Raw genomic sequence first — 53,214 nt, 5'->3', positions numbered from 1 at the left:
TCCATGCTCTGCGCGCGCGTGGTGCGCGGCGCGGCCTCGAGGGCGAAGGCGGTCAGTCGGGCGTCGGTCAGGCCCTGCAGGCCGTCGCGGTCGAAGGGGTTGAGCATGCCGACCAGCGCGGTCGAGGCCGGCATCAGCGCGCGCTCGGCCGCCGACGGCGCCCTCACCTTCAGCACCAGCGGGCTGCCGAAGGCGCCGGCCGCGTCGGTGATCTCGGCACCGGCGGCGGCGTAGGCCTCGTCGGTGACGCTGGCGCTCAGGCCGGCGCCCGCCTGCACCTGCAGCGTGTGACCCTGCGCCTTGAGCTTCTTGACCGTCTCGGGGGTCGCGGCAACGCGGGTTTCTCCCGCAGCCGTCTCGCGCGGCACGCCTATGCGCATGGTGCTGCCTCCTCAGGGCTTGTTGTGTTTGGGGGCGGAGCTTACACAATCCGGAGACCGTCCCCCTTACGATCGTGCATGAAACAAAGATGGAAACCCGCCGTGACCGTGGCTGCGGTCATCGAAAACCAGGGCCGCTTCCTGCTGGTGGAGGAGCAGACGCCCGAGGGCATCTGCCTCAACCAGCCGGCCGGCCATCTCGATCCGGGGGAGTCGCTGCTCGAGGCGGTGGTGCGCGAGGTGCTCGAGGAAACGGCCTGCGTGTTCACCCCGACGGCGCTGCTCGGCGTCTACATGTCGCGCTTCATCCGCAGCGCCCGCAACGAGGACGTGACCTACCTGCGCTTCTCCTACTGCGGCAGCGTCGGTGACCCCGTGCCCGGCCGCGCGCTCGACAAGGGCATCCTGCGCACGCTGTGGATGACGCCCGAGGAGATCCGCGCCAACGCCCACCGCCACCGCAGCCCGGCGCTGCAGCGCAATGTCGACGACCACCTGGCCGGCATTCGCCATCCGCTCGGTACGGTCTTCGTCGACCCCGGTCTCTACGACCCGGTGGAAAAATCCTGAGGATGAGCGGAAAGAAGCAAAGGGTGGTGGTCGGGCTGAGCGGCGGTGTCGATTCCGCGGTCAGTGCCTGGCTGCTCAAGCAGCAGGGCCACGAGGTGGTGGGCCTGTTCATGAAGAACTGGGAAGACGACGATGACGACGAGTACTGCTCGTCGCGCCAGGACTTCCTCGACGCCGCCAGCGTGGCCGACGTGATCGGCATCGAGATCGAGCACGTCAACTTCGCGGCCGAGTACAAGGACCGCGTGTTCGCCGAGTTCCTGCGCGAGTACGAGGCCGGCCGCACGCCCAACCCCGACGTGCTGTGCAACGCCGAGATCAAGTTCAAGGCCTTCCTGGACCACGCGATGCGCCTGGGCGCCGCCAAGATCGCCACCGGACACTATGCCCGGGTGCGCGAGATCGGCGGCTGCCACCAACTGCTCAAGGGGCTGGACGCGAGCAAGGACCAGAGCTACTTCCTGCACCGGTTGAGCCAGGCCCAGCTGTCGCGCACGTTGTTCCCGGTGGGCGAGCTGCCGAAGACCGAGGTGCGCCGTCTGGCCGCCGAGATCCGGCTGCCGGTGGCGGCGAAGAAGGACTCGACCGGCATCTGCTTCATCGGCGAGCGGCCGTTCCGCGAGTTCCTGAATCGCTACCTGGCCCATGCGCCGGGTCCGATCCTGGACGACCGCGGACGCACGCTGGGCGAGCACGTGGGCCTGTCGTTCTACACGCTGGGCCAGCGCAAGGGCATCGGCCTCGGCGGGGTGAAGGAGCGCGGCGCGCCGCGCGGCGGCGGCGCGCACGAGCCGTGGTTCGTCGCTCGCAAGGACCTCGAGCGCAACACGCTCTACGTGGTGCAGGGGCACGACCATCCGTGGCTGCAGTCGTGCCGCCTGGAGGCCGACGACGCGAGCTGGATCGCCGGCGCGCCGCCGGCCTCGGGCCCGCTGGCGGCGAAGACCCGCTACCGCCAGACCGACGCGCCCTGCGTGCTGGCGCCGGGCGCGAACGGCGCCTTCCTCCTCGACTTCGGCGCGCCGCAATGGGCGGTGACGCCGGGGCAGTCGGCGGTGTTGTACGACGGCGAGGTCTGCCTCGGCGGTGGCGTGATCGCCGGCTCGGGCTGAGACCGTCTCACTGCGGGCGCGCCAGATCCAGCGTCCAGTACAGGCCGTAGCTGCTGGCGCTGTTGCGCGCGCAGGCGAGGCCGAGCTGCGTGAAGCCCGGGCTCACCAGGTTGGCGCAGTGGCCGTCGCTGGCCATCCAGCCGTCGACCACCGACTGCAGCGAGCCGTAGCCGGCACCGATGTTCTCGCCGACGCTGGACCACGCGTAGCCCGCCGCGCTGACGCGGGCGCCGAGCGTGCTGCCGTCCGTCCCGGTGTGTGAGAAATGATCGTGGTCGGCCATGTCGCGGCTGTGGCGGTAGGCGGCCTGCGCGAGCTGCGTGTCCCAGGCCAGAGCCGGCGCCGCGGCAAAGCTGCCGCGGGCCCCGCAGGTGGCGCCCACGGCGCGGTGCGCATTGACGAGGCGCAGTGCCTCGGCCTGGAAGTCGGTGAAGCCACAGCTGATCTCCGTGCTGGTGGCGAGCGGGGTGGACGGGCTGCTGGCGCCGCCGGGCGACGCGGCAGCGTCCTCGCTGCTGTTGCCGCCGCCGCCACCGCAGGCCGCCAGGCCCAGCAGCAGCCACACGGCGAGAGGGCGACAACGGTGCGGTGGCGACGAACCGAGGCTGGGTGTGGCGTTCATCGCATCGAGCATGCCCGGGGCGCCGCGGGGGAGGGATGACAAAGTGCAACGCCGGGGCCCCGGCTTGTGACGGCCCGCACGCTGGCGGCGGCCCGGCGAGCCCTAAGGGTGGGACGGTCCCGGCTCCAGCGCCGACAGCAGCGCGGCGGCGAGGATGCAGGCGCCGCCGACGAGCATCTGCGGGCTCAGCACCTGGTCACCGAGCAGCACCGCCGAGACGGAGGCGAACACGATCTCGGTCAGCATGACGACCGAGGTCACATTCGCCCGCAGCCGGGAGGCGCCGTACTGCAGCGCCAGGTTGGCGGCGAGGAAGGCCAGCGACAGCATCGCCAGCGGCAGCAGCCACGATGGCTCGGGTGTCGGCGGCCAGGCCACGCCGCCGGCCGCAGTCAGGGCCAGCGCCAGCCCGCCGGCGACCAGCACGCCGCCGAGGAACATCGACAGCGCGCGGCCCTCCGGCGGCCGCCGTGACTCGCGCCGCAGCATCACGTTGTTGAGCGCGAAGCTGAAGCCGCCAGCGATGCCCAGGAAGTCCGCCAGACCCGACGGCAGCGGCCAGCCGGCGCCGGTGGGCTTCAGCACGATGGCGGCACCGGCCAGCGCCAGCAGCACGCGAAACAAGGCCCAGCGCGTGAGCCTCTCGTGCAGCAGCAGGCGCGCAAGCAGCACGGTCCACAGCGGCATCAGGTAGAACAGCAGCACCACGCGAACCACGTCGCCGATCGTCACGGCCCAGTTGAAGGCGGCATTGGTGGTGCCCGAGGCCAGCACCAGCACCCACAGCACGGGCGTGCGCAGCAACTGGCCGGGGGCCTGCGGCCAGCGCAGCGCGATCACCGCGACCGCCAGGCCATAGATCAGCGCGGTGGCCCACAGAGGATGCAGGCCGAACGACTGGAGCTGCCGGAACGGCCACCACGACACGCCCCATACGAAAGCGTTGAGCATCAGCGCGAACACCGCCAGCAGCGGCACGGCCGACGGTTCGCCGGCCTGCTGCGGAGCGCCGGTCATTGCGGGTCGCTGCGGGCCAGTGCGATCAGGTGATCGACCTCGTCCTTGTGGCGCACGCAATTGTTCCGGTGCCAGCGCTGGATCAGCCACATCGATCCGGCGACCACCACGCCGAAGATCGTGATCGCGCCGAAGGCCGACAGGCCGAAGCGCGTCATGCCGGTGTAGAAGGCGCCGAGGCCGAGGATGCAGGCCTGCTCGTTGAAGTTCTGCACCGCGATCGAGCGGCCCGCGCCCATCAGGTTGTGGCCGCGGTGCTGCAGCAGCGCGTTCATCGGCACGACGAGGAAGCCGCCCAGGCCGCCCAGCAGCACCAGGAAGGGCGCTGCGACCCACACGTTGGAGATGAAGTTCATGCCGATCACCAGCACGCCCATCGCGATGCCCAGCGGGATCACGAGCGTGGCCTGGTCGAGCCGCATGCGCACCGATGCCAGCACCGCACCGACCGCGGTGCCGATCGCGACCACGCCGACCAGCGACGAAGCCTGCGTGGTGCCATAGCCCAGCGCCGCGGCGGCCCAGGCCAGCACGATGTAGCGCAGGTTGCCCGAAACGCCCCAGAACAGGGTGGTGGTGGCCAGCGAGATCTGGCCCAGCTTGTCGTTCCACAGCCGCGCGTTGCAGGCCGAGAAATCGCGCACCAGCGCGACGATGCTGTGCGCGGCCGGCTGCAGCGGAGCTTCGGTGCGCGGGATGTAGAGGTTGAACACGGCGGCCACCACGTAGAGCGAGGTGAGCGCGGCGATGGCGGCCTCGGGCGCGGTGTCGATGCCGGTGTCGAACAGCGGCAGATCGATCGCCAGCAGCGCCGGCGCGACCGCGCGGCCTACCAGCTGGCCACCGAGCAGCACGCCGAGGATGATGGAGCCGATCGTCAGGCCTTCGATCCAGCCGTTGGCCTTGACCAGCTGCGAGGGCGGCAGCAGCTCGGTCAGGATGCCGTACTTGGCCGGCGAATAGGCCGCGGCCCCGAGCCCGACCACCGCGAACGCCACGAGCGGGTGCGAGCCGAACAGCATCATCAGGCAGCCGACGACCTTGATGGTGTTCGAGATGAACATCACCTTGCCCTTGGGCACAGCGTCGGCGAATGCGCCGACGAAGGGCGCCAGCACCACATAGAACAGGGCGAACATCGGCACCAGCGCGGCGCGCTGCCACTCGGGCTGACCGGAGGTCCTCAACAACTCGACGGCGGCGACGAACAAGGCGTTGTCGGCCAGCGAGCTGAAGAACTGCGCCGACATGATGGTGTAGAAACCTTTTTTCATCCGCTCGTCGGCTGCGGCACCCGGGATCGACCGGTGCCAAGACTGTCCCCCTGCGGCGCGGGTTATAGCATGCGGTCCCGGCAGTCTCCGGGTGCCGCACCGGGGTATCAGGGCGGCTGATGGACCCTGAATTTGCCTGCGGGCGGCGATGCCGACGCGCCGGCGCATGCACACTTGCGACATGCCGCGCCCCATCGAAGCCCTGATCCACGCCGAGGCCCTGACGCACAACCTGGCCCGCGCCCGCGCAGCCGTCCCCGACGCGCGGGTCTGGGCGGTGGTCAAGGCCAATGCCTATGGCCACGGCATCGCACGCGCCTTCGAGGCGCTGCGCGCCGCCGACGGCTTCGCGCTGCTCGATCTGGCCGAGGCGCAGCAACTGCGCGACCTGGGATGGCGCGGCCCGATCCTGCTGCTCGAGGGCGTGTTCGAGCCGCGCGACCTGGAGCTGTGCTCGCGCCTGAACCTCTGGCATACGGTGCACTGCGAGGCGCAGATCGACTGGCTGGCGATGCACAAGACCCAACAGCCGCACCGCGTGTTCCTGAAGATGAACAGCGGCATGAACCGGCTGGGCTTGCGGCCCACGGCGTTCCGCGCGGCCTGGACGCGGCTCAATGCGCTGCCGCAGGTCGACGAGATCTCGCTGATGAGTCACTTCTCGGACGCCGACGGCGACCGCGGCATCGCGGCGGCGATGCAGGTCTTCGGCGATGCCACGCGCGACCTGCCGGGCGAGCGCAGCCTCTGCAACAGCGCGGCCACGCTGCGCCATGGCGACGACGCCGCGGTGCGCGCCGACTGGGTGCGCGCCGGCATCATGCTGTACGGCTCCGCGCCCGATTTCCCTGCCCACGACATCGCGCACTGGAACCTGCGGCCGACGATGACGCTGCGCGCGCGGCTGATCGGCACGCAGGAGCTGCAGGCCGGCGACACGGTGGGCTACGGCAGCCGCTTCACGGCCGAGGCGCCGATGCGCATCGGCGTGGTGGCCTGCGGCTATGCCGACGGTTACCCGCGCCATGCGCCGAGCGGCACGCCGGTGCTGGTCGACGGTGTGCGCACGCGGCTGGTCGGGCGGGTGTCGATGGACATGGTGACGGTCGACCTGGGCGCGCTGCCGCATGCAGTGCGCGGCAGCGAGGTCACGCTGTGGGGTCGGGCTTCGGCAGGGGCCACGCTGCCGATCGACGAGGTCGCCCACGCAGCCGGCACGGTGGGCTACGAGCTGATGTGCGCGCTGGCCGCGCGCGTACCGGTGCGGCTGGACGGCGGCAGCTGATCCCGACCGCGCTGCGCTTCCGGCCGCACGCGCCGCCGTCCTACAGCGGCCGGTCGGCGCCGCAGGCAACATCGGGCTCTCGTTCACCACCGGGCCGACCGATGCCACGCTACCTCGTCGCCTATGTCGCCGCGCTGGCGGTGCTCGCCGTGCTGGATGCGATCTGGCTCGGTGCGGTCGCCAAGGATTTCTACCGCGGGCAGATCGGCCACCTGATGGCCGAGCAGGTGCGCTTCGGCGTGGCGGCATCGTTCTACCTGCTGTACATCGTCGGCGTCGTCGTGTTCGCGGTGGCGCCGGCGCTCGCGGCGGAATCCGTGACGCGGGCCCTGATGCTGGGCGCGTTGTTCGGTTTCTTCGCGTACATGACCTACGACCTCACGAACCTGGCCACGCTGCGCGGCTGGTCGTGGCAGGTCACGTTGGCCGACATCGCCTGGGGCAGCTTCGTGTCCGCCGCCGCTGCCGGCGCCGGCTGCGCCGCGGCGCTGCGTTTCGGGCGCTGACCGGCGGCGGGGGCCGTCATCCGATCCCGCATCGGTTGTGCCAACATCGGCTGTCCCTTCAACTTCTTCTCTCGGGAGATCCTCGCCATGGGCATCATTTCCACCCTGATCGTCGGTCTGATCGTCGGCGCGCTGGCGCGCTTCGTGATGCCGGGCGAGCAGAAGATGGGCTGGATCCTGACCTGCGTGCTCGGCATCGCAGGGTCCTTCCTCGCCGGTTTCGTCGGTCAGTCGCTGGGCTGGTACACGGTGGGCGAGCCGGCCGGCTGGATTGCCTCGGTGCTCGGCGCGGTGGTGCTGCTGTTCATCGTCGGCAAGTTGAACTCTTCCAAGGCCTGAGCGCATGGGCGTCGCGGTGCCGGCCGACCAGGCCCTTGAGCGGCACTGCCGCCGCCTCGTGCGGCGCCAGGCGCTGAAGGCGGCCGGCGTGTCGGCATTGCCGGTGCCGGGTGCCGACCTGTTCGTCAACGGCCAGATGCTCGCCTCCACGCTCGGTCAGATCAGCGAGGCGCATGGGCTCGGTCCGGACCAGGTGGCGCGCCTGCCGGCGCCGCTGCGCAACCGGGTCGACGATCTGGCGCTGGAGGTCGGCAGCTACCTGATCGGCCGCGCGCTGACGCAGGGCGTGCTGCTCGGCGCACTGCGCGCGCTGGGCGTGCGCCTCAGCGTGCAGCAGGCGGCCAAGTTCGCGCCGGTGGTCGGTCAGGTGGCGTCGGCCGCCTTGTCGGGCTGGATGTTCAAGCGCCTCTGCGACCGCCACCTCGCGCATTGCCAGCAGGTGCGCGCCGCCTTGCCCGAACTGCCGGCGCCTCCGCTGCTGCCGGACCTGCCGCATTCGACGGCGACGCACTGATGAGCGACCGGCCGCTGCACCAGCTCATGATGAGCGTGCTGATGACGCCCGACATGGCCAATTTCTCCGGCAATGTCCACGGCGGCACCATCCTGAAGCTGCTCGACCAGGTGGCCTACGCCTGCGCGAGCCGCTATGCGGGACGCTACGTGGTCACCGTGTCGGTCGACCAGGTGGTGTTTCGCGAGGCCATCCACGTCGGCGAACTGGTCACCTTCCTCGCGTCGGTCAACCTGACCGGCAGTTCGTCGATGGAGATCGGCATCAAGGTGGTCGCCGAGAACATCCGCACGCAGGTCGTGCGCCATGCCAATAGCTGCTTCTTCACGATGGTGGCGGTGGACGACGCCGGCAAGCCCACGACGGTGCCGCCGCTGCAGCCCGCCACGCCCGACGAGATGCGGCGCCACAGCGAGGCCCTGCAACGCAAGGCGCTGCGCCGCGAGCTCGACGCGCGGCTGCGCGACATCAAGGGCAGCCCGGCGTGAACCGCGAGGCGCTGGCCGCGCTGCTGGCGTGCGAGGCCGAGTGCACCGCGGTGCGAGCGCAGGGCGCCGGTGGCCAGAACGTCAACAAGGTGTCGAGTGCGATCCACCTGCGCTTCGACGTGCCGGCCTCGTCGCTGCCCGAGGCGCACAAGGCGCGCCTGCTGGCGCTCAGCGACCAGCGCCTCAGCGGCGACGGCGTGATCGTCATCAAGGCCCAGGAGCAGCGCACCCAGGCGCGCAACCGCGAGGACGCGCTGCAGCGCCTGCTGGAGCTGGTGGCGAGCGTGGCGACGCCGCCGCGCCGGCGCATCGCGACGAAGCCGACCTTCGGCTCCAGGCAGCGGCGGCTGGAGAGCAAGGCGCGCGACGGGCAGATCAAGGCGCTGCGCCGCCGGGCGATCGACTAGGGCCTGTTAACGCTACCGGAGGGCTCGCGTGACCCAGGAAACGGGCGCCATCAAGGCACCCAGCGCAGCCGGGGTCGGCCCCCCGGCGAGCATGGGCAACGCCGAGGGCGCCCGTTTCCTGGGATCACCCTTCGGGCCCGAGCTGCGCAGGCCGCAGGGCGGCGTTGCTCAGTCGTTGCGTGCAACAGCACGCGGCCTCCCTCGCGCCTACCCCTGCGGCCTGCGCAGCTCGGGCGCGAGCCCTCCGGTAGCGTTAACAGGCCCTAGCGCGGGTTCGGGTGGCCCGGCGAGCCGCGCCACAATGCGGCGAATGGCCAAGGACAAGACGAACTACACCTGCAGCGAATGCGGCGGCACGAGCCCCAAGTGGCTCGGCAAATGCCCAGCCTGCGGGGCCTGGAACACGCTGGAGGAAACCGTCGCCGAGTCGCCCGCGGCCACCCGGCACCGCTTCCAGTCGCTGGCGCGCAGTCTGCCGGTGGCCACGCTCAGCGAGATCGACGCGGCCGACGTCGCGCGCACGCCCACCGGCATCGACGAACTGGACCGCGTGCTCGGCGGCGGCATCGTCGCCGGCGGCGTGGTGCTGATCGGCGGCGACCCGGGCATCGGCAAGTCGACGCTGCTGCTGCAGGCGGTCGACGCGCTGTCGGCGCAGATGAAGGTGCTGTATGTCAGCGGCGAGGAAAGCGGCGCGCAGCTCGCGCTGCGTTCGCGCCGGCTCGGCCTGGACGGCAGCCGCGTGCGCGTGCTGGCCGAGATCAATCTCGAGAAGATCCAGGCCACGATCGACGCCGAGCAGCCTGCCTTCTGCGTGATCGACTCGATCCAGACCGTCTACTCGGAGCAGCTCACCTCCGCGCCGGGCTCGGTGGCCCAGGTGCGCGAGTGCGCCGCGCAGCTGACGCGCACCGCCAAGTCCGGCGGCACCACCATCGTGCTGGTCGGTCACGTGACGAAGGAGGGTGCGCTCGCCGGACCGCGTGTGCTGGAGCACATCGTCGACACCGTGCTGTACTTCGAGGGCGACACGCACAGCAGCTTCCGGCTGGTGCGTGCCATCAAGAACCGCTTCGGCGCGGTCAACGAGATCGGCGTGTTCGCGATGACCGAGCGTGGCCTCAAGGGCGTGGCGAACCCGAGCGCGATCTTCCTGTCGACCCACGGCGAGCCGGTGCCGGGCTCGTGCGTGATGGTCACGCTCGAAGGCACGCGGCCGCTGCTGGTGGAGATCCAGGCGCTGGTCGACAGCGGCGGGCCCAGCCCGCGGCGCCTGTCGGTCGGCCTGGAGCGCGACCGACTCGCGATGCTGCTGGCAGTGCTGCACCGCCATGCCGGCATCGCCTGCATGGACCAGGACGTGTTCGTCAACGCGGTCGGTGGCGTGCGCATCAGCGAGCCGGCGGCCGACCTGGCGGTCATGCTGGCGATCCAGAGCTCCCTGCGCGGCCGTCCCCTGCCGCGCGGTTTCATCGCCTTCGGCGAGGTCGGCCTGGCCGGCGAGGTGCGGCCCGCGCCGCGCGGCCAGGAGCGCCTGAAGGAGGCCGCCAAGCTGGGCTTCAGCGTCGCGGTGGTGCCCAAGGCCAACGCGCCGAAGAAGCCGATCGAGGGCCTCCGCATCCACGCGGTCGAGCGCGTCGAGCAGGCCGTCGAGGTGCTGAGGGAGCTGTCGTGAGCGATGCGGCCTTCGCGGCGCTGCCCGCGCCGCCGTACTACGCGGTGGTGTTCAGCAGCCGCCGCGCGACAACGGCGCCGGGCACCGACGACGGCTACGACGCGATGGCCGGCTATATGGTGGAGGTCGCTGCGACGCAGTCCGGTTTCCTGGGCGTGGAAAGCGCGCGCGACGCGGAGGGCTTCGGCATCACCGTGTCCTACTGGCGCAGCCTCGAGGACATCGCCGCGTGGAAGGCGCATGCCGAACACCGTGTGGCGCGCGAACGGGGCCGCCAGGGTTGGTACGCGCACTACGAGTTGCGGATCGCGCGCGTCGAGCGCGCTTATGGAGGACCGTCCGTGCAGGAGATCTCGGCATGATGAACCGACCCGTCGTCGGCTGGGGCCTGGCCGTCGCGGCCGTGGTGGCGGGCTACTGGGGCTATGGGTTGCCGGGGCTGGCCCTTGCGTCGACGGCGATCGTGTTCTGGCTGCTGCTGCAGTTCAGCCGCGCGATGCGCGTGATGCGCAAGGCCGGCAGCGCGCCGCTCGGCCAGGTCGGCAGCGCCGTGATGCTGAACGCGAAGCTGCGACCCGGCATGACGATGCTGGAGATCCTGCCGTTGACCGGCAGTCTCGGCGCGGTGGTCGGCGACACGGCCGACGAGACCTATCGCTGGCGTGACGCGGGCGGGGCCAGCGTGAGCGTGCACCTGAAGAGCGGGCGTCTGCAGACCTGGCAGCTCGAGCGCGAGGACGCGGCGGCGACCGAGCGCTAGCGGCTCCACCCCGCCGAGGAAAAAGAAAAGGCGCCTGCAGGCGCCTCGGTTGGGCGGTCGATCGCGTCAGGCGCCGAAGCGCCGACGCGAGATCAGGCCGATGACGCCCAGTGCGGCCAGGATGAGTGCGACGGTGTGGGACTCGGCCACGATGCCTGGATCGGCTTCGAGCATCGACGGGCCGGCGATGCCCGGCGCTGCGATCGCCGGCGGCGACGGCTGCTTCGCCGATGTGCGCTGGACCGGGGAGGTGCGGTTCGATTCGCGCACGGCCGGCGCTGCTTCCGCGGCAGGCCGCTGTGTCGCGCCGGCACCGGCCGCATCGACGCCCATCCACCGCGGCGGGAGCTCCGCGCTGCAGGCAGTCGAAGCGTCGGCGCCGCGGCAGGCGGCGGGAACGGACTGGGTCTGCGCGTGGCTGCCGTAGGCGACGGCAGCCAGGGTCAGGGTGGCGAGCAGGGGCTTAAGGAGCGCGTTCATGGAAGGCCGGATCTCGGCTAGAAAACGGTGAAGACAATGATTTGCTGCACAGCACAAAATTAACGTGATGCGCTCGAGGCATCAACCCCGGGAAGGGGGTCTCCCCCCGGTTCAGGGGGCGGCCGGCCCGCGCCTTCGACCGGACGGGGCGCGGCGCGCGCGCCCGTAGAATTTGAGGTTCTGCTTGCGCACTGAACCGAGGAACTCCGATGTCTATGTCCGACCGCGACGGCAAGATCTGGATGGACGGCCAACTGGTCGACTGGCGCGACGCCAAGATCCACGTGCTGACCCATACGCTGCACTACGGCTGCGGGGCGTTCGAGGGAGTACGCGCTTACAACACCGTCAAGGGCACGGCGATCTTCCGGCTGCGCGAGCACACCGAGCGGCTCTTCAACAGCGCCAAGATCCTGCGCATGAAGATTCCGTTCTCGCTGGAGCAGGTGATGGAGGCGCAGCTCGAGGTGGTGCGTGTCAACAAGCTGGAGAGCTGCTACCTGCGGCCGCTGACCTGGATCGGCGACAAGAAGCTCGGCGTCAGCCCCAAGGGCAACACCATCCACCTGATGATCGCGGCCTGGCCGTGGGGCGCCTACCTCGGCGAGGAAGGGCTCAAGCGCGGCATCCGCGTCAAGACCTCCAGCTACACCCGCCACCACGTCAACATCACGATGACGCAGGCCAAGGCCGTGAGCAACTACAGCAACTCCATCCTCGCCAACATGGAGGCCACCGACGACGGCTACGACGAGGCGCTGCTGCTCGATGCCTCGGGCTTCGTCAGCGAAGGCGCGGGAGAGAACATCTTCGTCATCAAGAACGGCGTGATCTACACGCCCGACCTGTCGGCCGGCGCGCTCAACGGCATCACGCGCAACACCGTGTTCTCCATCGCGGCCGACCTGGGGCTGAAGATCGTCGAGAAGCGCATCACCCGCGACGAGGTCTACATCGCCGACGAGGCCTTCTTCACCGGCACCGCCGCCGAGGTCACGCCGATCCGCGAACTCGACCGCATCGAGATCGGCATCGGCTCGCGCGGCCCGATCACCGAGAAGATCCAGTCGGCCTTCTTCGACATCGTCAACGGTCGCAACGCCAAGTACGGCGAGTGGCTGGCTGCGGTCTGAACCTCTCCACCCCGCCGGACCCCCTTCCATGAGCAGCCAACCGCAAGCCGTCGTCGAAGTCACCGCACAGGACCTGCACGGTCCGGGGGTGGTGTTCTGCCCGAACCCGAAGATGCCGCTGTGGAGTGCGCACCCGCGCGTCTTCATCGACGTGGCCCACGCCGAGGGCAAATGCCCGTATTGCGGCACCGTCTACCGGCTGAAGGCCGGTGAGAAGCTCCACGCCCACTGAACCGCGCGGCGGTGCGATGACCCGCGCCCTGGTCATCGCACCGCAGTGGATCGGCTACGCCGTGATGGCCGAGCCGCTGCTGGCCGCACTGGCGGCCCGCGGAGAACGGCTGACGGTGGCCGCGTTGCCGTCGGTCGCGCCGCTGTTCCAGGCGATGCCGCAGGTGGCCGAGGTGATCACGCTGCCGTTCGCGCACGGGCGGCTCGACTGGTCGGCGCGGCGCGCGCAGGCACGGCAGATCAAGGGGCGCTTCGACGTGGCCTACGTGCTGCCGAACTCGCTGAAATCGGCGTTGCTGCCGTGGCTGGCGCGCATCCCGCGTCGTGTCGGCTACCAGGGCGAGGGGCGGCTCGGGCTGCTCAACGAGCGCCTGCCCAACCCGGTCGGCGAGCCGCCGCTGGTCGCCTTCTACGGCGCGCTTGCCGGCGGCCTGCCGCCGCGCGCGCGTCCCCGCCTGCAACTGGCGCCCGGGCGCGTCGACGCCGTGCTCGCGCGCAGCGGGCTCGGGTTTCAGGGCTACTGGGTGCTCGCGCCCGGCACGGAGCAGGGCGCCGCCCGACGCTGGCCGGCCGCGGCGTATGCCGCGCTGGCCGAGGAGCTTCACGCGCGCCATCGGCAGCCTGTAAGGCTGGTGGGCTCCGGCCCGGAAGTGCCGGTCTGCGAGGAGATCGCCGAGCTGGCGCGCGGCGGGGACTGCCGCGTGCAGGCCGGTCCGGGGACGCTCGAGGACGCCATGGCATTGATCGCGGGCGCGCGCGGCGTGGTCAGCAACGACTCGGGGCTGATGCACGTGGCGGCGGCCTTCGGCGTGCCACAGGCCGCCGTGTTCGGCTCCACCAGCCCGCAGCACATGCCGCCGTTGAACCGGCATGCGCGCGTGCTGTGGTTGCAGACGATGCGTGGGGTCGAGCATCTCGATTGCCAGCCCTGCTTCGCGCGCGATTGCCGCTTCGGGCACCTGAAGTGCCTGACCGGCATCGCGCCGGAGCGCGTGCATGTGGCGCTGCAGGAGGCGCTGGCGAGCAGCGCCTCCCGGCCGGGCTGATCGATCCGGACGCGTCGCCGGGCGCTCAGCGGCCGTAGAACACGTAGTCGGCCGCGTAGGTGACGACCTGCTTCTCGCCCTTGTTCGCCGCCGCGCACGCCATGGCCGGAGCCACGCCGCCGACCGTCTTCAGGCGCTGGATGTAGGTCACGCCCTGCATCGCGCCGCTGCCCGTCGCCGGGTCGGCCTTCACCAGTTGCAGCGGGATGCTGCCGGGCTGGTTGGGGGCCACCGCGAGCTGCTTGCCGGTGACCTTGGAGCCGTCGTTCGACTCCCAGGTGGCCGGCGGGCCGTAGTATTTGCCGATCGCCTTGCCGCCGTCGTCCTGCAGGCTGGCCACCGGGCCGACGAACACCCATTCGTGCTGTCCGGCGGCGTCTTTCTTCTCTCGGCATTCGTAGGTGATGGCGCCGCCGCTGGTGGTGGTCCACAGCTTCTGCGTTTCGCCGGTCGGCACGCGCACCGACTCGGGCAGGCTGGCGTTGTCGATGGTCTTCGGGGACGTCATCGGTTGCATGGCGCAGGCGCCCAGGGCGAGGGCGGCGCAGGCGGTGATCAGGTTCAGGCGCATGGTGGTCTCCGTAGGTGGGTGGGTGTTCGGGGGTTGCCCCTCACCCCTGCACTACGGAGACGGCGGGCCGGCAGATGCAGCGCCGCCGACAGAATTTTCAGGTCAGATCTGCAGCTTCCCGACCGACAGGATCGGTCCGGTCGGTGCGCCGGTCGGCGAGCCGCCGCTCGGCTCCAGGCTGACCGCGAACGCTGCCGTGTCGCGCAGCAGCAGCCCGCGCTGCACCGTGGTGGCCTGTTCGCCCGACACCAGCCCCAGCGAGCGCGGCGCCCCCTGCGGCGGCACGGCCCACAGCTCGAAGGCCCGGCCGCTGCCCGGGGCCACCGGGTGGATCGGCTGCAGCACCAGCGCGCGGCCGTCGCGCGTCAGGCCCGCGGCGAAGCCGGCCTGCAGCACGCCTGCGGCCTCCGGATTCGGTGCGATCACCACGATGATCGGCGGCTGAACCGGCTGCGGCTGCGACAGCACCAGACCCAACGCGAGTGCGGCCACCGTGGCGAAGGCCGATACGCCCTGCCACAGCCCCAGCCGCTGCCACCAGCGTGCCGGCGCCGCAGCGTCGGCGAACAGCCGGCGCTCGAGCCGTGACCAGACGCCGGTTGAGGGCGGCACCGGCGTCACCGCCGCCGACAGCGGCAGCAGCCGCGCCTGCCAGCCGGCCACGGCGGCGGCGAGCGCCGGGTGCGCGGGCAGGAGCGCCTCGAAGCGGCGCCGTGCCGCGCCGCGCAAGGTGCCGAGCACGTATTCGGCCGCCAGGCGGTCCGCAAGGAGGGGGCGGCTGTAGTCCATCGCGCCCTCAGCCGGTGGTGGCCCGCTCGAGGCAGGTCTTCAGCGATTGCAGCGCACGCCGCAGCCAGCTCTTCACGGTACCCAGGGGCTGACGGAGCTGGTCGGCCACCTCGGCGTGCGACAGGCCCTGGTAGAAGGCCAGCGCCAGGCTTTGCTGCTGCTCGCCGCTGAGCGCACCGATGCAGCCGCGCAGCGCGCGGGCCTCGGCGGCCTGCCCGAGCAGTTCGAGCGGGCCGGCATCGGGGGATGCCAGATCCTGAAGCATGTCGTGTTCATCGTCCTCGCTGTCCGAACCCATCGAGGTGCTGACCGTGTGCGGTTCGCTCTGGCGGCGGCGCAGGCTGTCGATGGCCCGGTTGCGGGCGATGCTGGTCAGCCAGGTGAGTGGCTGGCTGCGGCCGGCGTCGAAACCCTGCGCCGCGCGCCAGACGTTCACGTACACCTCTTGCAGCACGTCCTCGGCCTGGGCTCGGTCCTTCTGGATACGCAGCACGACGCCCAGCAGATGCGCGCTGGTCTGCTGGTAAAGCGTGGCAAATGCCGCGCGATCGCCCAGCGCGACGCGCGCCAGTGCGGTCGCGATGCTGCGGCTGCGTTCGGACCAGTCCTCGGGGGCGGTGACCATGCGTGCGCGGATTCTAGAGAGGCCGGGTGCCGGCCATGTCGGCGTTTTCAGCCGTATGAGTCGGCCGTCAGGGCCCGATCCTTACAATCGACTCACCATGGAAGCCACTGCACGAGAGTTCGTCCTCACCCTGTCTTGCCGGGATGCCAAGGGCATCGTCTACGCCGTGTCGGGCCTGCTGTACCAGGCCGGCTGCAACATCCTCGACTCCCAGCAGTACGGCGACGTGCAGGGCGCAGACAGCACCGGGCTGTTCTTCATGCGCGTGCATTTCAGCGCGCCCGGGCATCTGGCCGACGAGGCCTCGCTCGACAAGCTGTTCGCGCACGTGCGCGGCGAGTTCGGCATGACGGCTCGTTTCCATGCGCTGGCCACCAAGCCGCGGCTGCTGCTGCTGGTCAGCAAGCACGGCCACTGCCTGAACGACCTGCTGTTCCGCTGGAAGAGCGGCTCGCTGCCGGTGGAGATCCCGGCGGTGGTGTCCAACCACCCCGACTTCGCCGCGCTGTGCGAGAGCTACGGCCTGCCCTTCCATCACCTGCCGCTGGCCACCGGCAGCAGCGCGGCGGTCAAGCGCGAGCAGGAGTCGCGGATCGAGGCGCTGGTCGAACAGCACCGCATCGACCTGGTGGTGCTGGCGCGCTACATGCAGATCCTGTCGGCCGACTTCTGCCGCTTCCTCGATGGCCGGGCGATCAACATCCACCACAGCTTCCTGCCCAGCTTCAAGGGCGCGCGCCCCTACGATCAGGCGCATGCGCGCGGTGTCAAGCTGATCGGCGCGACCGCGCACTACGTGACCGCCGATCTCGACGAGGGGCCGATCATCGAGCAGGACGTGCAGCGCGTGGACCACTCGCTGGGCGCGGCGGACTTCACCGCCGTCGGCCGCGATGTCGAGTGCGTCGTGCTGGCACGTGCGGTCAAGTGGCACACCGAGCACCGCGTGCTGCTCGACGGCCACAAGACCGTGGTCTTCAAGTGACGCGCTGAGGACCCGCATGCCCGCCAAGCCGAAGGCGCCGCCCTCGTCGCCCGACGACGTCGAGGCGCAGTTCTACGAGGCGCTGCAACAGGCCGATCTCGAGAACCTGATGGCCGTGTGGTCGGACGACGACGAGGCCGCATGCGTGCATCCCGGCGGCCCCCGCCTCGTCGGCGCCGCGGCGATCCGCGCCTCGTTCGAGGCGATCTTCGCCAACGGCGCGATCGACGTTCACCCCGAGAAGGTGCGCCGGCTCCACGTCAACGGCACGGCGCTGCACCACGTGCTCGAACGGGTGCAGGTGCTCGGCGACGAGGGCGTGCAGAAGGCCTACGCGATCGTCACCAACGTCTACGTCCTCGGGCCTCAGGGCTGGCGCATGGTGCTGCACCACGCCAGCCCCGGCATGGCGCGCGAACTGCAGGAGATCTCCGAAGCGCCGTCGACGCTGCATTGAAGGCCCGCGCACATCGCATGACCGCCGTCGCCGATCGCGCGTTGCCCCCGGCCGACTGGCCTGTGCCCTGGTGGTTGCCGGGCGGCAATGTGCAGACCATCTGGCCGGCGCTTTTTGCGCGCCGCTTCCACGGGCCGGCCCCGAGCCTGCGGCGCGAGCGCTGGGACACGCCCGACGGCGACTTCATCGATGTCGACCACCTGGCCGGCGAAGCGAAGCTGCCGGCGGCGCCGTTGCTGGTGCTGTTCCACGGCCTCGAGGGCTCGTCGGCCAGCCACTACGCGCAGGCCTTCGCGGGGTGGGCGCAGGCGCACGGCTGGCCGTTCGCGCTGCCGCACTTTCGCGGCTGCTCCGGCGAGCTCAACCGCGCGCCGCGGGCCTACCACTCGGGCGACTTCGAGGAGATCGGCTGGATCCTCGGCCGACTGCGCGAGGGGCAGTCCCGGCCGGTCATCGCCGTCGGCGTCTCGCTCGGTGGCAATGCGCTGCTGCGCTGGGCCGAGGAGGCCGGGGACAGCGCCGCAGCCACGGCCGCGGCCGTGTGTGCAGTGTCGTCGCCGATCGACCTCGCCGCCGGCGGCCACGCCATCATCCGCGGCTTCAACCGGCAGATCTACAACCGCATGTTCCTGCGCTCGATGAAGCCGAAGGCGCTGGCCAAGCTGGCGCAGCATCCGGGCCTGTTCGACCGCGAGCGCCTGCTGGCCGCCCGCGACCTCCATGCCTTCGACGACGTGTTCACCGCCCCGCTGCACGGCTTTCGCAATGTCGATGACTACTGGGACCGGGGCTCGGCCAAGCCGCAGCTCGCCCGCATCCGCATCCCGGCGCTCGTGCTCAACGCTCGCAACGATCCCTTCGTGCCGGCCGCCTGCCTGCCGCAGCCGCACGATGTGGGCCGCCACGTCACGCTGTGGCAACCGGCACGGGGCGGCCATGTCGGCTTTCCGCGCGGGGCCTTTCCCGCCGAGGTGCTGGGCCTGCCCGAGGCGGTGATGGCCTGGGTCCGGGACGGCGCCGGGGTGGCCTGAGCCGCGCCGCACAATGCCGCGATGGATGACATCGTCCGTGCCGCGCTGAAGAAGTGGCCCCGGGTGCCCGCCTGCCACGGCTGGCTGGGGCTCGACGCGCGGGGCGACTGGTACATGCGCGACGACCGCGTCCAGGCGGCAGGGCCGTTCCCGCAGGTCAAGGGCAGCCGCCTGCTGCACCAGAAGCTGGTCGAGTTCATCGGTCGCAACTACGAGGCCGACGCCGACGGCGCCTGGTTCTTCCAGAACGGTCCGCAGCGCGTCTACGTCGAGCTGGAAGCCGCCCCGCTGGTGCTGGGCGTGCAGCGCATCGCCGATGACTATCGAGTGCAGACCCACACCGGTGCCGACGTGGCGCAGGTGAAGAGCGTCTGGCTCGACGAGCTCGGCCGGCTCTTTCTCGACACCGAGCTGGGTTTCGGTCTGGTGCGCTCGCTCGACATGGATGCCGCGGCCGATGCGGTGAACGAAGGGCGATGGGCGCCCGCCGAACGGCCCTTCGCCGAATTGCCGGTGAGCTTCGGCTACGTGCTCAGCCCGCAGCGGTCGGGCCTGACCCGCACCGGGGCGTGATCGCCGGCGGACAAGAAAAAGCCGGTCGCACGGACCGGCTGGTGGGTTGGGGCGCTGCCGCTCAGGGCGCTGCGCTGGCCGCCGGTGCCGGCGGCTTGGGCTCTTCGAACTTGGCTCCGCTGGCGTTGGCCATGTAGACCACCGCGCGGCCGATCTCCACGTCGCTGAAGTCGCCGCCGCCCTGTGCGCCCATCGCGCCCTTGCCCTTCAGTGCCGAGGTCAACAAGGCCTCGTAGCCGGCCGTGATGCGTGGTCCCCAGGCGGCCGCGTCGGCGAGCTTCGGCGCCCCGGCCACGCCAGCGGCGTGGCAGGCGGCGCACTGCGCCTTGAACACGTCCTCGCCGCCCTTCAGCGCGCTCACGTCCGAGGCGTCCTTGACCTCGACCTTGCCGACCGGCGCGATGCGCTCGGCGGTGGCCTCGGCCTTCAGGCCATCGCTGCCGGCCGCCGGCTTCTGCGCCGAACTCACGTAGCTGGCCAGCAGCACGATGATGGCGATCGGCACCACGAAGGCGAAGACCACCGCGATCACCAACTGCTTGGGCGTGCGGATCGGACCTTCGTGATTGGGCTCGTGATCGTCGTCGTGGGAGGGCGCTGCGCTCATGGGGTCCTCGAAGCTTTTGGGGGAGCAGAGCGGCGTGGTGAAACGCAGCTCGCAAAACCCATGGAGTATACAAGGGCACCCCGTCGCGAGCCTTGCCGGACGTCGCCCGCGACAGGGGCGCTGGTAGAATGAAGCTGTTGCGTCCGTAGCTCAATGGATAGAGTACTGCCCTCCGAAGGCAGGGGTTGCTGGTTCGATCCCAGCCGGGCGCACCACACGGGTTCAACCGCCGCCCAGGCGGGCGTCGATGGCCATCAGGCCCTCCCGCGCACCGACCTCCAGCCCGACGGCTCTCTCCATCGACACCGCGGCTTCACGCGGGTTGATCCGCACCAGTGATCCGCCGTGCGCGTGGACGACGTGCTCGCCGAAGCGACGCACCGACGCGATGGCGGTGCCCGCGCCGAGCTCGATCACCACGGGCCTCGCAGCCGTGCGCAGCCAGCTGGCCAGCCGTGCCTCCTGTTGCGAGGCCCGATGCTCGACCCACGCGCCGTCTCCGAACATCAGGATATTGGGCCGGGCCAGCGCGCCGCAGCGCGGGCAAAGCGGCAGTTCATCGCCCCGCCACCGACACGCGGCGGCATCGATCTCGGGCAGCACGCCGGCGGCGTGCCACACGAGATCGGAGCAGGGGCCGGTGCATTGGAGCCAGTGGATGGAGCCGTGGCACTCGAACACGTGCTCCTCGGCGAAGCCGGCGCGCTGGAACTGGCCGTCGACGTTGCTGGTGAAGACGAAGGCGCGCCGCGCCAGCCGCTCGGCCCACCGGCGCAGGATCGCGAAGCCGTCATGCGGAACGGTCTGCCGGTACAGCGCCAGGCGGTGACCATAGAAGCCCCAGGCGAGCCGCGGGTCGGTGCGGAACGTGCGGGGCGAGGCGACCTCGGTGAAGTCCATCGCGGCCCGGCCCAGTGCCGGATAGGCCTGCCAGAAGCCGGCGTTGCCGCGGAAGTCCGGCAGGCCGCTGTCGACGCCCATGCCGGCGCCGGCGGCAATGACGAGCGCATCCGCCTGCGCCAGGTATGCGGCTGCCCTGTCGATGTCCTCGGGTCGCATCGGGGCATCGTACGTCGTCGGTGCGCGCCACCGAACGGCGGCTCGGCCACCAGCAGCGCGCGACGGCCTGCAGTACGCTGCGCACGGGATCCCGTCGTCATCGACGATCGAAGTTCCGACGACAGCAACGACAACGACAGCGACGGCAGCGCGGCTTCGGCGCGGGCCGGCATCGACCAGGAGACCGCCACCGTGCTGACAGTTCACCACCTGAACAACTCGCGCTCGCACCGCATCGTGTGGCTGTGCGAGGAACTCGGCATCGAGTACCGGCTGGTCAAGCACCAGCGGCACCCCGAAACACAGCGCTCCCCCGAGTCGCTCAACCAGGTCCATCCGCTCGGCAAGGCGCCGACGATCGAGCACGCCGGCCAGTTGATCGTCGAATCGGACGCGATCATCGAGTACCTCTGCAACGTCTGCGGCGGCGGTCGGCTGAGTCGGGCTCCGGCGTCGACCGAATACGGCGCCTACCTGCAGTGGCTGGCCTACTCCGAGGGCACGCTGTTCCCGGGGCTGCTGGTCGATCTGGTCTATGCATGGACCGGCGGTGGCAATGCCGCGTTGATGGGCTTCTTCGACGTCGAGATCGCGAAGAACCATCGCTACGTCGAGAACGTGCTCGAGCAAAGGGAGCACCTGCTCGAGTCAGGCTTCTCCGCGGCCGACGTCAATCTGGGCTGGTCGTTGGAGTTCAGCGAGTGCCGCGGTCGCCTGAAGGACTTCCCGGCGCTGCGCGCGTATCTCGCACGGCTGCGCGAACGAGACGGCTACCGGCGTGCCATCGAGCGCGGCGGGCCGCAGGATCTGTCGGTGTTCTCGGCCGGCGCCACCTGACCCGGCGCGCCCGGACCGGCGCCCTCAGGGCACGCCGATCAGCGCCGACATCCGCCGGACATCGCGCTCGAAGGCGGTGATCGTGTGCTCCGAGATCGAGGTGTGCAGCAGCACGGTGCGCGCGACCTCGGCATTGCCCTCGAAGCTGCGCAGCAGGTCGGCGCGCAGCGGCAGCGGCATCTGGTGCAGCAGGGCCGTGACGAGCGCATCGAGCGCCACCAGGCTGCCCTTCAGATCGCAGATCTTCTCGGTCGCTTCCTGCAGGTTCTTCATGGCTGGCCCTCAAAAGAAAAAACCGCGGCCGAGGCCGCGGTTTCCTGGACGGCTCCGCGCGGAGCCATCGTCGCCGTGGCTCAGGACACCACGCGGATGTTGGAGGCCTGCGGCCCCTTCTGTCCCTGGGTCACCTCGAACTCCACGCGCTGGTTCTCGAGCAGGGTCTTGAAGCCCTCGCCCTTGATTTCCTTGAAGTGCGCGAACAGGTCCTTGCCGCCGCCGTCCGGCGCGATGAACCCGAAGCCCTTGCCCTCGTTGAACCACTTCACGGTTCCAGTTTCAGTCGTCATGTCGATTCCTTTCAAGTGATGCGCAGCACATGCCGACGCAGTGCAGAGACACCCAGAAAATCACCGATGGGAGATTCGACCGGAATCTGTCGGCTGGGCCGACAGGGAACAGCAAAGAGCCTACAGAGAGACGATCCAGAGCATGTCTACAGGGGCGATGCTACTCCTGTCGGTGTCGCGACGGCCGCGCGGCACGCCCCGAAGATCGGTTGTGGAAGCCGCGGAGGGCAAGGTAGGCTTGCGGGAAATGATTCCGGCCAGGCCGCTCCGGCGGCCTTCGGCGGGGCCAACGGGAGGGTTGCAGATGGGATGGGTCGACGAGTTCTCGACGTCCGGCAGGTTGAGCCGGGCCGGCTTCTGGGGGAGGCACCTGCTCGCGCTGCCGCTGGCCCTGTTCCTGTGTGTTTCCGCCACGCAGGTGCTGGGCGAGCCCATCGACGTGCTGCCCGCCCTGCTGACCACCGTCTTCCTGGTCTCGGTCTGGGGGCGGCGCCTGCATGACCGCGGACGCTCGGCGTGGTGGCTGCTGGTGGTGGTGCTGCCCGTGCTGGGGGCGCTCTACCTGTTGATCGAGTGTGGCCTGCGCGGGTCCGTGGCGGCGTCCCGCTACGGCGCGCCCGCAGACCTGCGTCCCGACTACGTGACCGTCGGCGCCGCGCCGCGGATGGAGCGCGCGCCATGAACACCGACCACCACATCGTCAACGACGTCACGCAGCTGAACCCGGTGCGGGTGATGGCCATCGTCGCGCCGAGCACCGTCGAGGACGTGCAGGAGGCGCTGCGGCGCACCTCCGGCCCGGTGTCGGTCGGTGGCGGGCGCTTCAGCATGGGCGGGCAGACGGCCAGTCCGGGCAGCCTGCACTTCGACATGCGCTCGATGAACCGCATCGTCGCGTTCTCGCCCGAGAACAAGACCATCCTCGTGCAGGCCGGCGTGCGCTGGTGCGACATCCAGCGCTTCGTCGATCCGCACGGGCTGGCGGTGAAGATCATGCAGACCTACGCCAACTTCACGGTCGGCGGCGCGCTCGGCGTCAACTGCCACGGCCGCTACGTGGGCCTGGGTCCGCTGGTGCTGTCGGTGCGCAGCCTCAAGCTCGTGCTGCACGATGGGCGCGCCGTGGTGGCCAGCCGCACGGCGCACCCCGAGCTGTTCTTCGGCGCCATCGGCGGCTACGGTGCGCTGGGCGTGGTGGTCGAGGTCGAGCTCGATCTGGCCGACAACAGGCGCGTCAAGCGCGTCGACAAGGTGATGCCGCTGTCGGCGTATGGCGGCTACTTCAAGGACACCGTGCGCTGCAATCCGAAGGCGGTGTTCCACAACGCCGACCTCTACGGCCCGCACTACCGCAGCGTGCGCGCCGTGACCTGGGTGGAAACCGACGAGCCCGCCACCACGCCCGACCGGCTGCAGCCGCTGCGCGCCGCCTATCCGCTGCACCAGTACTTCCTGTGGGCGGTGTCGGAGACGCCGTTCGGCAAGGAACGGCGCGAGAAGATCGTCGATCCGCTGCTCTACCTGCGCAAGAAGGTGCACTGGCGCAACTACGAGGCCGGCTACGACGTCGCCGAGCTCGAGCCGCCGTCGCGGGCGCAGCGCACCTACGTGCTGCAGGAGTACTTCATCCCGGTCGAGCGGTTGCTGGAGTTCGTGCCGAAGATGGCCGCGGTGCTGAGCCGCCACCGCGTCAACGCGCTGAACATCTCGATCCGGCACGCGATGCCCGATCCCGACACCGCGCTCGGCTGGGCGCCGACCGAGACCTTCGCCTTCGTGCTGTACCACAAGCAGCGCACGCGCGAGAACGCCCGCAGCCGGGTCGGCGTGTGGACGCGCGAGCTGATCGACGCCGCGCTGTCGGTCGGCGGCACCTACTACCTGCCCTACCAGCCGCACGGCACGGTGGAGCAGTTCCACCGCGCCTATCCGAAGGCGGCGCACCTGTTCGCGCTGAAGTGGGAGGTCGACCCGAACTTCCGCTTCACCAACGTGCTCTGGGACAAGTACTACCGCGCGTGGCTCGACCGCGGCACGCCGCCCGCGGCGCCAGCGCCGGCCAGCGAGTTCCATCAGGTGTTCGGTGAAGTCGAGCTGTCCGACGCCTTCTACCGCTTCCTGCAGAACGTGTTCCGGATCGCGCCGGAAGACCGCTTCCACCACCTCATCGGCGAAGCGTGCAAGCTGCACGCCGACGAGGAGACGATCTACCGCTACATCCAGCGCGAGCTCAAGGGCATCAAGCCGGCGACGGCCGACCTGCGCTACGCGCTGCCCTCGCTGTTCAGGCAGAAGGCCGAGATGACACGGCAGACGCTGCAGGTGCTGGGTGGACGCCGCAAGTTCGACGGCTACGCGGAGATCGGCTCCAAGGGCCGCTACTACCGCGGGCTGGCCGCCGCGCTGGAACTGCGCGGCCCGCGCTATTTCATCGACGAGCAGGCGCAGACCTTCTCGCCGGTCGACATCATGGAGCGCGGCCAGATCGGCCGGCTCGGCCTGCACGTGCCGCTGTCCGACTACGCGCCGCTCGGGCCCGGCATCGCCGACGCGAGCCTCGACCTGGTGACCTGCTATGTGGGCCTGCACCACATGACGGCCGAGCGGCTGGGCTATTTCCTGCAGTCGGTGCGGCGCGTGCTGCGCCCCGGCGGCGCCTTCATCGTGCGCGACCACGACGTGCGCAGCGACGAACTGCGCGCGCTGGTGTCGCTGGCCCACACGGTCTTCAATGCCGGGCTGGGCGAGAGTTGGGAGACCAACCTGGCCGAGCTGCGCTATTTCGAGTCGGCCAAGACCTGGGTCGACCGGCTCCAGGCGCAGGGCTTCGACGACACCGGGCACCGGGTGCTGCAGGACAACGACCCGACCGACAACACCTTGTTCTGCTTCGTGCGCCGGCTCGATCCGCAGACGCTGCGCGACCCAGCGGTGATGGTGCAGGCCCGCGGGGTGCGGCCTTGATGCGCCACCGGTTCGCAGCTGCCGTGGCGGCGGCCGGACTGCTGTGCGCCGCGGCGCTGGCGCAGGGCGAGGCCGCCACGGCGCCGGCCACACCACCCGAACACCGGCGCACGCCCGACCAGACCTTCCTCACGTTTCCCGAGTGGTACCTGGTGCACAGCCCGGCCGAGTACGCGGCCTACCTGTCGCGCAGTGGCCACCCGAGCAGCTTCCCGCTGTTCTCGCACGTCGGCCAGTTCTGGCAGTCCTACGCGGGCGTGAGCCGCGAGATCGAGAAATACCCGTTCAACGGCGGCTATCACCTGATGGTGATGGTGATCGGCGTCAGCACCACGGTCGAGTACGGCCTCAAGGGCCTGTACGAGCGCACGATCGGCCGCCTCGCCGAGGCGCTGCGTTCTGGCGAGTCGGTGCCGGAAGAGCAGTTCGCGGCGCGCTATGCGCAGGCTTACGTCGACTTCATCCGCGTCGAGCCGTGGTATCAGTTCGACTTCTGGCAGCAGCTGCGCTCGCTGTGGTCGGCCGCGCCGACCGGCGGGCCGAATCTCGTGCGGCGCTGGGAGCGCCGCTTCGCGCTCACCTCGGAGCTGCTGGTGAAGGAGGGCTATGCGCGGCTCATCAAGCTCGGCACCCAGAGCCTCTACGACGCGCCGAAGCCGGTCACCGCCGTGCTGCTGAGCGCGGCGCCGCAGGCCGATCCTCAGCACCCCGACTACCAGCCGCTGGCCGCGGCCGAGGCGGGCGCGCCGGTGCTGGCGACCGTGCCGCGCTACGAAGCCTTCACCGCCTACAGCACCTGGCTGGCGGACCAGGGCATCGACTTCCGGCAGATCGCCGGCAACGACGGCGAGGTGGTGGTGAGCGTGCTGGTGCCCGCCAGCTGGTCGGCGGCCAGCGTGCGCACGCTGTTCGAGCAGCCGGTACTGACGCAGCCTGGGCGCAAGCGCGTGGTGTTCGCGGTGCCGGTGGCGCGGCTGGCCGCCGAGCTCCGGCGCGCGCAGGCCTCGGCGGGGCAGGTGGTGGTGGAACACGTCTACGACTTCTGAGGATGCGCGCGTCTGCGAACGACAGGCCGCCTCGTCGTGCCCGCTTGGGCCTCGCCGGGCGCATCGCCCGGCACCTGGTTGCTGCGGCGCTGTTGCTGGTGGCCGTGCTGGCGCTCGCGCTCTCGGCCTGGATCGCCTGGACCCAGCACGCCCGGGCGATGCGCGAGACGCAGAGCGCAGAGCCACTGGCCGGCGGCCAGGGCCGCTGGGTGGACGTCGGCGACGCGCGGCTCTACGTGCAGGAATGGGGCCGTCCCACGGACCCCGCGCTGCTGCTCACCCACGGTACCGGCGCGTGGAGCGGCACCTGGTTCGGCCTGCCCGACGCACTGGCGGCGGCCGGGTGGCGCGTGGTGGCCGTCGACCTGCCGCCGTTCGGCCTGACGACGACGCCCGGTGACGGCCTTGCGGTCGACTACTCGCGCGCCGCGCAGGCGCGGCGCCTGATCGCGCTCGCCGGCACGCTCGGGTCCGACCTCACCCTGGTGGGCCACTCCTTCGGCGCCGGGCCGGCGCTGGAGGCGGCGCTCGTGGCGGGCGCAGGTTCGAGCGGGGTGGCGCTGCGCCGGCTGGTGCTGGTCGATCCGGCGCTCGGCCTCGGCCCCGGCGGCGAGCCGCCGCACTGCGTGGCGGGCGCCGGGCCCGGCGTGCTGCTGGGCAGCCAGGCGCTGCGCACCACGCTGGTCAGTGCCACCGCCACCTGGCCGGGGCTCACCGGTCCGCTGCTGCGCCGGTTCGTGCACCGCCAGGACGCGGTGACCGACGCGCTGCTGCCGGCCTATCGCCTGCCGTTCGCCCGCGCCGCGTTCAGCCAGCGGCTCGGCGACTGGGCCGCGGCCTTCTCGCAGGCCGCCTGCGAACCGGCCGACAGCCTGCGGCCCGAGCGGCTCACCCGCTGGGCCGCACAAGGCGTGCCGGTGGCGTTGGTCTGGGGCGAGGAAGACCGCATCACGCCGCTGGCCCAGGGCCGCGCGCTGCAACGCTGGATGCCGGGAGCGACGCTCACCGTGCTGCCGGGTGTGGGCCACATCCCGCACATCGAGAGCCCGGAGGCCTTCTCCACGGCGCTGATCGGCGTGCTGGGCCCGGCGCGCTGAAACCGCACGATGGGCGTTGGGGCTGGCTGCCGGTCAGCACGGTCGGGCGCTCGGATGCGCACCGACGGTCGGGTTGCGATGCCGCGCGCGACAGACAGGACAGCATCGATCAAAGCACCGGCGTTGGCGGGTAGCCGGCGTCGCGCAGCGCGTGCTCGAGCTGCGCGCGCGGCACGCCGCTCTCCACTCGCACGCGGTGCGTCGGCAGTTCGGCGAGCACCTTGGCACCGGGGTCCAGCGCGGTGATGGCCTTCGTGATGCTGCCGACGCAGTGGCCGCAGCTCATGTCCTTGATCTCGAACTCGATCATCGCGATCTCCTGGCAGGCAATGCAAGGGACCGATCTTCGACGTTGCCCCGGTGGGAAGGTCAAGCGGCGGCCGGCACCCTGCCTTGCGTGAGGTCAATGCCGGCGCGTTTGACTTTGCCATGATGGGAAGGTCGAGACTGCCGTCATGATGAACACCGCTGCATCGCCCCCGCTGATCCTGAGCATCGAAGGCATGAGCTGCGCGTCGTGCGTGCTGCGCGTGGAGAAGGCGCTGAAGAAGGTGCCCGGCGTCACCGAGGCCTTGGTGAACCTGGCGACCGAGACCGCGCAGGTGCGCGCCACGCCGGGCACACTGCCCGGCGCGCTGGAGGCCGCGGTGCACGCGGCCGGCTACGAGGCCCATGCCGCGCCTGCGGACGGCCCGCCGCCGGCGGCGGGGCCCAGCGAGGCCGCACGGGGCTGGCCGGTCGCCGTCGCGGCACTGCTGTCGCTGCCGCTGGCACTGCCGATGCTCGCGCTGCTGTGGGGGGGCCACGCGATGCTGCCCGCCCCCTGGCAATGGGCGCTCGCGACGCCGGTGCAGTTCTGGCTCGGCGCGCGCTTCTACCGCAATGGCTGGCATGCGCTGCGCGCCGGCAGCGGCAACATGGACTTGCTGGTGGCGCTGGGCACGTCGGCGGCCTATGGCCTGAGCGTGTGGCAGTTGCTGTGGGGCCATGCGGCCCATGGCGATCCCCACCTCTACTTCGAGGCGTCGGCGGTCGTCATCACGCTGGTGCTGCTCGGCAAGTGGCTGGAGGCCCGCGCCAAGCGCCAGACCACCGCGGCGATCCGCGCGCTGCAGGCGCTGCGGCCCGAGACGGCGCGCGTGCTGCGCGATGGGGTCGAGGCCGAGCTGCCGCTGACGGCGCTGGTGCACGGCGATCTCGTCATCGTGCGGCCCGGCGAGCGGCTGCCGGTCGACGGCCTCATCGAGGAGGGCGCGAGCCACCTCGACGAATCGCTGCTCACCGGCGAGAGCCTGCCGGTGGCGCGCGGCGCCGGCGAGCGCGTGATCGGCGGGTCGCTCAACGGCGAAGGCCTGCTGCGCGTGCGCGCCACGGCGCTGGGTGCCGAGTCGACGCTGGCGCGCATCGTGCGGCTGGTCGAGACGGCGCAGGCCGAGAAGGCGCCGATCCAGCAACTGGTCGACCGGGTCAGCGCGGTGTTCGTGCCGGTGGTGCTGGGGATCGCCGCGCTCACGCTGCTCGGCTGGGGCCTGGCCGGCGGCGACTGGTCGCAGGCCACGCTGAACGCCGTTGCGGTGCTGGTCATCGCCTGCCCCTGTGCGCTGGGCCTGGCGACGCCGGCGGCGCTGATGGTCGGTACCGGCGTGGCCGCGCAGCACGGCATCCTCGTCAAGGACGCGACAGCGCTGGAGGCGGCGCACGGCCTGCGCGTGGTGGCCTTCGACAAGACCGGCACGCTCACCATCGGCCAGCCCACGCTGGTCGAGCTGAAGGCGACCGGCGCGCACGACGCCACGCTGGCGCTGGCCGCGGCCGTGCAGGCCGGCAGCGAGCACCCGCTGGCGCGCGCGGTGCTGGCGGCGGCGGCCTCCCGCTCGCTCGCGCTTGCGGCGGCGCAGGACGTGCGGGCGGTCGCCGGCCGCGGCGTGGCGGCGCGGGTCGGCGACCGCCCGCTGGGTCTCGGCAGCACGCGCTGGATGCGCGTGCTCGGCGTCGACCTCGCGCCGCTGGAAGCGCTGGCGGCCGAGCACCAGCGCCAGGGTCGCACGGTGTCGTGGCTGGCCGATCTGGGCGACGCCGCTGCGCCCTCGTTGCTGGCCCTGCTGGCCTTCGGCGACACGCTCAAGCCCACGGCCGCGGCTGCGGTGCGGCATCTGCAGCGCCTCGGCCTGCGCACCGTGCTCGTCACCGGCGACCAGCCCGGCGCCGCGCAGGCGGTGGCCCGGGCGCTCGGTATCGACGAGGTGCGCGCCGAGGTGCTGCCGGCCGACAAGGCCGCGGTGATCGCCGGCCTGCGCAGCGAGAGCGGCTCGGTGGCGATGGTCGGCGACGGCGTCAACGACGCGCCCGCGCTGGCCGCGGCCGACGTCGGCATCGCGATGGCCAACCCCGGTGGCGGCGGCACCGACGTGGCGATGCAGGCGGCCGGCATCACGCTGATGCGCGGCGATCCGGCCCTGGTGGCCGACGCGATCTCGATCTCGCGCCACACCACGCGCAAGATCCGCCAGAACCTGTTCTGGGCTTTCGTCTACAACGCGGTGGGCCTGCCGCTCGCCGCCTTCGGCCTGCTGAGCCCGGTGTTCGCCGGTGCGGCGATGGCGCTCAGCAGCGTCAGCGTGCTGGGCAATGCGCTGCTGCTCAAGCGCTGGAAGCCGGAGGAGGACCGATGACTGCGACATCAAGAGCCGGCCGAACGCCGGGCCGCCCCAAGCCGGCCGACATCCCCTCGGGGGATCGGGTGCCGCAGGCACCGGAGGGGCTGTCATTCAACATCGGCGAGGCCGCCCAGCGCAGCGGCATGTCGGCGAAGAGGGTGCGGCACTACGAGAGCCTCGGCCTGCTGCCGCCGGTGGCGCGCAGCGAGGCTGGCTACCGGCGCTACTCGATGCGCGAGGTGCACACGCTGCGCTTCATCCGCCGTGCGCGCGAGCTGGGCTTCGGCATGGAAGAGATCCGCGTGCTGCTGTCGCTGTGGCAGGACCGCGGCCGTGCCAGCCGCGAGGTGAAGCAGGTGGCGCAGCGCCATGCCGCCGACCTGCAGCGGCGCATCGACGAGATGCAGGCGATGCAGCGCACGCTGGAGGCGCTGGCGCAGCACTGCCATGGTGACGAACGCGCCGACTGCCCGATCCTCGACGACCTGCAGGCCGGCCCGCGGCACCGGCCTTGATGCCGAGGCCGGCAGAAGCTGGCAGCATGTGCGCATGCCTCGATTCGCCGCCAACCTGACGCTGCTCTACACCGAGCAGGCCTTCCTCGACCGTGCCGCCGCCGCCGCGCGCGACGGCTTCGAGGCCGTGGAATGCCAGTTTCCCTACGAGCACCCGGCCGCCGAGTTCGCGGCGCGGCTGGCCGACAGCGGCCTGCCGCTGGTGCTGATGAACGCACCGCCCGGCGACGCCGCGGCCGGCGAGCGCGGCCTCGCGGCGCTGCCGGGACGCCAAGCCGACTTCCGGCGCGCCATCGACACGGCGCTGGCCTATGCGAGCGCCGTGCGATGCCCGCGCCTGCACGTGATGGCCGGCCGGCTGCCGGCCGGCACCGAACGCGCCGCGCTGCAGCCGACCTTCGTGGAGAACCTGGCGTGGGCCGCACGGCAGGCGGCTGGAACCGGCATCGAGTTGCTGATCGAGCCGATCAACCTGCGCGACATGCCGGGCTACTTCCTGAACCGCCAGGACCACGCGCACGAGATCGTGCAGCTGGTGAACGCGCCCAACCTGAAGGTGCAGATGGACCTGTACCACTGCCAGGTGGTGGAGGGCGACGTGGCGATGAAGCTGCGGCAGTATCTGCCGACCGGCCGCGTCGGCCATCTGCAGGTGGCCGGCGTGCCGGAGCGCCAGGAACCCGACATCGGCGAACTGAACGCGGCCTACCTGTTCGACGTGATCGACGCGCTGGGCTACGGCGGCTGGGTCGGCTGCGAGTACCGGCCGCGCGGCGAGACCAGCGCCGGCCTGGGCTGGCGGCAGGCCTGACGCGCCGGCGGCCCGGTTCAGGCCGGCGCGCTGGCCGCGCGCTCGGGCGCGGAGGCGGGCACTGGCGGCGGTGCCGCGGACGGCTCGAGCGGCAGCGGCAAGGGCACGGGAGCGGGCGGTGCTACCGGCGCCACGGCCGGCTTGGCCTTCGGCGGCGGAGCAATGTCGGCCGCCGGCAGCTTGGGCAGCGTGCGGTTCCAGGCGTCGACCAGTGCCGCGGCCACCGTCTTCGCCTGCGGCGTGTCGGCCCAGCCGCCATCGATGGCGAACACGCCGCTGCTGAGCACCAGGCTGCCGAGACCGGCGGAATCGCTGGTGCCGCGGCCGAACACGGAACTCGTGATCTCGCTGGTGCGCGCGTCCACCACGCTCAGCAGCACCACCGCTTCCTTCTTGTTGTACTGGCCGCCGATGCCGCCGATCACGTCACCGAACACGCCGCCGAGCACACCCTTGCTCTGGCCGATCTGTTCGGCGAACACGATCTCGGCGCGCAGGATGTAATCGAGCGGCTGCAGGTGCCGGGCGACCGTCGCGTTGGCGTCGGTGCCGAGCTGCTCGCGCAGCCTGCGTTCGGCCTCGAGCAGCGAGTAGGCCGCGCCGCGGTCGACCACGTTGAAACAGCCGCTGCGGATCAGCAGGTGGCGCACCAGCGGCGCCATCGAACGCGGCAGGCCAGCCGACATCAGCGCCTGGCTGTTGACCTCCGATTCGGTGATAGCCACGGTGCCGAGTCGCTTCTCGCAGCGGCCCACGCCGCCCTCTTGCGGTGGGGCCTGGTCGGCGATGGCCATGTCGGAGGGACCGCCGATCTCGGTTTTGGAGGTGCTGCAACCCGCGATCCCGAGGGCCGCGAGCGCCGCCACGGCGAGCGCGCGCAAGGACTGATTCACACCGCTATCCTCCCACCATCCGAGCCGCGGTTCGGGCTACAAAACGTAAGCAGCGGCGTGAACCGCATGACCGGCGACACGGTTGGTGGCCGATTGCCTCCGTCGGTTCCCCGCCGTCAGGCCAGGGTGGCGAGGAAGTCGTGCACCGCGGCGGTGAACGCAGCGGGTTGCTCCAGCACGCTCAGGTGGGCCGCGTCGTCGAGCACCACCAGCCGCGCCCCGCGCACAGCGTCCGCGATCACCTTCGACATGGCCACCGGCGTGCTCGGATCCAGCGCGCCGGCGATCACGAGCGTGGGGGCCTTGATCTGCAGCAGGCGCGCGGCCGTGTCGTGCCACATCACGGCCTGCAACGCCGCCACATAGCCCTGCTCCGGCGTGCTGGCGACCCGGCGGCGCCAGCGCGCCACCGTGGCTGGCTGCGCACGGCGGAAGTCTGCGGTGAACCAGCGCTGCATCGCGGCGTCGGCCACCGCGTCGACGCCGCCCTGCGCGATCGCGTCGATGCGCTGCTGCCAGGCGGCGCGGCCGGCCTCGTCGAAGCCGGCGCTCGAGTTTGCGATCACCAGGGCTTCGACGCGCTGCGGATGGCGCAGTGCCAGCTCCTGGCCGACCATGCCGCCCAGCGACAGGCCGATCCACACCACCGGGCCGGCGTCGAGTTCGGCCAGCAGGCGCTCGGCGTCGTCGGCCAGCTCGGCCATCGAGTAGGGCCCGGGCGGCGCATCGGAGTCGCCATGGCCGCGGTGGTCGTAGCAGATCACGCGGTGCTCGGCAGCCAGCGCATTGGCCAGCGCATCCCACAGGCTCATGTCGCAGCCCAGTGCGTGGCTCAGCACCACGGTGCGGCGCGGCGGCGCCTCGGCGCGCGGTTCGCGCACGGTGTAGTGCAGCGCGGGCGTGCCGGCGCTTCGGAAGGAGCGGCCGCTGCCGGTGTGGGCCACCTCGGTGGCCGGCAGCGGCGGCAGCGCGTGGCCCAGTTCGCGCAGCAGCTTCACCGCGATCGACATGCCGGTGTTCGCGGCCGGCACGCCGGCGTAGATGGCGGCCTGCATCAGGACCTCCTTCACCTCGTCGGGCGTGAGGGCGGTGGGCGCGTCGTCGCCGGCTCCGAGGCTCGCGCCCGAGCCGCCGACCAGCGCGGCGCGCAGGTGCAGCTCGAACTCCTCCCAGCGGCCGAGCGCGCAGGTGATCGCGAGCACGATGATGCGGCGCGTCTTCGCGTCGAGCCCGGGCCGCCCCCACACCTCGTGCCAGGCGTAGCGGGTGATGAAGTTCTGGAAGTCGGCGGTGAAGGTGTTCGCGCTCGCGATCGACTTGTCCACCCAGGCATCGCCCAGCAGGGCACGGCGATTGCGCAGGCCGCGTTCGAGGTCGTGGTCGTAGGGGTCCATGGTGCATCGTAGAACAGCCGCTTGCATACGGCTGTGACGAACACGCCGCGCGCGGCGCTGTTACCCTCCGCGCCCATGAATTTTCGCGATGTCGCCGCGGCCGCCGTCGGCACGGCGCACAGGCTGTTCGCCGGCCTGGCCGTGCTCGTGCTCCTGGGGCATGTGGCGTCTGCGCGGGCAGCCGACGAGGCGGCCTGTCGCCGTGTGGTGCCGGGCGAGCTGAATCCTGCGCTGCTGGTGCTGCGCCTCGACAACGACGTGATCGCCCGCCAGGACCAGGGCTACAGCAGCGGGCTGCAGATCAAGGCCGTCACGCCCAACCTCGATCCACGCGACGGCGATGCCTGCCTGTCGGAGCCGGCGCGCTGGCTCAACCGCCGGCTGGAGTGGCTGAGCCCGGAGCACTATGAGCAGCGCAATCTGGTGTTCGGCCTCGGCCAGGCCATCTACACGCCCAACGACCCCGCGCGCAGCGATCTGATCGTCGACGACCGGCCCTATGCCGGCGCGCTGCTGTTGAGCGCCGGCTACAACGCGCGCCTCGGCGACGCGCTCTGGGCTTCGCAGATCGTGCTGGGCGTGATCGGTCCCGCCTCCTTCGCGGAGCAGACGCAGAAGCTGTTCCACCGCGTGTTCGGTTCGGAGCGCTTTCGCGGCTGGGATCACCAGTTGAAGAACGAGCCGGTGTTCATGCTGTTGCACGAGCGCTCGCAGCGCTGGGGCAGCCACACGCTGCTGTCCGCGAGCGACAGCCTGCGTTGGGACGCGATCACGCACTGGGGCGGCACGGTCGGCAACTTCCTGACCGGCGCCAATGTCGGCTTCGAGCTGCGATTCGGGTACCGCTTGCCCGACGACTTCGGTTCCAGTCCGCTGCGGCTGGCCGGCGAGAACACCGCGCCGCTGCGCGCCTCGGCGCCGTCGGACGGCTGGTCGTGGCACGCCTTCGTGAACACCGACGCGCGCCTGGTGCTGCGTGACATCACGCTCGACGGCAACAGCTTCCGCGACAGCCACAACGTGCACAAGCGGCCGCTGGTGGCCGACGTGGCCGTCGGCATCGCCGTGCTCGGCGGCGACTGGAAACTCGCGCTGGCACGCAACTACGGCACCCGACAGTTCCGCGGGCAGCAGGAACGGCCCTCGTTCGGCAGCATCACGCTGAGCCGCGCGCTCTGAAAAGCTGAGGCCATCGTCCTACACGCCGACACGCCGTCGGCCGATCGCTCCCGGCGGCGCGGTTGCCGACACTGGTTCCATGCTCCGAGGCACGGTGGCCTTCCGCCATCGCTCGCCTCGCGTGGCCCTCGATGAGGTGAGACATGAACCTGAACCCCGCCTTCACACCGACCTGGCTTGCGAGCTGTGCCGCGGCGATCGCGCTGCTGGCCACCGCGCCGATGCCGGCATCGGCACTGACCGATGCCGAGGCGATTGCCGTCCAGCGCACGCTCGCCCCCGACCGCAGCGGACAGGTGCGCAAGGGCAAGGCGTCCTACTACCACCGCAGCTTCGCCGGACGCAAGATGGCCGACGGGGGACGCATGGACCCGGAGTCGAACAACGCGGCCAGCAAGACGCTGCCGCTGGGCACCGTGGCCAAGGTGACGAATCTCGAGAACGGCCGCAGCGCGATCGTGAAGATCCGCGACCGCGGTCCCTATGCCGATGGCCGCATCGTCGATCTGTCGCCCGGCACGGCGCGGGAGCTCGACATGACCGAGAAGGGTGTCGTGCGCGTGGTCGTCGCGCCGCTGATCGTGCCGCAGCCCGATGGCAGCATCAAGCTGGGCGCCGGGCTGACCGAGGGCGGGCAGGCGACGGCGTCCGCGCGCTGAACGACGGCCCGCAGTGAGGGGCTGAGCTCAGTCGAGCTTGCGATCCTCTTGCTTGGCCTGTTCCATGGCCTCGGGCTCCAGCGCCTCGGCCGCCGTGTTCAGCCGGATGAAGATGCCCCAGCCGGCCAGCAGCACGCCCACCGACACCAGCAGCAGCGCCGCGCCGCCCAAGTGCTCGGGGTTCTCGCGCAGGGCCTTGAACACGCCGATCAGGCCCTCGATCGCCAGCGCGACCACCACCACGACCAGGAAGCGCGACAGGAAACGGCGCACGCGGGTCGGGCCGCTGACATGGGCCTCGCGCACCACCTCTTCCTCGGTGATGGTCTGGGCGATCTGCAGCGCCACCACTGCCACCGCCATCAGCCCGGTGGCCTCGATCAGACCCAGGGCGGCGCCCTGATCGATGCCGCCGGCCACCGCGGCCCAGCCGGTGCGCGCGGCGATCGCCATCAGCAGCAGCGAGGCCAGCGCGAACAGCAGCGCCATCACCGCATGGATCATCGAGAAGGCGCGCAGCACGATCTTCATGGCGGGTCGATCTCCGGGGTGGGCGGCTTGCGAGCGATATCGTAGTCGTCGCCACGCTTGCACGCTGCGACAAAGCCATGCCCGGAGCGGGCACTGGCTCGGGTATGGTTCGCGCCATGCCGGTTCGCCGCCTGCCCCGCCCGCCCTGCGCCCTGGCACGGACGCGGCCTCTGTGCGCGGCGCTGAGCGCCGCGCTCGCCTCATTGCTGGTGGCGTGCGGTTCGGCGCCGACGCGGCCCGGCGCCGCGAGCGGCCGCGACGGCCCGGCCGCCGAGATCCCCGCCGATCTGGCCCGTACCCCGGATGCCGAGCCCCGGCTCGAGACCATCCGCCCGGGCGGGCCGAACAAGCCCTACGAGGTGCTGGGCCGCAACTACACGCCCGAGACCCGCGACGTACCGATCAGGGAGAAGGGGCTGGCCTCCTGGTACGGCCGCAAGTTCCACGGCCGCAAGACCGCGAGCGGCGAGATCTACAACATGCACGCGATGACGGCAGCGCACAAGACCATGCCGCTGCCGAGCTATGCGCGGGTGCGCAACCCGGCCAACGGCCGCGAGATCGTGGTGCGCATCAACGACCGCGGGCCCTTCGTGGCCGGGCGCGTCATCGACCTAAGCTACACGGCGGCGCTGAAGCTCGACCTGCTGCGCGGCGTGGGCCAGGTCGAGGTGGAGCGCATCACCTACGAGGACATCCGCACCGGCGCGTGGCGGCGCGATACGACGCCGACGGCCGTGGCGGCGGTGGCTGCGCCCGAAGCGATGCCACCGCCCGCATCGCCGAGCGAGCCAGTGCCGGACGCAAGCCCGGCGGGCGAAGCGTCGGAACCGCCGGGATCGCCGGTCGCCAGCGGCGCGCCGAGCCGGGCGCTGACGAGCGGCGCGCGCGGCTACTGGGTGCAGCTCGGCGCGTTCCGCGAGCGCGGCGGCGCCGAGTCCTTCCAGCAGCGCGTGTCGAGCGAACTGGACTGGCTGGCGCCGCTGATGGCGGTGTTCAGCGAAGCGCCGCTCTACCGACTGCAGGCCGGCCCGTATGCGTCGCGCGACGAGGCGCAGGGCGCCGCGCAGCGCGTGCGCGAAGCCCTGCAGCTGGTGCCGGTGATCATCGAGCGACGCTGAGCCGGCGCACTAGCGCCCGCCCGACACGTCGAGCAGCGCACCGGTGACGTAGCTGGCCGCATCGGACAGCAGCCACACGATGCTCTGCGCCACCTCGTCGGCACTGCCGGCCCGCTGCATCGGCAACTGCGGCGCGGCGCGCGCGGCGCGGTCCGGCTGGCCGCCGGAGGCGTGGATCTCGGTGTCGATGATGCCTGGGCGCACCGCGTTCACGCGCACCCCTTCGGCCGCCACCTCGCGCGCCAGGCCCAGCGTGAAGGTGTCGATCGCGCCCTTGGCGGACGCATAGTCCACGTACTGTCCCGGCGAGCCGATGCGCGTGGCGGCCGATGACACGTTGACGATGGCGCCGCCCGCGCCGCCGTGGACTTGACTCATGCGCTGCAGTGCCTCGCGGGCGCACCAGAAGCTGCCGAACACGTTGATCGCGAACATGCGCTGCACGCGCTCGACCGACATCGCATCGACGCGCGCGGCCACGTCCACGACGCCGGCGTTGTTGACCAGCCCGCGCAACCGACCCGCGCCGAAGTGCGCATCGATCGCGGTGAACATCGCGCGCACCTGCGCGTCGTCGGCCACGTCGGCCCGGAAGGCCTCGGCCTCTGCGCCGCCACCGCGGAGGCGTTCGACCAGCGCGCGCGCGGCCGCGTCGTCGCGTGCATAGTTCAGGGCGACGGCCCAGCCTTGCCGGGCGGCGAGCGTCGCGGTCGCGGCGCCGATGCCTCGGCTGGCGCCGGTGATGAGCAGCAGGGGTTTCATGGGCGCCAGGGTAGCGCAAGCCGCCCGCCGCACGATCGCCCGAACGACGGATGCAACACGACATGCCCAAGGACTTTTCGACGATGGAGGACTCCAACCCCTCCGCCAACCCTGCGCTCCAGCAGCTCAGCGACCCGGCGCGGCGCGTGCTTCTGCGCGGCGGGCTGGCCGCGAGCGTCGGCGGATTGCTCGCGCCGCTGGCCGGGTGCGGCCTGCCGGGCAAGGCGCAGCAAGGCTCCATGCTGGGGTTTCGCTCGGTGCCGGTGTCGAGCGCCGATGCCGTGGTGGTGCCGCCCGGCTACGTGGCGGAGGTGATCTACGCCTGGGGCGACGCGATCGGTGCGCCCGGCCTCGCGGCCGGCCAGCCGGCCTTTCGCGGCGACGGCCGCCACAGCGCCGCGGACCAGCAGCTGCAGGCCGGCATGCACCACGACGGCATGCATTTCTTCTCCGCGGGCAACGGCGATCGGGGCCTGCTGGTGGTGAACCACGAGTACACCGACGAAGGCCTGCTGCATGCCGACGGCATGCAGAACTGGAGCGCCGAGAAAGTGCGCAAGTCGCAGGCGGCGCTCGGCGTGTCGGTGGTGGAGCTGGTCCGGGCGGCGGACGGACGCTGGGCGGTGCAGCGTCCGTCCGCCTATGCGCGGCGCATCAGCGCCCGCACGCCGATGTCGATCGGCGGCCCGGCCGCCGGACACGCGCTGATGCGGACCGAATTCGATCCCGGCGGCCGGCAGGTCATCGGCACCTTCAACAACTGCGCGCACGGCGTCACGCCCTGGGGCACCTACCTCGCCTGCGAGGAAAACTTCGTCGGCTACTTCCACGGCCCGGCGCAGCCGGATGCGCATGCGAAGCGCTGGGGCCTGACGCCGGGCGGCTACGGCCTGCGCTGGCACGAACACGACGCGCGCTTCAACGCGACGCTGCATCCGAACGAGTTCAACCGCTTCGGCTGGGTGGTGGAGATCGACCCGCTCGATCCGCGCAGCACGCCGGTCAAGCGCACTGCGCTCGGCCGCGCGGCGCACGAGGGCGCCTTCGTCACGCAGGTGGCCGACGGCCGTGCGGTTGTCTACATGGGCGAGGACGCACGCTTCGAATACCTCTACAAGTTCGTGTCGCGCGACCCGGTGCAGACCGGCGGCTATGCGAACAACCGCGAGGTGCTGGACCACGGTACGCTGTACGTGGCCCGCTTCGACGCGGACGGCTCGGGCGAATGGCTGGCGCTGGTTCACGGGCTCAACGGGCTCGATGCGCAGGCCGGTTTCGCCGACCAGGGCGAGGTGCTGGTCAAGTCGCGCCAGGCGAGCGACAGGGTCGGGGCGACCAGAATGGACCGTCCCGAGTGGATCGCCGGCGACCCGCGCACCGCGACGATGTACTGCGCGCTCACCAACAACAGCCGGCGCGGAACCGACGGCTACCCGGCCGTCGACGCCGCGAACCCACGCGAGCGCAACACCATGGGCGAGGTGATCCGCTGGACCGAGGTGGGAGGCCATGCCGCGACGCGCTTCCTGTGGGACCACTTCATCCTGGCCGGCGATCCGGCCAACGAACGCGCCGAGGCACGGGGCAACGTGAAGGGCGACCCGTTCGGCAGCCCGGACGGCTTGTGGTTCGATGCGCGCGGCTTGCTGTGGATCGCGACCGACGCGTCACCGACGGCGATGGGGCAGGGCGACTATGCGCGCCTGGGCAACAACATGCTGCTGGCCGCCGACCCGCGCAGCGGCGAGGTGCGGCGCTTTCTCACCGGGCCGGTGGGCTGCGAGATCACCGGCATGGTCGGCACGCCGGACCTGCGCACGCTGTTCGTCAATATCCAGCATCCCGGCGAGGGCGGCAACGACCCCGGCGATCCCGCCGCCGCAAGAAAGCGCTCCACCTGGCCCGGCGGCGGCGGCCGGCCGCGCTCGGCCACCGTGGCGATCCGGCGCATCGACGGCGGCGCGATCGGCACCTGAAGGGCCCGACGTCGCTGTCGGCGCCGTCCGACAGCGCGTGGTGCCGTGGGCCGACAGTCAGGCCGAGAGGCGCGTCCTAGGCTCTTGTGATCGAAATCGATCGAGGAGACGACGATGAACAACCTCTTGCGCACGACGGCGGGCGCGCTCTCGATGACGGTCGCGCTGTGGACCGGCGCCATCGCGCAGCCGGCCGGCGACGCGCCGCCAGCCCCGCGCGTGGAGCGGGCCGGCGGCATGAGCTACGTGAACGGGGGTGTGGGCGAAGAGGCCCGCGCGGTGATCGACCGCCTGTCGCCGGACTTCGCGTTGCGCAACGTCTTCAGCGGGCAGGGCGGCCAGTACGTGGTGGCCGAGCGCGTGACACTGCAGAACGCCAGTGGCGGCGAGCCGGTGGTCATCTTGAACGCTGGCCCGATCCTGATGATCAGCCTGCCGCCGGGTCGCTACACGATGGAGGCCACGGTGGGCGGCCAGTTGCAGCGCAAGACCGTGCAGGTGGGCAGCGCGCCGACACGGGTCGACTGGCGCTGGCCCGGCGCCTGACGGCGCTCGCCGGCTACTTCGACGTCGGCATCACGAACTCGGCGCCCTTGGGCGTGCTCTCGGGCCAGCGCTGCATCACCGACTTCTGCTTCGTGTAGAAGCGCACGCCCTCTTCGCCGTAGGCGTGCATGTCGCCGAACAGGCTCTTCTTCCAGCCGCCGAAGCCGTGCCAGGCCATCGGCACCGGGATCGGCACGTTGATGCCGACCATGCCGACCTGGATGCGGCGAGAGAACTCACGCGCCACGTGGCCGTCGCGCGTGAAGCAGGCCACGCCGTTGCCGAACTCGTGCGCGTTGACCAGCGCCACCGCGCTGGCGAAGTCGGGCACGCGCACGCAGGCCAGCACCGGGCCGAAGATCTCTTCCTTGTAGATCTTCATCTCGGGCGTCACGTGGTCGAACAGCGTGCCGCCGGTGAAGAAGCCTTGCTCGTGGCCGGGCACCTTCAGGCCGCGGCCGTCGACCACCAGCTTTGCGCCCTCGTCGACGCCGTGGGCGATGTAGCCCTCGATGCGCTCGAGCGCCTGCGGCGTGACGATCGGGCCCATCTCGGCGTCGAGCTCCATGCCGTTCTTCACCTTCAGCGCCTTGGCACGCTCGGCGAGCTTCGGCACGATCTGGTCGGCCACGTCGCCCACCAGCACCGCCACCGAGATCGCCATGCAGCGTTCACCGGCCGAGCCGTAGGCCGCGCCGATCAGCGCGTCGACGCTCTGCTCCAGGTCGGCGTCGGGCATCACCACCATGTGGTTCTTCGCGCCGCCCAGCGCCTGGACGCGCTTGCCGTGCTTTGCACCGGTCTCGTAGATGTACTGCGCGATCGGCGTCGAGCCGACGAAGCTCACCGCCTTCACGTCGGGGTGGGTCAGCAGCGTGTCGACCGCCAGCTTGTCGCCCTGCACGACGTTGAACACGCCGTCGGGCAGACCGGCCTGCTTCAGCAGTTCGGCGAGGAAGAGGCTGGGGCTGGGGTCGCGCTCGCTGGGCTTGAGCACGAAGCAGTTGCCGGTGGCGATGGCCATCGGGAACATCCACATCGGCACCATCACCGGGAAGTTGAACGGCGTGATGCCGGCCACCACGCCCAGCGGCTGGCGCAGCACCCAGTTGTCGATGCCGGTGCCGACCTGGTCGGTGAAGTCCGTCTTCAGCAACTGGGGCGCGCCGCAGGCGAACTCGACGATCTCGATGCCGCGCGTGACCTCGCCCTGCGCGTCGGTGAAGACCTTGCCGTGCTCGGCGGTGATCATCGCGGCCAGCGTGTCGCGCTGCTCGTTGAGCAGTTGCAGGAACTTGTTCAGCACCCGGGCGCGGCGCAGCGGCGGCGTGTCGGCCCAGGCCGGGAAGGCGGCCTGGGCGGCGGCGACCGCGGCGTTCACCTCGTCGGCCGAGGCCAGCGCGACCTGGCGCGCGACCGCGCCGGTGGCCGGGTTGTAGACCGCCTGGCGGCGACCGCTCGCGCTGGGCACGGCGCGTCCGCCGATGAAGTGGCCGATCTCGGCGGTGGCGGTGAAAGCTTCGGGGGCGCCCATGTCGTGTCTCCTGGCGATGGTTCGATCCCTGCAGCTTAGGTGGGCGAGGCGGGTCTGACCAGCCACGTTGCGTGACTACATTGTTCGTTTGAGTGAACAATGAGGGCATGAGCACGACCCCCAACGCGCCGCTGTGGCCCCATGTGCATGCCCTCGGCGTGATCGCGCAGAGCGGCAGTTTCACGCTCGCGGCGCAGCGGCTCGGCCTGTCGAAGGCGGCGGTCAGCCAGCGCATCGCTGAACTCGAGCGCGCGGTCGGCGTGCCGCTGTTGCAGCGCACGACGCGCAGCGTGCGGCTCACCGAGGCCGGCAAGCAGCTGGTCGACGAGACCGCCGCCAGCTTCGCGCAGATCGAGCAGAGCCTGCTCGGCGTGCGCGACCTCGCCTCGCAGCCGCAGGGCCTGGTGCGGCTGACGGCGCCGGTCGCGCTGGGGCGCCAGCACGTCGAGCCGCAGCTCGAGAGCTTTCTGCGGGCCTGGCCTGGCATCCGCGTCGAGCTCGATCTGTCGGACCGGCTGGTCAACCTCGCGCACGAGGGCTTCGACCTCGCGGTGCGCCACACCAGCGCACCGCCCGACAGCCACGTGGCGTGGAAGCTGTGCGCGTCGCGCACGCTGTTGCTGGCGTCGCCGGCCTACCTGCGGCGACGCGGCACGCCGCGCCATCCCGACGAGTTGGCGGGGCACGACTGCCTGCCCTACCTGCGCAGCGGACCGGCGCTCTGGGCCTTCGAGAAGGCCGCGGCGCGGAGCAGCCGCGGCGAGCCGGAACGGGCTCGCGTCACCGTGACCGGCCCGCTGCGGGCCAACAATTCCGAGGTGCTGCGCGATGCGGTGCTGGCCGGCCTGGGGCTCGCGCTGCTGCCCGACTTCAGCGCCGCGGCGGCGGTAAAGGCCGGTCGGCTGCGCGAGGTGCTGCCCGAGTGGCGGCCGATCGGCTTCTTCGGCGACGCGATCTATGCGCTGAGACCCTTCAGCGCCCAGGTGCCACGGGCCGTGCGCTCGCTGGTCGAGCACCTGCGCGCTGCGATGGCGCCGGGTTTCGATCCCTGAAAAAAAACAGCCCACCGGGGAGGGTGGGCTGGCAAGTCCTTGGGAAAGGACATCGTTGGGACTGTTGGACCGTGCCGCGCCGCGAAGGGTGATCGCTGTGGCGCCGGCACGCGCATCCTTGTTCCGTGTGACAGCGGGTGGGGAAACTGTAGGAGTCGCGGCATTGCACACCCATCCCCATAACGTAGGGGTTCGGGGGGAGGTCCAGCCGCTGCGTTCAATCGAACGCGAGCGCGCTCACCGGCGGCAGGTGGGTGGACAGGCATTGCCACTCGTCGCCGCCGTTCTCGCTGAGCCAGAGGTTGCCGCTGGTGGACGCCATCGCGAGGCGCTCGCCGCTGGCGTCGACCCCGAGCGCATGGCGGTAGACCAGGTCGTAGGCGGGCGGCGGCGGCAGCCCGCGCGTCAGCGTCTCGAAGCTCGCGCCGCCATCGCGGGTGCGGGTCACCACCAGTCGGCCGTCGACCGGCACCCGGCACTCGTCCTTCACGGCCGGCACGAACCAGGCGGTCGCGGGTTGCAGCGGGTGGACGGCAACCGCGAAGCCGAACACCGACGGGCCGGCCTCTGCGATCTCCTGCCAGCTGCGCGCGCCGTCGTGGCTGACGAAGATGCCGTTGTGATGCTGCGCCCACAGCGTGTCCGGTGCGGCGCGGCATAGCACCACGCGGTGCGGGTCCTGGATGTTCTGTTCATGGGCCTGGTCGGGCGGCATGAAGGCCGCGCGCATGCCCTGCGCCGACAGAGTCCAGCTCGCGCCCTCGTCATCGCTGCGCCAGACGCCGCCGCACGAGATCCCGAGCAGCAGGCGCCGGCTGTCGCGCGGGTCGACCAGCACGCTGTGGATGCCCGGGTGGTCGTAGCCGCCGCCGAACCAGCCGCGGCGCTCGGGGCGTTGCCACAGCGACTCGACCAGTCGCCAGCTCGCGCCCCGGTCTTCGGAGCGGAACAGGCCGCCCGGGATGGTGCCGGCCCATAGCACGCCGGGCTGTTCAGGCCCGCCGGCGGCGAGGCTCCAGATCAGTTTCAGATCCCAGGGCACCGGGTCGTCGTCGCCGTCGGGCTTGGCCGGATAGGCGGGTGCGGCCAGTTCCTGCCAGCGGCTGCCGCCATCGTCGCTGCGGTGCAGCTTGCAGCCGAAATGGCCGAGGTTCAGCGCCGCGTACAACGCGCCGTCGCGCGGGTCGTGCAGGACCTGGCTGACCGGGTCGCCGAGGAAGGCCGGGGCGGCGTTCGGCTGCCACCCGCCGGTGACGTCGCGGTGCCAGCCCAGCAAACCCTTGCGGGTGGCGACCCAGAGGCGGTTCGACGGCATGAAGCCCTCCTTGTCATCAGCCAACGCGGCGCACGCTCAGCCGCCGGTCAGCGCCTGCAGCACGTGCACGTCGGCATCGGGGCGCAGCGCGTCGCTCAGGTGCTGCCGATCCCGCGCCCGCTGCCCGTCGATGAACACCGCGACGTGGGCGCGCAAGGCGCCCTGGTCGTCGAGCAGGTAGCCGCGCGCCCGCGGGCTGGTCTTGAACACCTGCTCGAGGGCTTCGGCCAGCGTCGCGGCCCGCAGCACGTGCCGCGGGCAATCGACATGCCGCTGCAGGTGGGCCGTGAACGTGACGCTGACCATGGACCACGATTCTGCCGCCGCGGTCGGGCGCGTGGTGCGGTCGGCGCGTCAGGCTCGAGAAGGCGCCGCCGTGGCGGCGCGGCGAGTGCCGGCCCGGGCGATGCCGGTGCCGCGCTCGCCGTAGAAGCCGAACTCGAGCGCGGGGCGCTTGCCGCTGATCAGCTCGGCCAGCGCACGGCCCGAGCCCGCGCCATGCGTCCAGCCCAGCGTGCCGTGACCGGCGTTGACCCACAGGTTCGCGATGCGGCTGCGGCCGATGTAGGGAATATTGGTCGGCGTGCTGGGCCGCAGGCCGGCCCAGAAGTTCGGTTCGGACAGGTCGGCCACGCCGGGGAACAGCTCTTCGTAGCGCCGCACCAGCGCCTGGCAGCGCACGCGCGAGGTGGGGCTGTCGAGGCCGGTGTCGTAGCCGGCCAGCTCGGCGGTGCCGGCGATGCGGACCTCGTCGCCCAGCCGTGAGACGGCGATCTTGCGCGCGTCGTCGATCATGCTGACCACGCTGGCGCGCTCCGGCTGGCGCAGCTTCAGCGTCGCCGAGTAGCCCTTGGCCGGGTAGATGTTGAGGTGCACGCCGAGCGGGCGCAGCAGCGGCGCGGTGTAGGAGCCGAGCGCCGCGACGAAGGCGTCGGCCTTCAGCGTGCGCGGCTGCTGCGAGGCGAGATCGCGGATGCGCACTGTGCTCAGCCGGTCGCCTTCCCGGTCCAGGCCGTCGATCGCCTGGCCGTAGAGGAAGACCGCGCCGCGCGCGGCGCAGCGCTTCGCCAGTTCCTGCGTGAACACGCGCGCATCGCCCGATTCGTCGCTCGGCGTATAGGTGCCGCCGGCGATGCGCGGGCCATAGGTCGCCAGGGCCGGTTCGATGCGCAGCACCTCGTCGCGCGACAGCACGCGGCGGTCGACGCCGTGGCGGCGCATCAGCTCGGCGCCGGTCGCACCGCCCTCGAAGTCCTTCTGGCTGCTGAAGAAGTGCAGGATGCCGCGCTCGAGCCGGTGGTACTCGATGCCGGTCTGCGCCACCAAGCCCTTCAGCGACTCGTGGCTGTAGCGGCCCAGCGCGACGAGCTGCTGCACGTTACGCTCGAAAGCGCCATCGGTGCACTGCGTCAGGAAGCTCAGGCCCCAGCGCCATTGCCAGGGATCCAGCTTGGGGCGGAACAGCAGCGGCGAGTCGTCGCGCGCCAGCCACTTCAGCACCTTGAGCGGCGCGTCGGCGTTGGCCCAGGGCTCGCAGAAGCTGACCGAGATCTGCGCACCGTTGGCGAAGCTGGTCTCCAGCGCGGCGTCGGGCTGGCGGTCGACGACCGTGACCTCGTGCCCCTGCTCGAGCAGGTACCAGGCGGTGCTGACGCCGATGATGCCGGCGCCCAGGACGATGACTTTCATGGCGAACTCCTCATGCATCAAGTCTGCTTCAGGGGCGTCAGCAGCAGCTGCGCCGCGACTGCCCACATCACCACCGCGACGAGCGCATCGATCGCTCGCCATGCGGCGGGCCGGCGCAAGAAGCGCGCCGCGCCGACCGCCCCGAAACCGAGCAGCGCGAACCACGCCGCCGACGCCAGCCAGGCCCCGGCGACGAAGCCCAGCCGAGCCGCGCCGGCATGCTGTGCGCCGACGCCGCCGACCAGCACCACGGTGTCCAGATAGACGTGCGGATTCAGGTAGGTGAGCGCGAGCGTGGTCGTCAGCGCGCCGCCGAGCGAGCCGCCGCTGCCCGCGAGCTGCAGCCCGGCGGCCGTGCCTTGCCAGGCCTGGCGCGCGGCGCGCCAGCCGTAGGCGGCGAGGAAGGCCGCGCCGCCGTAGCGGAAGCCCTCCAGCAGCAGCGGCTGCGCGGCGATCAGCGCGCCGAGACCGAACACCCCCAGCGCCACCAGCAGCCAGTCGGACAGCGTGCACAGCAGCACCACCGGCAGCACGTGTGCGCGCAGAACGCCCTGGCGCAGCACCAGCGCGTTCTGCGCGCCGATCGCGACGATCAGACCACCCATCATCAGCGCGCCCTGCAGCAGCGCGGCGGGCACGGCAGGATCGAGCAGGAGGCCGGTGGACAGCATGCCGAGATTGTGGCCAGCGCCTGCCTCAGGGTGAAGTGTGATTCAAGTTATTGGCATTACATTAGTAATACTGATCCGACGACCGCGCCAAGGATATGCAGAATCTCGACCCCGCTGCGCTCGATTGCCTGGCCGCGCTGGCCGACGACGGCAGCTTCGAGCGCGCGGCGCAGCGCCTGTCGATCACGCAGTCGGCGGTGTCTCAGCGGCTGCGGGCGCTCGAATCCCAGGTCGGCCAGTTGCTGGTGGTCCGCGCCCGGCCGTTGCGGCTGACCGAGCCGGGCAAGGTGCTGCTGCGCTTCGCGCGCCAGCTGCAGGCGATGCGCGCCGACGTCGCCCGCGAGCTCGGCGAGCGCATGCAGTCGCAGGCCCGCCTGCCGATCGCGGTCAATGCCGACAGCCTGGCGACCTGGGTGCTGCCGGCACTGGATGAGCTGGTCCAGCAAGGCCTGAGGGATGGCTTCGGGCTGGAGCTGATCGTCGACGACCAGGACTTCACCCACGAGTGGTTGCGCCAGGGCCAGGTGCTGGGTTGCGTGTCGACCGTGCCGCAGGCGCTGCGCGGCTGCCGCGTCGAGCCGCTCGGCGTGATGCGCTACATCGCGGTGGCCAGCCCCGGCTTCGTGGCACGCGAGCTGGGCGGCGACGCGGCCGACGGCCTGCACCGCGGCAATTTCGCTCGCGTGCCCTTCCTGGTGTTCAACCGAAAGGACGACACGCAGACACAGTGGGTGTCGCGGGCCTTCGGTGTGCGCTCGCCGCGGCTGGAAGAGCGCTTCGTGCCCTCGTCGGAGGCCTATGTGCGGGCCGCCGCCCTGGGTTGGGGCATTGGCGTGGTGCCGGAGCTGCAGGTGCGCGAGCGGCTGGCGCAGGGTGAACTGCTGTGCCTGCGACCCGACATCGGCATCGAGGTGGCGCTGCACTGGCACCAGTGGAAGCTGGGGGGCGACAGCGGCTTGCCGGTGCGCGCCGCGCGGCTGGACGAGGTGGGAGCGGCCCTGGCGCGCGGCGCCGCGCAGGCGCTGGATCGCTGACGAAGGAGCGCGCCGGCAGCCGACGGGCGCTCAGCGCGGCGCGACGGCCTGCGACGAACGCTCGTTCGGCGGCTGCGCCGGCTGCAGGCGCTCCGCCGCGCCACTTCGACCGAGCGAGGCCGGGCGCCCGCCCGCGCTCGGCGGCTCGAAGCGCCATTCGGACGCGTCGTCGCCGGCTGCAGCGAGCAGCATCGCGCTGACCACGGCGGCGCTGACCGTGCCCCAGGTGATGGCTTGCAGAGAGGTGCGGGTCATGGCGAGAGTCGAAGGACGGAATGCGACAAGCATGAAGCGGGCCGCAGCCCGCGGGCCGAGGTTAGGCGATCGGGCGGTCGCGGCCAAGCCGCCAAGTTAGGGAAGTCGTGACGAAACGCAGCCTGGACTGCCACCGGAATTTCACGGACGCTGGGCACAATCGGCCGCCTCATGTCGCGCCGTGACTTCCTCGATCGCCTCGGGCGCCACGCGGCCGCGCTGGCGCTCGGCACGCTGTTCAGCCCCGGCGCCGGCCGCAGCGGCGAGCGCGTCGAGACGCTCACCGGTGGCGACGATCCCTTCACGCTCGGCGTCGCCAGTGGCATGCCGGCGCCCGACGGCGTGGTGCTGTGGACCCGGCTGGCACCTCGGCCGCGCGAACCCGATGGGGGCCTTCCCGACGCGCCGATCGCGGTGCGCTGGGAACTGGCCGAGGACGAGGGCTTCTCGATCGAGCGGCGCACCGGCGTGACCTGGGCCCGGCCCGAGCATGCGCACAGCGTGCATCTCGAGGTGACGGGGCTGCCGAGCGACCGGCACTACTTCTACCGCTTCCACGCCGGCGAGGCGACCAGCCCGCTCGGCCGCACCCGCACCGCGCCGGCGCCCGATGCCGAGGTCGGCCGCCTGCGCATCGCGCTGGCGTCCTGCCAGCACTACGAGCAGGGCGAGTTCACGCTGCACCGCGAGATCGCCGCGCGCGACCTCGACCTGGTGCTGTTCGTCGGCGACTACGTCTACGAATCGAGCAACGCGCGCCTGCGGCTGAGACCGCACGAAGCGGCGCAACCCACCACGCTGGAGGGCTTCCGCCAGCGCCACGTGACCTACAAGCTCGACGCCGCACTGCGCGCTGCGCATGCCGCCCATCCCTGGGTGCTGACCTGGGACGACCACGAGGTCGAGAACGACTACGCCGCCGACGCCTCACGGGACCCGGCGCGCAGCGCGGCGGACTTCCTGCAACTGCGCGCCGCCGCCTACAAGGCCTATTTCGAGCACATGCCGGTGTCGCCGCGCAGCGCGCCAGTCGGTGCGCAGATGCGCATCCACGAGCACTACCGCTGGGGCCGGCTCGCCGACCTGTGGACGCTGGACAACCGCCAGTACCGCTCGCTGCAGCCCTGCAACCCGCCCGGCGTCGCCGGCGGACGCATCCTGACGCAGTGCGAGTCGCTCGGCGACGAGTCGGCCACGGTGTTCGGCGCGGCGCAGGAACACTGGATCGGCGAGCAGCTCGCCGCCAGCCGGCGCGGCTGGCGGCTGCTGGCCCAGGGCACGCAGATCGCGCCCAGTGGCATCGACACGCCGCTGGGCCGCAGCTTCTTCAGCGACGGCTGGGACGGCTACCCGCAGGCGCGCGCACGCCTGATGCGGGCGATCGCTGAGCAGCCGCAAGGCAACGTGGTCTGCCTCGGCGGCGACGTGCACCGCCACGTGGCCGCGCGCCTGCGCGCCGACCTCGGCGATCCGCGCTCGGCGGTGGTCGCCAGCGAGTTCGCCACCAGCTCACTCACCTCGCGCGGCCTGTCCGACACCGCGACGGCGCTGATGCGCAGCAGCAACCCCGACCTGCTGCATGCGCGCAGCGACGAGCGCGGCTACATGCTGCTCGACCTCACGCCGCAGCGGCTGCACGCCGAGCTGCGCGCCACCGCCTTCCCGGTGGCGGCCGATGCGCGCGTGCACACCCAGGCGGCCTTCGTCGTCGAGGCCGGCCGTGCCGAGCCGCAGCGCGACGCCTAAGCCGTCCCGTCGCGACCGCAGGCCGTGCCCGCGGCAAAGGGCGGTTTATGCCCTGCAATTCCGGCGCTGGTTCGGGCGGCAGCCGCGCAGACTGCGCGCATGAACCTGGCTCGCTGGTGGAAACAATGGTTGCTGCGCTGGCATCTGCCCCGCGCCGAGCAGCACGTCGTTCGCCCGCCGGAGGACCCGGCCGATTGCGGCACCGCCTGGGGGCTGGACCTCACGCTGCCGCCGGCCGCCTTCGACAAGCAGGCCGGCGTACGCCGACCGTCCCGCTAGCTCAGACGAAGCCCAGGTTGCGGGCGCTGCCGAAGTTGGCCAGGTTCGGCAGCACGGTGTCGAGCTGGCCGTCGGTGGCGTCGAACCACTTCAGCAGCGTGGCGGCGTACTGGTCGACCGACGTGGTCGGGATCCAGCGGCCCTGCAGTTCCCAGCTGTCCTGGCCCACGTCGTCGGGCCCTCCCAGCGCCAGTGTCGGGTAGCTGCCGTAGGTCGCGTTGCCGCGCACCGCACCGCCCATCACCAGGTGGTGGTTGCCCCAGGCGTGGTCGGTGCCGAGGCTGTTGTTCGGCTTGAAGGTGCGGCCGAAATCGCTCTGCGTGAAGGTGGTCACCTGGCTGCCCATGCCCAGGTTGTTCATCGCCGCGTTGAAGGCGGCCAGCGCGTCGGCCAGTGATTTCATCAGGCGTGCGTGGTCGCCGCTCAGCGGGTCGCCGCCGACGACCTGGTTGCCGTGGGTGTCGAAGCCGCCGAGCTGCGCGAAGAAGATCTGCCGGCTGCCCTGCACGGTGGCGTTCGCCTCGATCAGCTTGGCCACCTGGTAGAGCTGCTGCGCCAGGCCGCCGCTGACGCGACCACTGGCGATGACCGGCGCGAAGCCCGCGTCGATCGCGGTCGAGCCGCCGCCGGGTTGTGCTGCGACGATGGTTCCCAGCCGTGCCGACACCGCGAAGGCGTCGCGCTGCTGGCGCGCGTAGCTGCCGGCCAGGTCGCTGTCCAGCGCATCGACCGCGGTGGGCGCGTACAGCGCATCGAGGGCCGCCTTGCGCGCAGCGTTCGGTGCCCATTGCAGGTCGCTCGGCTGCAGGCCGTTGGCACCGAAGGTGGCGCCGGGACCGGGCAGCACCAGCGGGCCCTGCAATGCCGACAAGCCGAAGCGGCCGTTGCCGCCGACCGAGATCACCGGGTTGGCGGTGGCCAGCGCGTCGGCGGCGCGGCCGCCCCAGCCGGTGCGCGTCAGCGCATCGCCGGTGCCGGTCTCCCACAGGATCTGCTGGTCGGAATGCGAGAACAGGCTGTCCGGCAGCGACGGTGAGCTGTCGGGCAACGCGCGGAACTGCGCCTTGGTCAGCGGTTGCACCAGCGGGCCGACGTTGAACACCGGCGCCAGCTGGCCTGCAGCCCAGGCCGGGGCCAGGGCCGTCATCGCCGGGTGCAGGCCGTAGTCGCTGCCGGTCAGCTCGACCAGGCTGCCACGCGGCAGCGCCAGGCCGGCGCGCACCGCGCTGTACTGGCCGTGGCGGGTGGCGTCGCTCGGCACCACCATGTTCAGCCCGTCGTTGCCGCCGTAAAGGAACACGCAGACCAGGGCCTTGTAGTCGGCCGCGAAGGCCGGCCGCGTGGCCGACAGCAGGTTGACCAGCGAGCCGGTGCCGAACGCGCCGGCCACGCCGAGCGCCGAGCGCTGCAGCCAGCGGCGGCGCGCCATCGAGATCTTGGGGTGATCTGTCATCGAGGTTCTCCGAGGCGAGGGCCAGGGGCCGTCAGCGTTGCACCTGGTAGTTCGGCGAGCCGAACACCAGGTAGGCGGCCTGGCGCACGCGGTTGGTGGCCCAGTTCTGCGAGTCGTTCTGGCTCGTGTAGGCCTCGACCGCCGCGATCACCTGCGCGCGCGCGGCGCTCGGCAGTCGCGCGCCCAGCGCCAGCGTCGAGAGGCGGTCGACCAGCTTCGCGGCATCGGCCGCGTCGCTGGTGTAGGGCTGCAGGTCGACGCGGGTTCCCAGTGCGCCGGGCACGTCGGCACTGGCCGCCGAGCCACCCCACCACAGCAGGTAGGTCAGGTAGTTCAGCCGCTCCAGCGAGGTGTTGGCGTTGTGGATGCCGAACTCCGGCGCCTTCAGGCCGGCCACGCCGGGCAGCGGGTAGTCGGGCGGGAAGTAGTTGAACACCGAAGGCGGGCGGAACACGTGCTGGCGCATCGTCTCGCCCCACCACCAGCCCAGCGCGTCGCCGTCGGTGCGGCCGCCCAGCGCGCGCAGCACGCCGGTGAAGTGCAGCACCGGCTCGCGCAACTTGCCGGCGCTGCGGGCCGGGGCCTCCGTGCGGGCCTCGGCGTCCAGCAGCACGGCGGCCACGGTGGCGGCGAGGTCGCCGCGCTGGCCACTGCCGAAGCCCTGGTGGCGACCGGCGTTGAAGGCGGCCGCGACGCGGCTCACGTAGGCCGCCGACGGGTTGCTGCCGACCAGCTGCTGGATCAGCTGGCGGCCGATGAACGGAGCCATGTTCGGGTGCTGCATCAGGCTGTCGAGCACCGCCTCGAGGGCCTGGTCGGCGGTGCTGCCCGCGGGCACCGTGACGCCCGACAGCAGCGCGCGCTCCAGCGTGTCGTGGTACTGCGCCACCGGCACCATGTCGCCGGCGTAGTAGCGGCAATGGGTGTTCTGCGGCCAGCAGCCCCAGGCGGTGCTGCCGCCGGCCGGGTAGGTCCAGCCGGTCAGCGCGTAGGCGTAGTTGCGCACCGTCTCGTTGCCGTAGGTCGGCGCGCAGGCGCCGCCCTTGAGCGTGCCGTTGGCGTTGAGCTCGCAGGTGCCGATCGCGAACAGCTGCAGCAGCTCGCGCGCGAAGTTCTCGTTCGGTGCCGCCTTGTCGTTGTTGGCGTTGTTCAGGTAGTCGCCCATCAGGGGCGACAGCGCGACCTTCTTCAGCACCTGCCGGTAGTTGCCGAAGGCGTTGTCGAGCAGCGTGTTGTAGTAGTAGCGCATCCCGTAGGTCCCTTCGACCTCCAGGTTCGACACCACCACGATCTTCTGCAGCGCGAAGGCCACCCGCTGGCGCAACTGGTCGGCGCCGCCGACGGCGTTGCGGTAGAAGTCCCACAGCAGCGGCTGGCTCGAGAAGCTGTCGCGCCAGCAGTTGGTGCTGCGGCCGTCGCAGTAGTTGCCGCTGCCGGTCCACTGGTGAACGTCGCCGTTGCCGCCGCGCGTGTAGCGCGAGCTGGCCGTGGTCATCTGCGCGGCGAGCCAGTTGCTCGTGCCGCGTGCGCGGATGTCGGCCACCAGCGCCTCGGTCGGGCCGAAGCTGGCCTGGTGTGCGAGTCGGGTCGCATCCAGCGTGGTGGTGGGCGTGTTGCCCGGCGCACCGGAGGGTGGCGGCACGGGTGGGGCGGCGCTGCCGCCGGTCGCTCCGTCATCGGTGCTGCTGCTGCCACCACCACCACCGCCGCCGCAGGCAGCCAGTAGGGCCGTGGCGGCACACAGCGCGGTGAGGACGGCAAGGCGGCGCGCTCTCGGTGAGCGGGGTGTGGACATGGGCGCCCCAGGACACGGTGGTGATCGGCGTGGTCGCGCGAGCGGCCACGATGCGGAGCACCAGTGTGTTGGGGCTGCGTGTGCCCTCCGTGACCGAAGCCGGGCGGGTGCAGCGCCTTTTACAAAGCGACACGATGCGGCCCGCAGCGGCGTGAACCGCACCACGTTCCGGGCGGGCTCAGACCTGCAGGTTGCGCTTCGCGCGTTCGCTCAGCGCGTTGGGGAAGTAGAGCGCCGTGAGGCTCTTGCTGTGCACCGGCGAGTGGCCGTCGGCGTAGGCGCTCCGCGGGTCCGGCGCGTA

The 53,214-nt window shown here is 71.3% G+C and carries 61 protein-coding genes and 1 tRNA gene (2 of these 62 running past the window's edge); 36 read left to right on the top strand and 26 right to left on the bottom strand.

Features of this window, described 5'->3' with window-relative positions:
• Positions 1–380: the 5' end (the start) of a Re/Si-specific NAD(P)(+) transhydrogenase subunit alpha gene (locus ASC67_RS09550; RefSeq protein WP_056318654.1), read on the bottom strand. 739 nt of this gene lie to the left of the window's left edge; the window shows 380 of its 1,119 coding nt (coding positions 1–380); it begins with the start codon at positions 378–380; its stop codon lies off the left edge, out of view.
• Positions 381–458: 78 nt separating this feature from the next.
• Between ASC67_RS09550 and ASC67_RS09545 the strand changes: the two genes are divergently transcribed.
• Positions 459–950, top strand: coding sequence for an NUDIX hydrolase (locus ASC67_RS09545; RefSeq protein ID WP_056318651.1), 492 nt, complete (start codon positions 459–461; stop codon positions 948–950).
• A gap of 2 nt (positions 951–952) precedes the next feature.
• Positions 953–2,062, top strand: coding sequence for a tRNA 2-thiouridine(34) synthase MnmA (mnmA, locus tag ASC67_RS09540; protein WP_056318647.1), 1,110 nt, complete (start codon positions 953–955; stop codon positions 2,060–2,062).
• A gap of 7 nt (positions 2,063–2,069) precedes the next feature.
• Here mnmA and ASC67_RS09535 read toward each other — a convergent pair whose 3' ends face one another.
• The 3 genes from ASC67_RS09535 to lplT all read right to left on the bottom strand — a co-directional run bounded on the left by ASC67_RS09535 (position 2,070) and on the right by lplT (position 4,975).
• Entirely contained in the window at positions 2,070–2,684 is a 615-nt protein-coding gene (locus tag ASC67_RS09535; RefSeq protein ID WP_082535985.1) for a CAP domain-containing protein, read from the bottom strand.
• Positions 2,685–2,786: 102 nt separating this feature from the next.
• Positions 2,787–3,701 (bottom strand): DMT family transporter, encoded by a 915-nt coding sequence (locus ASC67_RS09530; protein ID WP_056318641.1) that lies wholly within the window; start codon positions 3,699–3,701, stop codon positions 2,787–2,789.
• Positions 3,698–4,975: a lysophospholipid transporter LplT gene (lplT, locus tag ASC67_RS09525; protein WP_056318637.1), complete on the bottom strand. Its 1,278-nt coding sequence runs from the start codon at positions 4,973–4,975 to the stop codon at positions 3,698–3,700. The genes ASC67_RS09530 and lplT overlap by 4 nt, the downstream gene beginning before the upstream one ends.
• Positions 4,976–5,156: 181 nt before the next feature.
• Here lplT and alr point away from each other — a divergent pair, with 181 nt between their 5' ends.
• The 9 genes from alr (at position 5,157) to ASC67_RS09480 (ending at position 10,949) form a co-directional block, all read left to right on the top strand.
• Entirely contained in the window at positions 5,157–6,260 is a 1,104-nt protein-coding gene (alr, locus tag ASC67_RS09520; protein ID WP_056320732.1) for an alanine racemase, read from the top strand.
• 101 nt (positions 6,261–6,361) lie between these two features.
• Complete coding sequence (locus ASC67_RS09515) at positions 6,362–6,766, top strand: DUF2177 family protein (RefSeq protein ID WP_056318632.1); 405 nt, start codon at positions 6,362–6,364, stop codon at positions 6,764–6,766.
• An 87-nt stretch (positions 6,767–6,853) separates the two neighbouring features.
• Positions 6,854–7,105 carry a GlsB/YeaQ/YmgE family stress response membrane protein gene (locus tag ASC67_RS09510; protein WP_056318628.1) on the top strand — a complete coding sequence of 84 codons (252 nt, stop codon included), beginning with the start codon at positions 6,854–6,856 and terminating at the stop codon, positions 7,103–7,105.
• 4 nt (positions 7,106–7,109) lie between these two features.
• On the top strand, positions 7,110–7,619 hold the full coding sequence (locus ASC67_RS09505) for a hypothetical protein (protein WP_056318624.1): 510 nt from the start codon (positions 7,110–7,112) through the stop codon (positions 7,617–7,619).
• On the top strand, positions 7,619–8,107 hold the full coding sequence (locus ASC67_RS09500) for an acyl-CoA thioesterase (protein WP_056318619.1): 489 nt from the start codon (positions 7,619–7,621) through the stop codon (positions 8,105–8,107). The genes ASC67_RS09505 and ASC67_RS09500 overlap by 1 nt, the downstream gene beginning before the upstream one ends.
• The gene (gene arfB, locus ASC67_RS09495) at positions 8,104–8,514 is read left to right on the top strand and encodes an alternative ribosome rescue aminoacyl-tRNA hydrolase ArfB (RefSeq protein ID WP_056318614.1); all 411 of its coding nucleotides are present in this window, start codon (positions 8,104–8,106) and stop codon (positions 8,512–8,514) included. The genes ASC67_RS09500 and arfB overlap by 4 nt, the downstream gene beginning before the upstream one ends.
• Before the next feature lie 310 nt (positions 8,515–8,824).
• A complete protein-coding gene (gene radA / locus ASC67_RS09490; RefSeq protein ID WP_056318611.1) occupies positions 8,825–10,189 on the top strand; it encodes a DNA repair protein RadA in 1,365 nt (454 codons plus the stop codon).
• On the top strand, positions 10,186–10,551 hold the full coding sequence (locus ASC67_RS09485; protein ID WP_056318607.1) for an antibiotic biosynthesis monooxygenase: 366 nt from the start codon (positions 10,186–10,188) through the stop codon (positions 10,549–10,551). Before radA ends, ASC67_RS09485 begins: the two co-directional genes overlap by 4 nt.
• Complete coding sequence (locus tag ASC67_RS09480) at positions 10,548–10,949, top strand: hypothetical protein (RefSeq protein ID WP_082535927.1); 402 nt, start codon at positions 10,548–10,550, stop codon at positions 10,947–10,949. Before ASC67_RS09485 ends, ASC67_RS09480 begins: the two co-directional genes overlap by 4 nt.
• Before the next feature lie 66 nt (positions 10,950–11,015).
• Here ASC67_RS09480 and ASC67_RS09475 read toward each other — a convergent pair whose 3' ends face one another.
• Positions 11,016–11,429 carry a hypothetical protein gene (locus ASC67_RS09475; protein ID WP_056318604.1) on the bottom strand — a complete coding sequence of 138 codons (414 nt, stop codon included), beginning with the start codon at positions 11,427–11,429 and terminating at the stop codon, positions 11,016–11,018.
• A 209-nt stretch (positions 11,430–11,638) separates the two neighbouring features.
• Between ASC67_RS09475 and ASC67_RS09470 the strand changes: the two genes are divergently transcribed.
• The 3 genes from ASC67_RS09470 to waaF are packed head-to-tail and all read left to right on the top strand — an operon-like array spanning position 11,639 to position 13,839.
• Positions 11,639–12,562: a branched-chain amino acid transaminase gene (locus tag ASC67_RS09470; protein WP_056318599.1), complete on the top strand. Its 924-nt coding sequence runs from the start codon at positions 11,639–11,641 to the stop codon at positions 12,560–12,562.
• Positions 12,563–12,590: 28 nt separating this feature from the next.
• Positions 12,591–12,794, top strand: a complete 204-nt coding sequence (locus ASC67_RS09465; RefSeq protein WP_056318596.1) for a zinc-finger domain-containing protein — start codon at positions 12,591–12,593, stop codon at positions 12,792–12,794.
• Positions 12,795–12,810: 16 nt separating this feature from the next.
• On the top strand, positions 12,811–13,839 hold the full coding sequence (gene waaF, locus ASC67_RS09460) for a lipopolysaccharide heptosyltransferase II (RefSeq protein WP_056318593.1): 1,029 nt from the start codon (positions 12,811–12,813) through the stop codon (positions 13,837–13,839).
• Between the two features lie 25 nt (positions 13,840–13,864).
• Here the strand turns inward: waaF and ASC67_RS09455 are convergent, their stop codons facing one another.
• From ASC67_RS09455 to ASC67_RS09445, 3 genes are all read right to left on the bottom strand, one after another.
• On the bottom strand, positions 13,865–14,410 hold the full coding sequence (locus ASC67_RS09455; protein WP_056318589.1) for a DUF3455 domain-containing protein: 546 nt from the start codon (positions 14,408–14,410) through the stop codon (positions 13,865–13,867).
• 102 nt (positions 14,411–14,512) lie between these two features.
• Positions 14,513–15,199, bottom strand: a complete 687-nt coding sequence (locus tag ASC67_RS09450; protein WP_056318583.1) for an anti-sigma factor domain-containing protein — start codon at positions 15,197–15,199, stop codon at positions 14,513–14,515.
• Positions 15,200–15,206: 7 nt separating this feature from the next.
• Positions 15,207–15,824 carry a sigma-70 family RNA polymerase sigma factor gene (locus ASC67_RS09445; RefSeq protein ID WP_056318578.1) on the bottom strand — a complete coding sequence of 206 codons (618 nt, stop codon included), beginning with the start codon at positions 15,822–15,824 and terminating at the stop codon, positions 15,207–15,209.
• Positions 15,825–15,921: 97 nt separating this feature from the next.
• On the opposite strand from ASC67_RS09445, the gene purU reads away from it, so the two are divergent.
• Genes purU through ASC67_RS09425 form a run of 4 tightly spaced genes read left to right on the top strand, consistent with a single transcriptional unit; the run spans position 15,922 to position 18,870 of the window.
• Entirely contained in the window at positions 15,922–16,809 is an 888-nt protein-coding gene (gene purU, locus ASC67_RS09440; protein ID WP_056318574.1) for a formyltetrahydrofolate deformylase, read from the top strand.
• Between the two features lie 16 nt (positions 16,810–16,825).
• Positions 16,826–17,266, top strand: a complete 441-nt coding sequence (locus ASC67_RS09435; RefSeq protein WP_056318569.1) for a nuclear transport factor 2 family protein — start codon at positions 16,826–16,828, stop codon at positions 17,264–17,266.
• Between the two features lie 17 nt (positions 17,267–17,283).
• Positions 17,284–18,297 (top strand): YheT family hydrolase, encoded by a 1,014-nt coding sequence (locus tag ASC67_RS09430; RefSeq protein WP_056318566.1) that lies wholly within the window; start codon positions 17,284–17,286, stop codon positions 18,295–18,297.
• Positions 18,298–18,318: 21 nt separating this feature from the next.
• Positions 18,319–18,870, top strand: a complete 552-nt coding sequence (locus ASC67_RS09425) for a DUF2946 family protein (RefSeq protein WP_056318563.1) — start codon at positions 18,319–18,321, stop codon at positions 18,868–18,870.
• Positions 18,871–18,931: 61 nt separating this feature from the next.
• Here ASC67_RS09425 and ASC67_RS09420 read toward each other — a convergent pair whose 3' ends face one another.
• The gene (locus tag ASC67_RS09420; protein WP_056318556.1) at positions 18,932–19,477 is read right to left on the bottom strand and encodes a cytochrome c5 family protein; all 546 of its coding nucleotides are present in this window, start codon (positions 19,475–19,477) and stop codon (positions 18,932–18,934) included.
• 139 nt (positions 19,478–19,616) lie between these two features.
• Between ASC67_RS09420 and ASC67_RS09415 the strand changes: the two genes are divergently transcribed.
• Positions 19,617–19,692: transfer RNA gene (locus tag ASC67_RS09415), tRNA-Arg, on the top strand.
• Between the two features lie 7 nt (positions 19,693–19,699).
• On the opposite strand, the gene ASC67_RS09410 is transcribed toward ASC67_RS09415, so the two are convergent.
• Complete coding sequence (locus ASC67_RS09410) at positions 19,700–20,536, bottom strand: Sir2 family NAD-dependent protein deacetylase (RefSeq protein ID WP_056318553.1); 837 nt, start codon at positions 20,534–20,536, stop codon at positions 19,700–19,702.
• Between the two features lie 192 nt (positions 20,537–20,728).
• Here ASC67_RS09410 and ASC67_RS20800 point away from each other — a divergent pair, with 192 nt between their 5' ends.
• A complete protein-coding gene (locus ASC67_RS20800; RefSeq protein WP_056318545.1) occupies positions 20,729–21,373 on the top strand; it encodes a glutathione S-transferase family protein in 645 nt (214 codons plus the stop codon).
• Between the two features lie 24 nt (positions 21,374–21,397).
• Here the strand turns inward: ASC67_RS20800 and ASC67_RS09400 are convergent, their stop codons facing one another.
• Positions 21,398–21,646 (bottom strand): hypothetical protein, encoded by a 249-nt coding sequence (locus tag ASC67_RS09400; RefSeq protein ID WP_056318542.1) that lies wholly within the window; start codon positions 21,644–21,646, stop codon positions 21,398–21,400.
• Positions 21,647–21,726: 80 nt separating this feature from the next.
• A complete protein-coding gene (locus ASC67_RS09395; protein ID WP_056318533.1) occupies positions 21,727–21,939 on the bottom strand; it encodes a cold-shock protein in 213 nt (70 codons plus the stop codon).
• A 304-nt stretch (positions 21,940–22,243) separates the two neighbouring features.
• On the opposite strand from ASC67_RS09395, the gene ASC67_RS20275 reads away from it, so the two are divergent.
• The 4 genes from ASC67_RS20275 to ASC67_RS09375 are packed head-to-tail and all read left to right on the top strand — an operon-like array spanning position 22,244 to position 27,046.
• On the top strand, positions 22,244–22,621 hold the full coding sequence (locus ASC67_RS20275; RefSeq protein ID WP_162245625.1) for a DUF805 domain-containing protein: 378 nt from the start codon (positions 22,244–22,246) through the stop codon (positions 22,619–22,621).
• Positions 22,618–24,903, top strand: a complete 2,286-nt coding sequence (locus ASC67_RS09385) for an FAD-binding protein (protein WP_056318525.1) — start codon at positions 22,618–22,620, stop codon at positions 24,901–24,903. Before ASC67_RS20275 ends, ASC67_RS09385 begins: the two co-directional genes overlap by 4 nt.
• Entirely contained in the window at positions 24,903–25,949 is a 1,047-nt protein-coding gene (locus tag ASC67_RS09380; protein ID WP_056318522.1) for a hypothetical protein, read from the top strand. Before ASC67_RS09385 ends, ASC67_RS09380 begins: the two co-directional genes overlap by 1 nt.
• 44 nt (positions 25,950–25,993) lie before the next feature.
• Positions 25,994–27,046: an alpha/beta hydrolase gene (locus ASC67_RS09375; protein WP_056318519.1), complete on the top strand. Its 1,053-nt coding sequence runs from the start codon at positions 25,994–25,996 to the stop codon at positions 27,044–27,046.
• 109 nt (positions 27,047–27,155) lie between these two features.
• Here ASC67_RS09375 and ASC67_RS09370 read toward each other — a convergent pair whose 3' ends face one another.
• On the bottom strand, positions 27,156–27,356 hold the full coding sequence (locus ASC67_RS09370; RefSeq protein WP_056318516.1) for a heavy-metal-associated domain-containing protein: 201 nt from the start codon (positions 27,354–27,356) through the stop codon (positions 27,156–27,158).
• Positions 27,357–27,501: 145 nt separating this feature from the next.
• Between ASC67_RS09370 and ASC67_RS09365 the strand changes: the two genes are divergently transcribed.
• From ASC67_RS09365 to otnI, 3 genes are read left to right on the top strand one after another with little or no spacing between them, the layout of a single operon-like run.
• Entirely contained in the window at positions 27,502–29,718 is a 2,217-nt protein-coding gene (locus ASC67_RS09365; RefSeq protein ID WP_056318513.1) for a cation-translocating P-type ATPase, read from the top strand.
• Entirely contained in the window at positions 29,715–30,218 is a 504-nt protein-coding gene (cueR, locus tag ASC67_RS09360) for a Cu(I)-responsive transcriptional regulator (RefSeq protein ID WP_255353671.1), read from the top strand. Before ASC67_RS09365 ends, cueR begins: the two co-directional genes overlap by 4 nt.
• 34 nt (positions 30,219–30,252) lie before the next feature.
• Entirely contained in the window at positions 30,253–31,029 is a 777-nt protein-coding gene (otnI, locus tag ASC67_RS09355; protein WP_056318511.1) for a 2-oxo-tetronate isomerase, read from the top strand.
• A 17-nt stretch (positions 31,030–31,046) separates the two neighbouring features.
• Here the strand turns inward: otnI and ASC67_RS09350 are convergent, their stop codons facing one another.
• Positions 31,047–31,922 carry a CsgG/HfaB family protein gene (locus ASC67_RS09350; RefSeq protein WP_056318509.1) on the bottom strand — a complete coding sequence of 292 codons (876 nt, stop codon included), beginning with the start codon at positions 31,920–31,922 and terminating at the stop codon, positions 31,047–31,049.
• Positions 31,923–32,038: 116 nt separating this feature from the next.
• Positions 32,039–33,316, bottom strand: a complete 1,278-nt coding sequence (gene pcaD / locus ASC67_RS09345) for a 3-oxoadipate enol-lactonase (protein WP_082535922.1) — start codon at positions 33,314–33,316, stop codon at positions 32,039–32,041.
• Between the two features lie 75 nt (positions 33,317–33,391).
• On the opposite strand from pcaD, the gene ASC67_RS09340 reads away from it, so the two are divergent.
• Positions 33,392–34,495, top strand: a complete 1,104-nt coding sequence (locus ASC67_RS09340; protein ID WP_056318502.1) for a lipid A deacylase LpxR family protein — start codon at positions 33,392–33,394, stop codon at positions 34,493–34,495.
• A gap of 143 nt (positions 34,496–34,638) precedes the next feature.
• On the top strand, positions 34,639–35,154 hold the full coding sequence (locus ASC67_RS09335) for a septal ring lytic transglycosylase RlpA family protein (protein ID WP_056318499.1): 516 nt from the start codon (positions 34,639–34,641) through the stop codon (positions 35,152–35,154).
• 27 nt (positions 35,155–35,181) lie between these two features.
• Here the strand turns inward: ASC67_RS09335 and ASC67_RS09330 are convergent, their stop codons facing one another.
• Positions 35,182–35,685 carry a hypothetical protein gene (locus ASC67_RS09330; RefSeq protein WP_056318493.1) on the bottom strand — a complete coding sequence of 168 codons (504 nt, stop codon included), beginning with the start codon at positions 35,683–35,685 and terminating at the stop codon, positions 35,182–35,184.
• A gap of 116 nt (positions 35,686–35,801) precedes the next feature.
• Between ASC67_RS09330 and ASC67_RS09325 the strand changes: the two genes are divergently transcribed.
• Positions 35,802–36,806, top strand: a complete 1,005-nt coding sequence (locus ASC67_RS09325) for a septal ring lytic transglycosylase RlpA family protein (protein ID WP_056320720.1) — start codon at positions 35,802–35,804, stop codon at positions 36,804–36,806.
• Between the two features lie 9 nt (positions 36,807–36,815).
• Here ASC67_RS09325 and ASC67_RS09320 read toward each other — a convergent pair whose 3' ends face one another.
• Positions 36,816–37,568 (bottom strand): SDR family oxidoreductase, encoded by a 753-nt coding sequence (locus ASC67_RS09320; protein ID WP_056318491.1) that lies wholly within the window; start codon positions 37,566–37,568, stop codon positions 36,816–36,818.
• Positions 37,569–37,630: 62 nt separating this feature from the next.
• On the opposite strand from ASC67_RS09320, the gene ASC67_RS09315 reads away from it, so the two are divergent.
• Complete coding sequence (locus ASC67_RS09315) at positions 37,631–39,544, top strand: PhoX family phosphatase (RefSeq protein WP_056320716.1); 1,914 nt, start codon at positions 37,631–37,633, stop codon at positions 39,542–39,544.
• Positions 39,545–39,658: 114 nt separating this feature from the next.
• On the top strand, positions 39,659–40,090 hold the full coding sequence (locus ASC67_RS09310) for a hypothetical protein (RefSeq protein WP_056318488.1): 432 nt from the start codon (positions 39,659–39,661) through the stop codon (positions 40,088–40,090).
• A gap of 13 nt (positions 40,091–40,103) precedes the next feature.
• Here the strand turns inward: ASC67_RS09310 and ASC67_RS09305 are convergent, their stop codons facing one another.
• On the bottom strand, positions 40,104–41,624 hold the full coding sequence (locus tag ASC67_RS09305; RefSeq protein ID WP_056318486.1) for a CoA-acylating methylmalonate-semialdehyde dehydrogenase: 1,521 nt from the start codon (positions 41,622–41,624) through the stop codon (positions 40,104–40,106).
• Positions 41,625–41,731: 107 nt separating this feature from the next.
• Between ASC67_RS09305 and ASC67_RS09300 the strand changes: the two genes are divergently transcribed.
• Positions 41,732–42,676 carry a LysR family transcriptional regulator gene (locus ASC67_RS09300; protein ID WP_056318483.1) on the top strand — a complete coding sequence of 315 codons (945 nt, stop codon included), beginning with the start codon at positions 41,732–41,734 and terminating at the stop codon, positions 42,674–42,676.
• Positions 42,677–42,893: 217 nt separating this feature from the next.
• Here the strand turns inward: ASC67_RS09300 and ASC67_RS09295 are convergent, their stop codons facing one another.
• Genes ASC67_RS09295 through ASC67_RS09280 form a run of 4 tightly spaced genes read right to left on the bottom strand, consistent with a single transcriptional unit; the run spans position 42,894 to position 46,351 of the window.
• Positions 42,894–43,991, bottom strand: a complete 1,098-nt coding sequence (locus ASC67_RS09295) for a sialidase (protein ID WP_056318479.1) — start codon at positions 43,989–43,991, stop codon at positions 42,894–42,896.
• A 36-nt stretch (positions 43,992–44,027) separates the two neighbouring features.
• Positions 44,028–44,297 carry a MoaD/ThiS family protein gene (locus ASC67_RS09290; protein WP_056318477.1) on the bottom strand — a complete coding sequence of 90 codons (270 nt, stop codon included), beginning with the start codon at positions 44,295–44,297 and terminating at the stop codon, positions 44,028–44,030.
• 48 nt (positions 44,298–44,345) lie between these two features.
• Positions 44,346–45,680, bottom strand: coding sequence for a D-amino acid dehydrogenase (locus ASC67_RS09285; protein WP_056320712.1), 1,335 nt, complete (start codon positions 45,678–45,680; stop codon positions 44,346–44,348).
• Positions 45,681–45,697: 17 nt separating this feature from the next.
• Positions 45,698–46,351, bottom strand: coding sequence for a LysE/ArgO family amino acid transporter (locus ASC67_RS09280; RefSeq protein ID WP_082535921.1), 654 nt, complete (start codon positions 46,349–46,351; stop codon positions 45,698–45,700).
• A gap of 95 nt (positions 46,352–46,446) precedes the next feature.
• Here ASC67_RS09280 and ASC67_RS09275 point away from each other — a divergent pair, with 95 nt between their 5' ends.
• A complete protein-coding gene (locus tag ASC67_RS09275; protein ID WP_056318475.1) occupies positions 46,447–47,385 on the top strand; it encodes a LysR family transcriptional regulator ArgP in 939 nt (312 codons plus the stop codon).
• A gap of 30 nt (positions 47,386–47,415) precedes the next feature.
• Here ASC67_RS09275 and ASC67_RS09270 read toward each other — a convergent pair whose 3' ends face one another.
• The gene (locus ASC67_RS09270; protein ID WP_056318472.1) at positions 47,416–47,640 is read right to left on the bottom strand and encodes a hypothetical protein; all 225 of its coding nucleotides are present in this window, start codon (positions 47,638–47,640) and stop codon (positions 47,416–47,418) included.
• 171 nt (positions 47,641–47,811) lie between these two features.
• Between ASC67_RS09270 and ASC67_RS09265 the strand changes: the two genes are divergently transcribed.
• Positions 47,812–49,386, top strand: a complete 1,575-nt coding sequence (locus ASC67_RS09265; RefSeq protein ID WP_056318468.1) for an alkaline phosphatase — start codon at positions 47,812–47,814, stop codon at positions 49,384–49,386.
• Between the two features lie 99 nt (positions 49,387–49,485).
• A complete protein-coding gene (locus ASC67_RS20565) occupies positions 49,486–49,665 on the top strand; it encodes a hypothetical protein (protein WP_156466716.1) in 180 nt (59 codons plus the stop codon).
• 1 nt (position 49,666) lies between these two features.
• On the opposite strand, the gene ASC67_RS09260 is transcribed toward ASC67_RS20565, so the two are convergent.
• The 3 genes from ASC67_RS09260 to ASC67_RS09250 all read right to left on the bottom strand — a co-directional run.
• Complete coding sequence (locus ASC67_RS09260) at positions 49,667–51,118, bottom strand: DUF1501 domain-containing protein (RefSeq protein ID WP_056318466.1); 1,452 nt, start codon at positions 51,116–51,118, stop codon at positions 49,667–49,669.
• Between the two features lie 31 nt (positions 51,119–51,149).
• A complete protein-coding gene (locus tag ASC67_RS09255) occupies positions 51,150–52,913 on the bottom strand; it encodes a DUF1800 family protein (RefSeq protein WP_056318464.1) in 1,764 nt (587 codons plus the stop codon).
• Positions 52,914–53,091: 178 nt separating this feature from the next.
• Positions 53,092–53,214, bottom strand: the 3' end of a protein-coding gene (locus tag ASC67_RS09250) for a VWA domain-containing protein (protein ID WP_056318461.1). Its footprint extends 1,359 nt past the window's final position; 123 of the gene's 1,482 nt are visible here — the last part of the coding sequence; its start codon lies off the right edge, out of view; its stop codon occupies positions 53,092–53,094.

Origin of the sequence: Methylibium sp. Root1272, from assembly GCF_001425905.1 — a bacterium.
Lineage (GTDB): Bacteria > Pseudomonadota > Gammaproteobacteria > Burkholderiales > Burkholderiaceae_C > Methylibium.
Note: the sequence above shows the minus strand (reverse complement) of the source record. Positions and strands in the feature narration are given on the sequence as shown.

Coding starts and splice junctions, on each gene's coding strand:
- ASC67_RS09545 (WP_056318651.1), top strand. CDS start 459: ATGAAACAAAGATGGAAACCCGCCGTGACCGTGGCTGCGGTCATCGAA.
- mnmA (WP_056318647.1), top strand. CDS start 953: ATGAGCGGAAAGAAGCAAAGGGTGGTGGTCGGGCTGAGCGGCGGTGTC.
- ASC67_RS09535 (WP_082535985.1), bottom strand. CDS start 2,684: ATGAACGCCACACCCAGCCTCGGTTCGTCGCCACCGCACCGTTGTCGC.
- ASC67_RS09530 (WP_056318641.1), bottom strand. CDS start 3,701: ATGACCGGCGCTCCGCAGCAGGCCGGCGAACCGTCGGCCGTGCCGCTG.
- lplT (WP_056318637.1), bottom strand. CDS start 4,975: ATGAAAAAAGGTTTCTACACCATCATGTCGGCGCAGTTCTTCAGCTCG.
- alr (WP_056320732.1), top strand. CDS start 5,157: ATGCCGCGCCCCATCGAAGCCCTGATCCACGCCGAGGCCCTGACGCAC.
- ASC67_RS09515 (WP_056318632.1), top strand. CDS start 6,362: ATGCCACGCTACCTCGTCGCCTATGTCGCCGCGCTGGCGGTGCTCGCC.
- ASC67_RS09510 (WP_056318628.1), top strand. CDS start 6,854: ATGGGCATCATTTCCACCCTGATCGTCGGTCTGATCGTCGGCGCGCTG.
- ASC67_RS09505 (WP_056318624.1), top strand. CDS start 7,110: ATGGGCGTCGCGGTGCCGGCCGACCAGGCCCTTGAGCGGCACTGCCGC.
- ASC67_RS09500 (WP_056318619.1), top strand. CDS start 7,619: ATGAGCGACCGGCCGCTGCACCAGCTCATGATGAGCGTGCTGATGACG.
- radA (WP_056318611.1), top strand. CDS start 8,825: ATGGCCAAGGACAAGACGAACTACACCTGCAGCGAATGCGGCGGCACG.
- ASC67_RS09480 (WP_082535927.1), top strand. CDS start 10,548: ATGATGAACCGACCCGTCGTCGGCTGGGGCCTGGCCGTCGCGGCCGTG.
- ASC67_RS09475 (WP_056318604.1), bottom strand. CDS start 11,429: ATGAACGCGCTCCTTAAGCCCCTGCTCGCCACCCTGACCCTGGCTGCC.
- ASC67_RS09470 (WP_056318599.1), top strand. CDS start 11,639: ATGTCTATGTCCGACCGCGACGGCAAGATCTGGATGGACGGCCAACTG.
- ASC67_RS09465 (WP_056318596.1), top strand. CDS start 12,591: ATGAGCAGCCAACCGCAAGCCGTCGTCGAAGTCACCGCACAGGACCTG.
- waaF (WP_056318593.1), top strand. CDS start 12,811: ATGACCCGCGCCCTGGTCATCGCACCGCAGTGGATCGGCTACGCCGTG.
- ASC67_RS09455 (WP_056318589.1), bottom strand. CDS start 14,410: ATGCGCCTGAACCTGATCACCGCCTGCGCCGCCCTCGCCCTGGGCGCC.
- ASC67_RS09450 (WP_056318583.1), bottom strand. CDS start 15,199: ATGGACTACAGCCGCCCCCTCCTTGCGGACCGCCTGGCGGCCGAATAC.
- ASC67_RS09445 (WP_056318578.1), bottom strand. CDS start 15,824: ATGGTCACCGCCCCCGAGGACTGGTCCGAACGCAGCCGCAGCATCGCG.
- purU (WP_056318574.1), top strand. CDS start 15,922: ATGGAAGCCACTGCACGAGAGTTCGTCCTCACCCTGTCTTGCCGGGAT.
- ASC67_RS09435 (WP_056318569.1), top strand. CDS start 16,826: ATGCCCGCCAAGCCGAAGGCGCCGCCCTCGTCGCCCGACGACGTCGAG.
- ASC67_RS09430 (WP_056318566.1), top strand. CDS start 17,284: ATGACCGCCGTCGCCGATCGCGCGTTGCCCCCGGCCGACTGGCCTGTG.
- ASC67_RS09425 (WP_056318563.1), top strand. CDS start 18,319: ATGGATGACATCGTCCGTGCCGCGCTGAAGAAGTGGCCCCGGGTGCCC.
- ASC67_RS09420 (WP_056318556.1), bottom strand. CDS start 19,477: ATGAGCGCAGCGCCCTCCCACGACGACGATCACGAGCCCAATCACGAA.
- ASC67_RS09410 (WP_056318553.1), bottom strand. CDS start 20,536: ATGCGACCCGAGGACATCGACAGGGCAGCCGCATACCTGGCGCAGGCG.
- ASC67_RS09400 (WP_056318542.1), bottom strand. CDS start 21,646: ATGAAGAACCTGCAGGAAGCGACCGAGAAGATCTGCGATCTGAAGGGC.
- ASC67_RS09395 (WP_056318533.1), bottom strand. CDS start 21,939: ATGACGACTGAAACTGGAACCGTGAAGTGGTTCAACGAGGGCAAGGGC.
- ASC67_RS20275 (WP_162245625.1), top strand. CDS start 22,244: ATGGGATGGGTCGACGAGTTCTCGACGTCCGGCAGGTTGAGCCGGGCC.
- ASC67_RS09385 (WP_056318525.1), top strand. CDS start 22,618: ATGAACACCGACCACCACATCGTCAACGACGTCACGCAGCTGAACCCG.
- ASC67_RS09380 (WP_056318522.1), top strand. CDS start 24,903: ATGCGCCACCGGTTCGCAGCTGCCGTGGCGGCGGCCGGACTGCTGTGC.
- ASC67_RS09370 (WP_056318516.1), bottom strand. CDS start 27,356: ATGATCGAGTTCGAGATCAAGGACATGAGCTGCGGCCACTGCGTCGGC.
- ASC67_RS09365 (WP_056318513.1), top strand. CDS start 27,502: ATGATGAACACCGCTGCATCGCCCCCGCTGATCCTGAGCATCGAAGGC.
- cueR (WP_255353671.1), top strand. CDS start 29,715: ATGACTGCGACATCAAGAGCCGGCCGAACGCCGGGCCGCCCCAAGCCG.
- otnI (WP_056318511.1), top strand. CDS start 30,253: ATGCCTCGATTCGCCGCCAACCTGACGCTGCTCTACACCGAGCAGGCC.
- pcaD (WP_082535922.1), bottom strand. CDS start 33,316: ATGGACCCCTACGACCACGACCTCGAACGCGGCCTGCGCAATCGCCGT.
- ASC67_RS09340 (WP_056318502.1), top strand. CDS start 33,392: ATGAATTTTCGCGATGTCGCCGCGGCCGCCGTCGGCACGGCGCACAGG.
- ASC67_RS09335 (WP_056318499.1), top strand. CDS start 34,639: ATGAACCTGAACCCCGCCTTCACACCGACCTGGCTTGCGAGCTGTGCC.
- ASC67_RS09330 (WP_056318493.1), bottom strand. CDS start 35,685: ATGAAGATCGTGCTGCGCGCCTTCTCGATGATCCATGCGGTGATGGCG.
- ASC67_RS09325 (WP_056320720.1), top strand. CDS start 35,802: ATGCCGGTTCGCCGCCTGCCCCGCCCGCCCTGCGCCCTGGCACGGACG.
- ASC67_RS09320 (WP_056318491.1), bottom strand. CDS start 37,568: ATGAAACCCCTGCTGCTCATCACCGGCGCCAGCCGAGGCATCGGCGCC.
- ASC67_RS09315 (WP_056320716.1), top strand. CDS start 37,631: ATGCCCAAGGACTTTTCGACGATGGAGGACTCCAACCCCTCCGCCAAC.
- ASC67_RS09310 (WP_056318488.1), top strand. CDS start 39,659: ATGAACAACCTCTTGCGCACGACGGCGGGCGCGCTCTCGATGACGGTC.
- ASC67_RS09305 (WP_056318486.1), bottom strand. CDS start 41,624: ATGGGCGCCCCCGAAGCTTTCACCGCCACCGCCGAGATCGGCCACTTC.
- ASC67_RS09300 (WP_056318483.1), top strand. CDS start 41,732: ATGAGCACGACCCCCAACGCGCCGCTGTGGCCCCATGTGCATGCCCTC.
- ASC67_RS09295 (WP_056318479.1), bottom strand. CDS start 43,991: ATGCCGTCGAACCGCCTCTGGGTCGCCACCCGCAAGGGTTTGCTGGGC.
- ASC67_RS09290 (WP_056318477.1), bottom strand. CDS start 44,297: ATGGTCAGCGTCACGTTCACGGCCCACCTGCAGCGGCATGTCGATTGC.
- ASC67_RS09285 (WP_056320712.1), bottom strand. CDS start 45,680: ATGAAAGTCATCGTCCTGGGCGCCGGCATCATCGGCGTCAGCACCGCC.
- ASC67_RS09280 (WP_082535921.1), bottom strand. CDS start 46,351: ATGCTGTCCACCGGCCTCCTGCTCGATCCTGCCGTGCCCGCCGCGCTG.
- ASC67_RS09275 (WP_056318475.1), top strand. CDS start 46,447: ATGCAGAATCTCGACCCCGCTGCGCTCGATTGCCTGGCCGCGCTGGCC.
- ASC67_RS09270 (WP_056318472.1), bottom strand. CDS start 47,640: ATGACCCGCACCTCTCTGCAAGCCATCACCTGGGGCACGGTCAGCGCC.
- ASC67_RS09265 (WP_056318468.1), top strand. CDS start 47,812: ATGTCGCGCCGTGACTTCCTCGATCGCCTCGGGCGCCACGCGGCCGCG.
- ASC67_RS20565 (WP_156466716.1), top strand. CDS start 49,486: ATGAACCTGGCTCGCTGGTGGAAACAATGGTTGCTGCGCTGGCATCTG.
- ASC67_RS09260 (WP_056318466.1), bottom strand. CDS start 51,118: ATGACAGATCACCCCAAGATCTCGATGGCGCGCCGCCGCTGGCTGCAG.
- ASC67_RS09255 (WP_056318464.1), bottom strand. CDS start 52,913: ATGTCCACACCCCGCTCACCGAGAGCGCGCCGCCTTGCCGTCCTCACC.